This window comes from Caballeronia choica, assembly GCF_001544535.1.
Classification (GTDB): Bacteria; Pseudomonadota; Gammaproteobacteria; order Burkholderiales; family Burkholderiaceae; genus Caballeronia; species Caballeronia choica.
In genome coordinates this window covers 57439-104378 of record NZ_FCON02000016.1, presented here as the reverse complement: position 1 = coordinate 104378, position 46940 = coordinate 57439, and the positions used below count along the sequence as shown (strand labels likewise).

Annotated in this window: 40 protein-coding genes and 5 tRNA genes (1 of these 45 running past the window's edge); 21 read left to right on the top strand and 24 right to left on the bottom strand. The window is 64.9% G+C overall.

Annotation, left to right across the window (positions count from 1 at the left end):
- Positions 1–1294, top strand: a 1294-nt coding sequence (locus AWB68_RS10295) for a pseudouridine synthase (RefSeq protein WP_143281955.1), incomplete at its 5' end; no start/stop codon positions are given.
- Between the two features lie 205 nt (positions 1295–1499).
- Positions 1500–1733 (top strand): hypothetical protein, encoded by a 234-nt coding sequence (locus AWB68_RS10290; protein WP_087644229.1) that lies wholly within the window; start codon positions 1500–1502, stop codon positions 1731–1733.
- Between the two features lie 61 nt (positions 1734–1794).
- On the opposite strand, the gene def is transcribed toward AWB68_RS10290, so the two are convergent.
- The 5 genes from def to AWB68_RS10265 all read right to left on the bottom strand — a co-directional run bounded on the left by def (position 1795) and on the right by AWB68_RS10265 (position 10709).
- On the bottom strand, positions 1795–2328 hold the full coding sequence (gene def, locus AWB68_RS10285; protein WP_087644228.1) for a peptide deformylase: 534 nt from the start codon (positions 2326–2328) through the stop codon (positions 1795–1797).
- The gene (gene ligA, locus AWB68_RS10280) at positions 2325–4403 is read right to left on the bottom strand and encodes an NAD-dependent DNA ligase LigA (protein ID WP_087644227.1); all 2079 of its coding nucleotides are present in this window, start codon (positions 4401–4403) and stop codon (positions 2325–2327) included. The genes def and ligA overlap by 4 nt, the downstream gene beginning before the upstream one ends.
- Before the next feature lie 177 nt (positions 4404–4580).
- Positions 4581–5834 (bottom strand): cell division protein ZipA C-terminal FtsZ-binding domain-containing protein, encoded by a 1254-nt coding sequence (locus AWB68_RS10275; RefSeq protein ID WP_087644226.1) that lies wholly within the window; start codon positions 5832–5834, stop codon positions 4581–4583.
- Between the two features lie 155 nt (positions 5835–5989).
- Entirely contained in the window at positions 5990–9508 is a 3519-nt protein-coding gene (smc, locus tag AWB68_RS10270) for a chromosome segregation protein SMC (protein ID WP_087644225.1), read from the bottom strand.
- 226 nt (positions 9509–9734) lie between these two features.
- The gene (locus tag AWB68_RS10265) at positions 9735–10709 is read right to left on the bottom strand and encodes a DMT family transporter (protein WP_087644224.1); all 975 of its coding nucleotides are present in this window, start codon (positions 10707–10709) and stop codon (positions 9735–9737) included.
- Positions 10710–11107: 398 nt separating this feature from the next.
- On the opposite strand from AWB68_RS10265, the gene dapC reads away from it, so the two are divergent.
- The 6 genes from dapC (at position 11108) to cls (ending at position 17345) form a co-directional block, all read left to right on the top strand.
- On the top strand, positions 11108–12340 hold the full coding sequence (gene dapC / locus AWB68_RS10260) for a succinyldiaminopimelate transaminase (RefSeq protein WP_087644223.1): 1233 nt from the start codon (positions 11108–11110) through the stop codon (positions 12338–12340).
- Positions 12341–12383: 43 nt separating this feature from the next.
- Positions 12384–13211, top strand: a complete 828-nt coding sequence (gene dapD / locus AWB68_RS10255; RefSeq protein WP_087644222.1) for a 2,3,4,5-tetrahydropyridine-2,6-dicarboxylate N-succinyltransferase — start codon at positions 12384–12386, stop codon at positions 13209–13211.
- A 2-nt stretch (positions 13212–13213) separates the two neighbouring features.
- Positions 13214–13573 carry an ArsC family reductase gene (locus AWB68_RS10250; protein WP_200828667.1) on the top strand — a complete coding sequence of 120 codons (360 nt, stop codon included), beginning with the start codon at positions 13214–13216 and terminating at the stop codon, positions 13571–13573.
- Between the two features lie 89 nt (positions 13574–13662).
- Positions 13663–14802 carry a succinyl-diaminopimelate desuccinylase gene (gene dapE, locus AWB68_RS10245; protein ID WP_087644221.1) on the top strand — a complete coding sequence of 380 codons (1140 nt, stop codon included), beginning with the start codon at positions 13663–13665 and terminating at the stop codon, positions 14800–14802.
- 18 nt (positions 14803–14820) lie between these two features.
- Positions 14821–15705, top strand: a complete 885-nt coding sequence (prmB, locus tag AWB68_RS10240) for a 50S ribosomal protein L3 N(5)-glutamine methyltransferase (RefSeq protein WP_087644220.1) — start codon at positions 14821–14823, stop codon at positions 15703–15705.
- Between the two features lie 161 nt (positions 15706–15866).
- The gene (cls, locus tag AWB68_RS10235) at positions 15867–17345 is read left to right on the top strand and encodes a cardiolipin synthase (RefSeq protein WP_087644241.1); all 1479 of its coding nucleotides are present in this window, start codon (positions 15867–15869) and stop codon (positions 17343–17345) included.
- Positions 17346–17366: 21 nt separating this feature from the next.
- Here cls and AWB68_RS10230 read toward each other — a convergent pair whose 3' ends face one another.
- Positions 17367–17846 (bottom strand): glutathione peroxidase, encoded by a 480-nt coding sequence (locus AWB68_RS10230; RefSeq protein WP_087644219.1) that lies wholly within the window; start codon positions 17844–17846, stop codon positions 17367–17369.
- Positions 17847–18278: 432 nt separating this feature from the next.
- On the opposite strand from AWB68_RS10230, the gene AWB68_RS10225 reads away from it, so the two are divergent.
- Together AWB68_RS10225 and abc-f are read left to right on the top strand one after the other, a co-directional pair.
- The gene (locus tag AWB68_RS10225) at positions 18279–19502 is read left to right on the top strand and encodes an MFS transporter (RefSeq protein ID WP_087644218.1); all 1224 of its coding nucleotides are present in this window, start codon (positions 18279–18281) and stop codon (positions 19500–19502) included.
- Positions 19503–19592: 90 nt separating this feature from the next.
- Positions 19593–21524, top strand: coding sequence for a ribosomal protection-like ABC-F family protein (gene abc-f, locus AWB68_RS10220; RefSeq protein ID WP_087644217.1), 1932 nt, complete (start codon positions 19593–19595; stop codon positions 21522–21524).
- Positions 21525–22307: 783 nt separating this feature from the next.
- On the opposite strand, the gene AWB68_RS10215 is transcribed toward abc-f, so the two are convergent.
- The 3 genes from AWB68_RS10215 to alr form a co-directional block, all read right to left on the bottom strand.
- Entirely contained in the window at positions 22308–22571 is a 264-nt protein-coding gene (locus tag AWB68_RS10215; protein WP_087644216.1) for a DUF2866 domain-containing protein, read from the bottom strand.
- A gap of 149 nt (positions 22572–22720) precedes the next feature.
- The gene (gene radA / locus AWB68_RS10210) at positions 22721–24109 is read right to left on the bottom strand and encodes a DNA repair protein RadA (protein ID WP_087644215.1); all 1389 of its coding nucleotides are present in this window, start codon (positions 24107–24109) and stop codon (positions 22721–22723) included.
- A gap of 105 nt (positions 24110–24214) precedes the next feature.
- A complete protein-coding gene (gene alr / locus AWB68_RS10205) occupies positions 24215–25285 on the bottom strand; it encodes an alanine racemase (protein WP_087644214.1) in 1071 nt (356 codons plus the stop codon).
- 254 nt (positions 25286–25539) lie between these two features.
- Here alr and lplT point away from each other — a divergent pair, with 254 nt between their 5' ends.
- Genes lplT through thiD form a run of 4 tightly spaced genes read left to right on the top strand, consistent with a single transcriptional unit; the run spans position 25540 to position 29198 of the window.
- A complete protein-coding gene (gene lplT, locus AWB68_RS10200) occupies positions 25540–26847 on the top strand; it encodes a lysophospholipid transporter LplT (protein ID WP_087644213.1) in 1308 nt (435 codons plus the stop codon).
- Between the two features lie 59 nt (positions 26848–26906).
- Complete coding sequence (gene thiM, locus AWB68_RS10195) at positions 26907–27722, top strand: hydroxyethylthiazole kinase (protein ID WP_087644212.1); 816 nt, start codon at positions 26907–26909, stop codon at positions 27720–27722.
- 5 nt (positions 27723–27727) lie between these two features.
- The gene (thiE, locus tag AWB68_RS10190; RefSeq protein WP_087644211.1) at positions 27728–28381 is read left to right on the top strand and encodes a thiamine phosphate synthase; all 654 of its coding nucleotides are present in this window, start codon (positions 27728–27730) and stop codon (positions 28379–28381) included.
- Between the two features lie 4 nt (positions 28382–28385).
- Entirely contained in the window at positions 28386–29198 is an 813-nt protein-coding gene (gene thiD / locus AWB68_RS10185; RefSeq protein WP_087644210.1) for a bifunctional hydroxymethylpyrimidine kinase/phosphomethylpyrimidine kinase, read from the top strand.
- Here thiD and AWB68_RS10180 read toward each other — a convergent pair.
- The 4 genes from AWB68_RS10180 to tsaB are packed head-to-tail and all read right to left on the bottom strand — an operon-like array spanning position 29185 to position 32465.
- Positions 29185–30174 (bottom strand): DUF1853 family protein, encoded by a 990-nt coding sequence (locus AWB68_RS10180; RefSeq protein WP_087644209.1) that lies wholly within the window; start codon positions 30172–30174, stop codon positions 29185–29187. The genes thiD and AWB68_RS10180 overlap by 14 nt on opposite strands.
- Positions 30174–31181 (bottom strand): uracil-DNA glycosylase, encoded by a 1008-nt coding sequence (locus tag AWB68_RS10175; protein WP_087644208.1) that lies wholly within the window; start codon positions 31179–31181, stop codon positions 30174–30176. Before AWB68_RS10175 ends, AWB68_RS10180 begins: the two co-directional genes overlap by 1 nt.
- On the bottom strand, positions 31168–31662 hold the full coding sequence (rimI, locus tag AWB68_RS10170; protein WP_087644207.1) for a ribosomal protein S18-alanine N-acetyltransferase: 495 nt from the start codon (positions 31660–31662) through the stop codon (positions 31168–31170). Before rimI ends, AWB68_RS10175 begins: the two co-directional genes overlap by 14 nt.
- A complete protein-coding gene (tsaB, locus tag AWB68_RS10165) occupies positions 31659–32465 on the bottom strand; it encodes a tRNA (adenosine(37)-N6)-threonylcarbamoyltransferase complex dimerization subunit type 1 TsaB (protein ID WP_087644206.1) in 807 nt (268 codons plus the stop codon). Before tsaB ends, rimI begins: the two co-directional genes overlap by 4 nt.
- A 155-nt stretch (positions 32466–32620) precedes the next feature.
- On the opposite strand from tsaB, the gene AWB68_RS10160 reads away from it, so the two are divergent.
- The 3 genes from AWB68_RS10160 to aceA all read left to right on the top strand — a co-directional run bounded on the left by AWB68_RS10160 (position 32621) and on the right by aceA (position 36652).
- Positions 32621–32890: an acyl-CoA-binding protein gene (locus AWB68_RS10160; RefSeq protein WP_087644205.1), complete on the top strand. Its 270-nt coding sequence runs from the start codon at positions 32621–32623 to the stop codon at positions 32888–32890.
- 407 nt (positions 32891–33297) lie between these two features.
- Entirely contained in the window at positions 33298–34926 is a 1629-nt protein-coding gene (locus AWB68_RS10155) for a DEAD/DEAH box helicase (protein WP_087644204.1), read from the top strand.
- Between the two features lie 421 nt (positions 34927–35347).
- Positions 35348–36652, top strand: coding sequence for an isocitrate lyase (aceA, locus tag AWB68_RS10150; RefSeq protein ID WP_087644203.1), 1305 nt, complete (start codon positions 35348–35350; stop codon positions 36650–36652).
- A gap of 117 nt (positions 36653–36769) precedes the next feature.
- On the opposite strand, the gene AWB68_RS10145 is transcribed toward aceA, so the two are convergent.
- The gene (locus AWB68_RS10145) at positions 36770–37204 is read right to left on the bottom strand and encodes a universal stress protein (RefSeq protein ID WP_087644202.1); all 435 of its coding nucleotides are present in this window, start codon (positions 37202–37204) and stop codon (positions 36770–36772) included.
- 68 nt (positions 37205–37272) lie between these two features.
- Positions 37273–38175 (bottom strand): LysR family transcriptional regulator, encoded by a 903-nt coding sequence (locus AWB68_RS10140; protein WP_087644201.1) that lies wholly within the window; start codon positions 38173–38175, stop codon positions 37273–37275.
- Between the two features lie 137 nt (positions 38176–38312).
- Here AWB68_RS10140 and AWB68_RS10135 point away from each other — a divergent pair, with 137 nt between their 5' ends.
- The gene (locus AWB68_RS10135) at positions 38313–39104 is read left to right on the top strand and encodes a haloacid dehalogenase type II (RefSeq protein WP_087644200.1); all 792 of its coding nucleotides are present in this window, start codon (positions 38313–38315) and stop codon (positions 39102–39104) included.
- Between the two features lie 57 nt (positions 39105–39161).
- Positions 39162–40763: a malate synthase A gene (aceB, locus tag AWB68_RS10130; RefSeq protein ID WP_087644199.1), complete on the top strand. Its 1602-nt coding sequence runs from the start codon at positions 39162–39164 to the stop codon at positions 40761–40763.
- A gap of 66 nt (positions 40764–40829) precedes the next feature.
- Here the strand turns inward: aceB and AWB68_RS10125 are convergent, their stop codons facing one another.
- On the bottom strand, positions 40830–41249 hold the full coding sequence (locus AWB68_RS10125; protein ID WP_087644198.1) for a gamma-glutamylcyclotransferase family protein: 420 nt from the start codon (positions 41247–41249) through the stop codon (positions 40830–40832).
- A gap of 98 nt (positions 41250–41347) precedes the next feature.
- Between AWB68_RS10125 and AWB68_RS10120 the strand changes: the two genes are divergently transcribed.
- Positions 41348–42196: an AraC family transcriptional regulator gene (locus tag AWB68_RS10120; RefSeq protein ID WP_087644197.1), complete on the top strand. Its 849-nt coding sequence runs from the start codon at positions 41348–41350 to the stop codon at positions 42194–42196.
- A 7-nt stretch (positions 42197–42203) separates the two neighbouring features.
- On the opposite strand, the gene AWB68_RS10115 is transcribed toward AWB68_RS10120, so the two are convergent.
- The 7 genes from AWB68_RS10115 to gltX all read right to left on the bottom strand — a co-directional run bounded on the left by AWB68_RS10115 (position 42204) and on the right by gltX (position 45105).
- Positions 42204–42668, bottom strand: coding sequence for a GNAT family N-acetyltransferase (locus AWB68_RS10115; RefSeq protein ID WP_087644196.1), 465 nt, complete (start codon positions 42666–42668; stop codon positions 42204–42206).
- A gap of 180 nt (positions 42669–42848) precedes the next feature.
- Positions 42849–42925, bottom strand: a tRNA-Asp gene (locus AWB68_RS10110).
- 45 nt (positions 42926–42970) lie between these two features.
- Positions 42971–43046, bottom strand: a tRNA-Glu gene (locus AWB68_RS10105).
- 74 nt (positions 43047–43120) lie between these two features.
- A tRNA-Asp gene (locus AWB68_RS10100) sits at positions 43121–43197 on the bottom strand.
- A 45-nt stretch (positions 43198–43242) separates the two neighbouring features.
- Positions 43243–43318, bottom strand: a tRNA-Glu gene (locus AWB68_RS10095).
- 162 nt (positions 43319–43480) lie between these two features.
- A tRNA-Ala gene (locus AWB68_RS10090) sits at positions 43481–43556 on the bottom strand.
- A gap of 139 nt (positions 43557–43695) precedes the next feature.
- Complete coding sequence (gene gltX / locus AWB68_RS10085) at positions 43696–45105, bottom strand: glutamate--tRNA ligase (RefSeq protein WP_087644195.1); 1410 nt, start codon at positions 45103–45105, stop codon at positions 43696–43698.
- Positions 45106–45431: 326 nt separating this feature from the next.
- On the opposite strand from gltX, the gene AWB68_RS10080 reads away from it, so the two are divergent.
- Positions 45432–46421 carry a patatin-like phospholipase family protein gene (locus AWB68_RS10080; RefSeq protein WP_200828666.1) on the top strand — a complete coding sequence of 330 codons (990 nt, stop codon included), beginning with the start codon at positions 45432–45434 and terminating at the stop codon, positions 46419–46421.
- Between the two features lie 312 nt (positions 46422–46733).
- On the opposite strand, the gene AWB68_RS10075 is transcribed toward AWB68_RS10080, so the two are convergent.
- Positions 46734–46940, bottom strand: the 3' portion of a protein-coding gene (locus AWB68_RS10075; protein ID WP_087644194.1) for a C40 family peptidase. It continues 462 nt past the right edge of the window; 207 of the gene's 669 nt are visible here — the last part of the coding sequence; its start codon lies beyond the right edge, outside the window — the gene reads right to left on this strand; it ends in the stop codon at positions 46734–46736.

Genomic DNA, 46940 nt, shown 5'->3' with positions numbered 1-46940 from the left:
TTCTTCCGCTGGCGACCGTGGTCCGCGTCCGTCGTTCGGTGATCGTGGCGCGCCGCGTGGCGACCGGCCGCGTGGCGACAACGAGCGTCGGCCGTTCAAACCGCGTGGCGACGATTCGCGTTCTTCCGCTGGCGACCGTGGTCCGCGTCCGTCGTTTGGAGATCGCGCAGCGCCGCGCGACGACCGCCCCAGTGGCGACAACGAGCGCCGTCCGTTCAAAGCGCGTGGCGACGATTCGCGTTCTTCCGCAGGCGACCGTGGCCCGCGCCCGTCGTTTGGCGACCGCGGCGCCCCACGCGGCGACCGCCCGAGCGGCGACAACGAACGCCGTCCGTTCAAGCCGCGTGGCGACGATCCCCGTTCTTCCGCAAACGACCGAGGCCCGCGTCCATCGTTCGGCGACCGCCCGACCCACGACGCCACGCGTCGACCGTTCAAGGATCGCCCGGCAAAACCCGCCCCCAAAGCGCCCCGCCCCGAAAAGCGCGGCGACGAACCCGCCATCTCGCCCGCCCGCATGGCGCGCGCCGGCGAAGAAGGCTTGGTGCGCCTGTCTAAAGTGATGTCCGAACTCGGCCTGTGTTCGCGCCGCGAAGCCGACGAATGGATCGAAAAGGGCTGGGTGCTCGTCGACGGCCAGGTGATCGACACACTCGGCACGCGAATCCGCCCCGACCAGAACGTCGAAGTCCTGCCCGCCGCCCACGCCGCCCAGTTGCAACAGGTGACGATCCTGCTGCACAAGCCGATCGGCTACGTTTCGGGGCAGGCCGAGGACGGGTACCAGCCGGCGGTCACGCTGGTCAACCCGTCGAACCACTGGGCCGACGACCAGTCCGGCATCCGCTTCACGCCGAACCATCTGCGCACCCTCGCGCCGGCCGGGCGTCTCGACATCGATTCGACCGGCCTTCTCGTCCTGACCCAGGACGGCCGCATTGCGAAGCAACTGATTGGCGGTCACTCGGAAGTCGACAAGGAATATCTCGTCCGGGTGAAATTCGGCGAGCACACGGTGGATGTCGACCAGCACCTGCCGGAAGAAAGCCTCGCGCTGCTGCGCCACGGCCTCGCGCTCGACGACGTCCCGCTCAAAACCGCCCAGGTGAGCTGGCAGAACGGCGAGCAATTGCGCTTCGTGCTGCGCGAAGGCAAGAAGCGGCAGATCCGCCGCATGTGCGAGTTGGTCGGGCTCGAAGTCGTCGGACTGAAGCGCATCCGCATGGGGCGCGTGACGCTCGGCGCCTTGCCGCCCGGTCAATGGCGCTATCTGGGGCCGGACGAAGCGTTCTAACCTGCCTCACCGGTCATCAAGGCGTCGCAAAAAAACGACGCAAATACTGAAATCGACGCGCACACACCCCAATCGTGCGCGTCGATTTTTTTTGTCGATTTTTGGCTAAAGAAAATAGTTCATCCATCCGATAGGCAGGTAACGCCCTTTTTACCGCCTGGAGGGCGCCGCTTCCATGCTTCAGACGTCATTGGGGAGAACCGCCATGTCAGTTGAAATCATTGTTCGCGAAACGAAAACCGGGCTGGAAATCATCAGCGGCCGACGACGGCTCGACGCGCTGCTCGCCCTGCGCGACGAAGTCGTCGTGATGAGTCCGGGCATCGGCGAAGTGGTCATCGCGCGATTGCCGGACGGGCGGCTCCAGGCGTCGGCGAATCCCGAACATGTCGCGCTCTTCCGTCAGCCGGAGCTGGGCACGAAGAAAACATTCGCCTGAAAAAAGGGCCGCTCCCTGGAGCGGCCCTCGCGTTTTCATTCCCGGCGATCGATCGCGTCAGTCAATCGTCGTGCGGCGCGTCGAGCCCCGGAAACAGGATCTCGGTGAAGCCGAACTTCGAAAAATCGGTGATGCGCATCGGATAAAGCTTGCCGATCAAGTGATCGCACTCGTGCTGCACGACGCGTGCGTGAAACCCTTCGGCGAGCCGCTCGATCGCGCCGCCGAACTGGTCGAAACCCTGGTAGCGGATCATCGAGTAGCGCTGCACCGCGCCGCGCAGACCGGGCAGGGACAGGCATCCTTCCCAGCCTTCCTCCATGTCGTGCGAATTCGGCGTGATGATCGGATTGATCAGCACGGTTTCTGGCACTGACGGCGCGTCCGGATAGCGCTCGTTGTAGCCGAACCCGAAGATCACCACCTGCAAGTCGACGCCGATCTGCGGTGCCGCGAGCCCGGCGCCGTTCGCGTCGCGCATCGTGTCGAACATGTCCCGGATCAGCTCGTGCAGTTCCGCCGTGTCGAAGTGCTCGACCGGTTCCGCGATGCGCAAGAGCCGCGGATCGCCCATCTTCAGTATTTCGCGAATCATGGAGTCACTCCTTCCAAAAGCTTGCGCATACCGTCTTCGTCGAGCACGGGAATCCCGAGTTCCTCGGCTTTCGCGAGCTTGCTGCCCGCTTCGGCCCCCGCGACCACGTAATCGGTCTTCTTCGACACCGAACCGGCCACTTTCGCTCCGGCCGTTTCCAACATTTCCTTTGCCTCTTCCCGCGACAAGGCCGGCAGCGTGCCCGTGAGCACGACCGTCTTGCCCGCCAGCACGCCCTGCGGCGCTTTCGGCGCGGGCGGCCCCTCGGGCCACTCCACGCTGCGGCGCAATTGCTCGATCACATGCTGGTTGTGCTCTTCGCTGAAAAAATTGTGGATCGATTCGGCGACGACCGGCCCGACGTCGTTCACTTCCAGCAATTCCTCGACCGACGCCGCGATGATCGGTGCGAGCGAGCCGAAATGCTTCGCCAGATCCTTCGCCGTCGATTCGCCGACGTGCCGGATGCCGAGCGCGTAGATGAAACGCGCGAGCGTCGTGTGGCGGGCCTTTTCGAGCGAATCGAGCAGGTTTTGCGCGGATTTGTCGGCGAAACGGTCGAGCGCCGCGAGCGTCGAAAAGCCGAGGCTGAAGAGATCGGCGGGCGTGCGCACGAGATTCTGCTCGACCAGCTGGTCGATGATCTTCTCGCCGAGACCGTCGATGTCGAGCGCGCGGCGCTGCGCGAAATGCCACAGCGCCTGCTTGCGCTGCGCGGGACAGAAAAGCCCGCCCGTGCAGCGCGCGATCGCCTCATCCGGGAGCCGTTCGATCTTCGAACCACACACCGGGCACTCGGTGGGCATGACGAACTCGCGGGCGTCGTCGGGACGGCGATCCAGGATCGCGCCGACCACTTCCGGAATCACGTCGCCGGCACGCCGCACGATCACCGTATCGCCGATGCGGATGTCCTTGCGGCGCACTTCGTCTTCGTTATGCAGCGTCGCGTTCGTCACGGTCGCGCCGCCGACGAACACCGGCGCGAGCCGCGCAACCGGCGTGATCGCGCCCGTGCGGCCGACCTGCACGTCGATCGCGAGCAACTGCGTAAGCGCTTCCTGGGCCGGGAACTTGTGCGCGAGCGCAAAGCGCGGCGCGCGCGACACGAAGCCGAGCTTGTCCTGCTCGTCGCGCTGGTTGACCTTGTAGACGACGCCGTCGATGTCGTAAGGCAGGCCGTCGCGTTTCTCGCCGGTTTTCGCGAAGAAATCGAGCAGGCCTTGCGCGCCTTCGACCACGCCGCGTTCCGAATTCACCGGCAAGCCCAATTCGCCGTACCAGTCGAGCAAGGCCGCGTGCGTCGGCGGCATCTCGGCGCCTTCCAGCACGCCGATGCCATACGCAAAAAACGACAAGGGCCGCTGCGCCGTCATCTTCGGATCGAGTTGCCGGAGACTCCCCGCCGCCGCGTTACGCGGATTCGCAAACTCGCGATGCTCGGCCTCGCGCTGGCGCGCGTTCAGCCGCTCGAAATCGCGCTTGAACATCAGCGCTTCGCCGCGCACGTCGAGCCGTTTCGGCACGTTCTTGCCCTTCAGTTTCAGCGGAATCGAGCGGATCGTGCGGACGTTGGCGGTCACGTCCTCGCCGGTCGCACCGTCGCCGCGCGTGGCGGCCTGCACGAGGCGGCCATCGTCGTAGCGCAGGGAAATCGCGAGGCCGTCGAATTTCAGTTCGCATGCGTACTGCACCGGCGCGTGGCCGAGCGCGTCCGACACGCGCTTGTCGAACGCGACGATGTCTTCCTCGGCGAAACCGTTGTTGAGCGACAGCATCGGCACGTCATGGACGACCGGCTCGAAACCCGCCGCCACCTCGCCGCCGACGCGCTGCGTCGGCGAATCGGGCGTGATCAGTTCGGGCTGGTCGGCCTCGATCTGCTGGAGCTCCTTGAAGAGCGTGTCGTAGGCGGCGTCGGGCAAATCCGGCTGGTCGAGCACGTAGTACGCGTAGTTCGCGCGTTCCAGTTCCGAGCGCAGCCATGCGGCGCGCTCCGCCGGGCGCTCGGCGCTCGGCACCGGGGCGGCGGATTTCGACGTGGCGGCGGATTCGGCTTTCGTTTTTGCGGACATGCGAGCAAGACGGAGTAAGTGACGATTAAGAGCAATCCGATCGTTCGATTGTCTCAGAAGATCGGTAAATCGTGGCATCGGCTGGATGGCCAACCCGGCGCCGGCGGTGCGGGCGCACACAAAAAATCGCGCTCCGGCGGGAGCGCGATTGGTGTCGTCCGGAAAAGCGCGGTGCGCTTACTGGCTGAAAAGACGCCGTGTCGCGGGCGAACCCGCCGGGATGCCCGCCTGTTCCAGCTTCGCATACAGCGTCATCAACTGCTTTTCGATCGCGAGCAGCGACGATTCCGGCAGCGGCCGGCGCTGATCGTCGACGACCCGCGCGCCGATCCGTTCGGACAGCGACTTCGCGTAATCGCACATCAGGCGGAACGGCAGGATGTCTTCGTCGGCGACGGGCACGTCGAGCACCAGCGTGATCATCTGGCCGCCCTTGTACGTGAGGTCGTCGCGCAGGAAGTTGGTGTCGCCGAACTGCAGCATGAAGACGGGGTTCTGCTTGGCGTCGAGTTTCACGAAGCGGGTGCCGTCGCGCGAGAGCAAGAGGCCGTCCTGCGAGGCCACCGCCTGCACATAGTTCGCCGACCACGGCGCGCCGTCGGAGAGGATGTTGATCGACAGTTGCGCGTCGCACTGCGCGGCGAACGTGTCGAGTTCGCGCGCCATGCCGACCGTTTCCAGCATGTCGGGGAATTCCGGCGCGCCGTCGATTGCGTCGGCGAAACGCTGCACGCCGGTGACGAACTCGGAGAACTCCAGTTCGTTGAGCGGGCCGCCGCGATTCGCGAGTTGCACCGCTGCGCGCAGTTCCTCGTAGCGCACGCCGTTCTTGAGCAACTCCCAGGCGTTCTCGCCTTCCGGCTTGCCTTCGATGTTCACCGGCTTGGTCCCCGCGCGCCGCAGACGCTGCGCGAGCGGCACGACCTTGTCGCCCGGGATCGGCGCGCTCAGGCGAATCGGCACGACGCAGTCGATACGCCGGTCGACGAGCGCGGGCGGCGCCGACGAAATCGTCGTCGCGGCGGGCAGGATCGGCTCGGATTCGTCGTCCTCGATTTGCGGCTCGCCGTTGGTCGAGGTCGCCTCGGCCTGGAGATCGACCGCGGTATCGGCCGGCGGCATGTTCAAGGACACGCCGGGCGTCGGCGCGCCGCCGAAGCTCGGCTCGACGCGCGCTTCGCTCTTTTCGCTCTTTTCGCTGTTTTCGCCCGCTTCGGCTTCGCCCATCGCGGGTTCGCGGCGGGGCCGCACCGGCTCGATGAACGGATGTTCCTCATCCGTCTCCTGGCGCGCGAGCGAATCCGCCGCCTCGTCGGGCATCGGGCGCGGCATCCTGCGGCGCACCTTCGCGCTCTGCCACGCGTTGTAGACCACGACGCCGCCCACCACCACGGCGCCCGCGCCGATCAAACCGAGTGTCAACTCGTCCATGCACGCTCCATCATTCTTTTGTTTGCGATGCGCCGCGCGATCTGTCGCGCACGCTGACCTTCAGCGTGCGCAGGACTCCGCGCCTGCGACCGGGGCCGGACCATCGATCCCGCCCCGCACTTGTGTTCAAAATTCAAAGCCCATGCCATTCACGCTCAGCCAGCATTCTGAGCGAATCCGGCGGCCGATTCCATGTCCACGGCAACGATCCGCGACACTCCCTGCTCCTGCATCGTCACGCCGATCAATTGCTGCGCCATTTCCATCGCGATCTTGTTATGCGAGATGAACAGGAACTGCGTCTTGACTGACATGGCGCGCACGAGACTCGCGAAACGCTCGGTGTTGGCGTCGTCGAGCGGCGCGTCCACCTCGTCCAGCAGACAGAACGGCGCCGGATTCAACTGGAACATCGCGAACACGAGCGCGGTGGCCGTCAGCGCCTTCTCGCCGCCCGACAGCAGGTGAATCGTCGAATTCTTCTTGCCCGGCGGCTGCGCCATCACCTGCACGCCGGCGTCGAGGATTTCGTCGCCGGTCATGATGAGCTTCGCCTGGCCGCCGCCGAACAGACGCGGGAACAGTTCGCCGAAGTGGCGATTCACTTCGTCGAAGGTGCCTTGCAAGAGCGCGCGGGTTTCCTGGTCGATCTTGTGGATCGCATCTTCCAGGGTGCCGATTGCGTTGTGCAGATCCGCCGATTGCGCGTCGAGGAACTGCTTGCGCTCGCTCGCCGCCGCGAGTTCGTCGAGCGCGGCCATGTTGACGGGGCCGAGCGCGGCGATCGCGTTGTTCAGGCGCGTGACTTCGCCCTGCAGATACGACGGCTTCATGTCCGGTGTGAGCTTCGCCTGCAGTTCGGCTTCATCGACGCCCGCCGCCTGCAACTGCTCGACGAACTGCTCGCCGCTGATGCGCGCCGCCTGTTCCTTCAACTGCAATTCGTTGATGCGCTCGCGCAAGGGCTGCAGCGAACGCTCGGCGGAAAGGCGCGCTTCGTCGGTGTGACGCAGGCGCGCGGTCAGGTCGTCGAGTTCGACGCGCGCCGCGTGCAGCAACGCTTCCTTCGCCGCGCGGATTTCGAGCGCGTCCTGCAGGCCAGTGTGCGCCGTCTGCTCGTTGATCGTTTCGAGTTCGGCGCGCGCGTCTTCCAGCGCGCCCGCGATGCGTTCGCTCTGGTCGTGCGCCGTATCGATGTTGCGCCTGTATTCCTCGATCTTCGCCGCGAGCCCGCGCACCGCGAAGCTCGCGTCGGTGGCCGCGCGTTCGAGGTCGCGCGCTTCCTGGCGTGCGTTGGTGAGCGTTTCGTCGAGGGCTTCGAAGGCGAGCTGGTTGTCTTCGAAACGCGCCTGCAATTCGGCGAGTTCGGCGTCGTGACGCTCGAAATTCGCCTCCGATTCCGCCCGCAGCGCGCGCTGTTCCTCGATCTGCGCGGTGATCTCTTGCAGTTCCTCGCGGATCTGCGTGCTGCGCTGCGTGTAGCGCTCGTGCGCCTGCGCGAGCTTCAGCACGTCCATTTGCAATGCGTGCACGCGCTGGGTCGCGCGTTCGGCGGCGGAGCGCGCCTCCGACAGCGCGTGCGAGCCCTGCGTATGCGCCGCCTCGGCGCGCACGGCGGCCGCCTTGGCCTCGTCGGCGAGCAGCGCCTGTGCACGCACCTGACGCGTCAGGTCCTCGATTTCCTGCTGGCGTGCGAGCAGTCCGGCCTGCTCGGAATCGGCGGCGTACAAGGCTACGCCGACGCGCGTCACGATATGCCCCGCCTTCACGACGAACGCGCCGCCCTCCGGCAGTTGCGCGCGCGACGCAAGGGCCTCGCCGAGATCGTCGACGACCCAGGTCGTGCCGAGCCAGTCGTTCAGCACGGCGCGAATGCCCGGATCGTCGATGCGGACCAGCGACAGCAACGGCCGCAATCCCGGCGGCGTTTCCAGCGGCCGGCCGGCGGGCGGCGGCGCATAGAACGCGAGCTTGGCGGGCGGCGCGTCGGTGGCGAACGCCTTGACCCAATCGAGGTTCGACACTTCCAGCGCCGCGATCCGTTCGCGCAGCACGGCTTCCAGCGCCGTTTCCCAGCCCGCTTCGATGTGCAGCTTCTTCCACAGCCGCGGCAGCCCGCCGAGTTCGTGCTTGTCGAGCCACGGCTGGATCTTGTCGTGAGTCTGGACGTTTTCCTGAAGCTGCTTCAGCGCGGCGAGACGCGCTTCCAGTTGATGGTTCCGCGCGCTTTCCGACTGCACGCGTTCCTGCGCGCTGCGACGCTCGGCATCGAGACGCGGCACGGTCGATTGCGCATCGGAAAGACGCGCCTGGGCGTCCGCGAGAATCTCTTCATGCTCGGCAAGCTGCATGCGCAGTTCTTCGAGCTGAGCTTCGTCGGGCGCGTCGAGCCCGCCCGCTTCGCTCTTCAAACGCTCGTGACGCTGCTGCAACTGCTGAAGCTGCTGGTCGGCGTTACGCTGATGTGCGGCTTCGAGCTTCAACGCCTGTTCGGTCTGCGCGATACCGCCGCGTTCCTCGTTCAGTTGCGCTTGCGCATCGCGAAAACGCGCTTCGAGCGCCGGCAGTTCGTCGTGCTTCGCCGCCGCCGTTTCCTGTGCGACGGCCGCTTTCTCTTCGCCGATCGCAAGCGCTTCCTGTGCATCGTCGATTTCGCCGCGCGCGCGTTCGGCCTGCATCTGCCATTGCTCGCGCTGCGCGGTCAACGCGGCGATCTGCGTCTGCACGCGATTGCGCGACTCGACGATGAAACGGATCTCCGCCTCGAGCCGGCTCACTTCGGAATTCGCTTCATAGAGCGCGCCCTGCGCGCCCTGCATCGCGTCGCTCGCGCTGTAGTGCGCGACGCGCAGCGTCTCCAGTTGCGCTTCCACTTCGCGCAGGCGCGCGGTCTGCGCTTCGAGTTCGATCTGCGCCTCGCGGATCGCGCGTTGCTGACGCTCCGACTCGTTGCCCGCTTCGTTCTTGCGCAACAGCCACAACAGGCGCTGCTTTTCCTCGCCTTCGGCCTGCAACTGCTTGTACCGGGTCGCGACGACCGCCTGTGCTTCGAGCTTTTCGAGATTCGAAGTCAACTCGCGGACGATATCCTCGACGCGCGTGAGATTTTCCCGCGTGTCATGCAGACGATTCTCAGTCTCGCGACGCCGCTCCTTGTACTTCGACACCCCGGCCGCTTCTTCGAGGAACACGCGCAGTTCTTCCGGCTTCGCCTCGATGATCCGCGCGATCATGCCTTGTCCGATGATCGCGTAGGCGCGCGGGCCGAGACCCGTGCCGAGGAAGATGTCCTGGATGTCGCGGCGGCGCGCCGGCAGGTTGTTGATGTAGTAGCTGGAAGTGCCGTCGCGCGTGAGCACGCGCTTCACGGCGATTTCGCCGTAGGTGCTCCACTGGCCGGCGGCGCGGCCGTCGGCGTTATCGAAGATCAGTTCGACGCTGGCCCGGCTGCCGGGCTTGCGCGCCGTCGAGCCATTGAAGATCACGTCCTGCATCGATTCGCCGCGCAATTCGGAGGCGCGCGATTCGCCGAGCACCCAGCGCACGGCATCGATGATGTTGGACTTGCCACAGCCATTGGGGCCGACCACGCCAACCAGTTGGCCCGGGACCTGGAAATGCGTGGGATCGACGAATGACTTGAAGCCAGCGAGTTTTATCGAGGTCAGACGCACGGCGATATCGCTGTTGAAAAGAATGCTTGGCGTATCTCTGATACGGGGCCGGCGGGACTTGCGCGCTTTTCATGTCATGCGCGGGTGCCGGTCGCCGGTCGAATCGCTCGGGCCAGCCTGCGGTCAAGAAGCAATCGCTGAGCAAAATGAGAGCAATCAACAACTTGCGACCGCTTTGCAGAATCGTCCGATTGACTGATCGGCACGGCCCGGCGAGCGGTCACAATCATACCATCGCGCGTGTCGATTTCTTTTTGCCAGCGGGCGCTTTCAACGGTTCCGCGGGTTCGTCGCGTGGCTCCTCGCGTGGTTCCTTCAAGCGGTGCACCCAGCTCGACAACACGCACGCGACGACGATGCACGCGCCGCCCGCCCACTCGCGCGGACCCGGCACTTCGCCCGCGAAAAGCCACGCCGAGAGGGCCGTCACGACGAGCTCGAACAGCATGATGATCGACGCCCGGTTGGCCGGCACCTTCGCCAGGCCGACCTGCACCAGGATGTTGTTCGACGCGAGCACGACGCCCAGCCCGATCACGATGAACACGACCATGCCCATCTGCGAGGCAGCGGGCGGCGTGGGCATCGATTCGAACAACGTCGCGAAGGTGGCGACGAGCGCCGCGCCGCCGAAGATCGTCGCCGTGCGCATTTCGGCCTTCATGCCGGGCAGCACGCGGCTGATCTTGACGATCAGCACGTTGCTCATCGCGAAACCCATGCCGCCCATCAGGCCCGCCCATTCGGCGAGGTTCGCCGGCAGCGGAACGCCAAGTTCGGGCGACCAGAGCATCGTCATCGCGCCGGCGAGCGACAGCGCCGCGAGCGCGACGCCCGGCTTCGTGAGCCGCTCGTGCAGGATGAAATGCGCGAAGAGCGCGGTCCACGCGGGGGTCAGGTAGAACAGCAGCAGGACGCGCATCACCTGCCCGTGAATCGCGCCCCAGACAAAGCCGATGTTGGTCACGCCCGCCGCGAGCGCGAGCGCGACGAGCAGCCAGTGCCACGAGATCGAACGGATCGCGTGGCGTCGCAACACGAGAACGAAGAGGCACGCGGCGGCGCTCGTCGTCGCGCTGGCCGCCGTGCCGGAAAGGCCGAGCGCGGCGAGCATGCGCATCGGGTACCAGACGAGGCCCCAGACCGATGCGCCAAGCATGATCGCGAGTGTGGGCAATGTATTTTGCAGGCGCGGGTTCATTGCGATGCGCCCTCGCCCGAAGGGCTCGCGCCCAGGACCCACAATGTCTCCGACACTTCGAGCCTCTGCGCCGCCCACGGCGCGATGCCTCTTTCCTTACATGACCGCATTCACTGCTCCGTCTTTCATGCAACGCACTTTTTGCGCGCCTTGTTTGTCTCTCGCACCTGGCCGCCAAGCCAGGCCCGCGCGGCCCGGTATCCCAGGTCCACGGCTGTATAATCGATCGCTTTCCCGCGCCCCAGGCGCGTGAGCGCTTTTCCGCTATTCCCGAGCCGCGGCCCGCTGCCGCCGATAGCCGGTCCCGGTCCAGAACGCCCGAGGCGTCCACCGGTTTCAGGCATTCGCCACGCGAGCCGTGCCAAGTCCTCATTTGCCGCCGTCCCGACGACCTCGCCGTGAATCCACTTCTGCAAAAACTCCAGCCGTATCCGTTCGAAAAGCTGCGCGCGCTCTTCAAGGACATCGAGCCGCGCGCCGGTTTCAAGCCGATCAGCTTCGGCATCGGCGAACCGAAACATCCGACGCCGCCGCTCGTGCGCGATGCCGTCGTGAACGCGCTGGGCGGTTTGTCGTCGTATCCGGCGACGCTGGGAAGCGAGCCGCTGCGGCAAGCCATCGCGACGTGGATCAAGGCACGCTATCACCTGCCCGCCGTCGATGCCGCCACCGAAGTGCTGCCTGTCTCCGGCTCCCGCGAGGCGCTTTTCGCGCTTGCGCAGACCGTGATCGACAGCAGGACGGGCGATTCAACCGAAAAGCCGGCCGAACCGCCGATCGTACTCTGTCCGAACCCGTTCTACCAAATCTACGAAGGCGCGGCGCTGCTTGCGGGCGCCGAACCGTACTTCGTGAACAGCGATCCGGCGCGCAATTTCGCCTGCGATTACTCGGCCGTTCCCGACGACATCTGGGCGCGCACGCAACTGCTCTACGTCTGCTCGCCGGGCAACCCGACGGGCGCCGTGCTGACGCTCGACGACTGGCGCGAGCTTTTCGCGCTGTCGGACCGCCACGGCTTCGTGATCGCCTCCGACGAATGCTATTCCGAGATCTATTTCGACGAAGCCAACCCGCCGCTCGGCGGACTGGAAGCCGCGCACAAGCTCGGACGCGGCTTCGAGCGGCTCGTGATGCTCTCCAGCCTCTCGAAGCGCTCGAACGTGCCGGGCATGCGCTCGGGATTCGTCGCGGGCGACGCAGCGATTCTCAAAAGCTTCCTGCTGTACCGCACGTATCACGGCGCGGCGCTTTCCACCGTGTTCCAGACGGCAAGCATCGCCGCGTGGCAGGATGAAATGCACGTGCGCGACAACCGCGCCAGGTATCTGCAAAAATTCACGACCGTCACGCCGATGCTCGCCGAAGTGCTCGACGTCCGCCTGCCCGACGCCGCGTTCTATCTGTGGACGAACGTCGCGCGCACCGGCCTCACGGACACCGAGTTCGCGGCGCGTCTCTACGCCGACTATAATGTGACGGTCCTGCCGGGCTCCTTTCTCGCGCGCACCGCGCACGGCACGAATCCCGGCGAGGGGTTCGTGCGCATCGCGCTCGTCGCCGATGTCGACGAGTGCGTCGAGGGAGCCCGCCGCATCGTCGAGTTCTGCCGCACGCTCAATGCGCAATAAAGCAGCCGCAGTGAATCCATCCTCCATCACCGATACCACCGACATGTCGCAACAACTTCAGCAGATCATCGATACCGCCTGGGAAAACCGCGCCGAGCTGTCGCCGAAAGCCGCGCCCGCCGAAGTGCGCGACGCCGTTGCGCACGCCATCGAGCAGTTGGACAAGGGCCGGTTGCGCGTGGCCGAGAAAAAGGACGGCGACTGGGTCGTCAACCAGTGGCTGAAGAAGGCCGTGCTGCTGTCGTTCCGCCTCGAAGACAACGCCCCGATGCCGGCCGGCGGCTATTCGCAGTTCTTTGACAAGGTGCCGTCGAAGTTCGCGAACTACACGGCCGAAGACTTCGCCGCGGGCGGCTTTCGCGTGGTGCCGCCGGCCATCGCGCGCCGCGGCTCGTTCATCGCCAAGAACGTCGTGTTGATGCCGTCCTACACCAACATCGGCGCCTATGTCGACGAAGGCACGATGGTCGATACGTGGGCCACCGTCGGCTCGTGCGCGCAGATCGGCAAGAACGTGCACCTGTCGGGTGGCGTGGGCATCGGCGGCGTGCTGGAGCCGCTGCAGGCGAACCCCGTCATCATCGAGGACAACTGCTTCATCGGCGCGCGCTCGGAAGTGGTGGAAGGCGTGATCGTCGAGGAGAACTCGGTCATTTCGATGGGCGTCTACCTCGGCCAGAGCACCAAGATCTATGACCGCGAAACGGGTTCGGTCACCTATGGCCGCATCCCGGCGGGCTCGGTCGTGGTCGCGGGCAACCTGCCTTCGAAGGACGGCTCGCACAGCCTCTATTGCGCCGTGATCGTGAAGAAGGTCGACGCCAAGACGCGCGCCAAGGTCGGCCTGAACGAGCTGCTGCGAGGCGACTGATCGTGGCGAAGAAAACCGTCGTCTACGGCATTCCGAACTGCGACACCGTGAAGAAAGCGCGCGTGTGGCTGGAAGAGCACGGCGTGCCGTTCGAATTCCACGACTTCAAGAAGGCCGGAGTTTCGACGGCGCTGTTGCAGGACTGGCTGAAGGACGTATCGCTCGACGATTTGATCAACCGGCGCGGCACGACCTGGCGCGGCTTGTCGGATACGTACAAGGCCGAAGCCAACACCACGCCGGGCGCGATCGCGCTGATGATCCACAAGCCGTCGATCATCAAGCGGCCTGTCGTCGTCGTGAACGGCCGAGTGAAGACGCTCGGCTTTTCGGCCGAGCAGTACGAAACGCTGTTTGCCTGACGCGTCATGACGCGCGATGGACGCGCAAGCGCCAACCAACGCAACTGCCGGCCGCCGCGCCGGCATTTTTCATTCGAAAGTGGCTCACTATGTCCGGCACCCTCCTCCTCACCGAAGACCTGATCGCGCGCGCGTCCGTCACGCCCGATGACCAGAACTGTCAGGCGCTGCTGATCGAACGCCTGTCCGCGATTGGCTTCGATTGCGAAACGATTCGCTCGGGCGGCGTCACGAACCTGTGGGCGGTGAAACGCGGCTCACTCGGCGCCGACGGCAAGCTGCTCGCGTTCGCGGGCCACACCGACGTCGTGCCGACCGGCCCGCGCGAACAATGGACCTCGCCGCCGTTCACGCCGACCCATCGCGACGGCAAGCTGTTCGGGCGCGGCGCGGCGGACATGAAGGCATCGATCGCGGCGTTCGTCGTATCGAGCGAGGAGTTCGTCGCGGCGCACCCCGAGCATCGCGGCTCGTTCGCGTTCCTGATCACGAGCGACGAGGAAGGCCCCGCGACCGATGGCACAGTCAAGGTGGTCGAAGCGCTGAAGGCGCGCGGCGAGCGGATGGACTACTGCATCGTCGGCGAACCGACTTCGTCGGCCACGCTCGGCGACATGGTCAAGAACGGCCGGCGCGGGTCGATGTCGGGCAAGCTGGTCATCAACGGCGTGCAGGGGCACATCGCGTATCCGCATCTCGCGAAGAACCCGATCCACCTGCTTGCGCCCGCGCTCGCCGAACTCGTCGCCGAGCACTGGGACGAAGGCAACGAATACTTCCCGCCGACCACCTGGCAAGTGTCGAACCTGCATGGCGGGACCGGCGCGACCAACGTGATCCCCGGCCAGACCGAACTGCTCTTCAACTTCCGCTTCTCGACGGCGAGCACGGTGGAAGGCCTGCAAAGCCGCGTCCACGCGATTCTCGACAAGCACCAGCTCGACTACGACCTGACCTGGACCGTGAGCGGCCTGCCGTTCCTCACGCCGCGTGGCTCGCTGTCGAGCGCGCTCGAAAAAGCGATCCACGATGAAACCGGCGTGCGCACGGAACTGTCTACGACGGGTGGGACGTCGGATGGCCGCTTTATCGCGCGCATCTGCGAGCAGGTGGTCGAGTTCGGGCCGCCGAACGGCAGCATCCACAAGATCGACGAACACATCGAAGTGAAATTCATCGAGCCGCTTAAGAACGTCTATCGCCGCGTGCTCGAACAACTGATCGCCTGAAAACCAAGGAGCCTAGCGATGGCGCTGCCCTTCACCACCCTGCGTGACCTGCTGCGCTTCGGCGTGTCCCGGTTCACCGAAGCCGGATTGTCGTTCGGCCACGGCTCGTCGAATGCTTACGACGAAGCCGCTTACCTGATTCTTCACACGCTGCATCTGCCGCTCGACACGCTCGATCCGTTCCTCGACGCGCGCCTGCTCGACACCGAAATCGATGCCGTCATGAAAGTGATCGAGCGCCGCGCGAAGGACCGCGTGCCGGCCGCGTACATCACGCACGAGGCGTGGATGCACGGCCACCGCTTCTACGTGGACGAGCGCGTGATCGTGCCGCGTTCGTTCATCGGCGAGTTGTTGCAGGACGGCTTGCAGCCTTATGTCGCCGATCCGGACCAGGTGTCGCGCGTGCTTGAGTTGTGCACCGGTTCCGGCTGTCTCGCGATACTCGCCGCACAGGCGTTCCAGAACGCGGATATCGACGCGGTCGACATTTCCGCCGCCGCGCTGGAAGTCGCGCACCGCAACGTCGACGACTATCGCCTCGACGATCGCATCGCGCTCTACGAGGGCGATCTCTTCGCGCCGCTGCCGGGCGGGCGCTACGAGGTCATCATCACGAACCCGCCGTACGTGAACGCCACCGCGATGAAGAACCTGCCCGACGAGTATCGCCACGAGCCGGAACTCGCGCTCGCGGGCGGCGCGGACGGCATGGATATCGTGCGACGGATCATCGGCGAGGCGCGCAAGTGGCTGACCGAGGACGGCGTGCTGGTCGTCGAGATCGGCAACGAGCGGCAGAACGTCGAGGCGTCGCTGGGCGGGCTCGATCTCGTGTGGCTCTCGACCAGCGCCGGCGACGACAACGTCTTCCTGCTCCAGGCGGCCGACCTGCCGGACTGACCGGCCTTGTGCACGCGCCAGGACCGGGAGCGCGCAAGGCAGACCGTGAGCGCCGAGCCTTCGGTAAGATGATGCATCGTCGGCTGGCGGATGGACTGCGCCGGCCGGTCCTCCGGCTCATCGGCTCATCCGCACCTCGCCACGCCCGGTCGCGCGCATTCATGCAATTAGACTGGCTTCACCTCGGCACTTTCGTGATGGCGGCACACGTGCTCGGCGCAATCGCCGCGTGCCACGCCGTGCTCAACACGCGCACGTCGCAGGGCGCGGTCGCGTGGGCGGTGTCGCTCGTCGCGATGCCTTATCTGACGCTGATCCCGTACCTGTTCCTCGGCCGCAGCAAGTTCGCCGGCTATATCGACGAGCGGCGCCTCGAGAACGAAATCCTGCGCAACCGCTCCCACCCGGCCGAGTGGGTATCCGGCCATGCAAGCGGAACGGCCGTGCTCGCGGATGCCTCCAGCGTGCGCGGCGTGGCCGCTCCCGGCCCCGCCGACTATCTCGGCCATCCCGCCATTCGAACGCTGACGCGCCTCTCCGGCATGCCGTTTTTGCGCGGCAATTCTGTGCGCGTGCTGATCAACGGCGACGCGACGTTCTCCGCGATCCTCGCCGCCATCGAAGCCGCCGAGCACTATGTGATCGTGCAGTTCTTCATCGTGCGCGCGGACGCGCTCGGCGAACTGCTGAAGGACACGCTGATCGCCAAGGCCCAGACCGGCGTACGCGTGTACTTTCTCTACGACAGCATCGGCAGCTTCGACCTGCCGCATCGCTATGTGAACGCCCTGCAAGTTGCGGGCGTCGAGATTCACCCGTTCGCGACCAAGCGCGTGTTCGTCAATCGCTTCCAGATCAACTTCCGCAATCATCGAAAGATCGTCGTGGTGGACGGCGAGCGCGCGTTTGTCGGCGGGCATAACGTCGGCGTCGAGTATCTCGGTGGCAATGCGCGGCTCTCGCCGTGGCGCGACACGCATATCGAAGTGCGCGGCCCGGCGGTCGCGAGCATCCAGTTCGTGTTCATCGAAGACTGGTACTGGGCGACCCAGCGCCTGCCGGAAGTCAGCCCGGCCACGCGCTGCCCCGACGACATGCATTGCATGGTGCTGTCGAGCGGCCCCGCTGACAAGCAGGAAACCTGCTCGCTCTTTTTCGTCGAGGCGATCAACGCGGCGCGCGAGCGCATCTGGATCACCACGCCCTATCTGATCCCCGACGAAGCCGTGTTCTCGGCGCTGCGGCTCGCGGTGCTGCGCGGCGTGGACGTGCGCATCCTGATTCCGAGCCGGCGCGATCATCATGTGGTGTTCGCCGCGTCGAAGCTGTATGCCTACGACGCGCTCGCCGCCGGCGTGCGCATTTTCCGCTACCGGCCAGGGTTTTTGCATCAGAAGGTGGTGCTGGTCGACCATATCGCCGCCGCGATCGGCAGCGCGAATCTCGACAACCGCTCATTCCGCCTGAACTTCGAGATCATGGTGCTGACGGTCGACCGGCGGTTTGCGGGCGAAGTCGAAGCGATGCTCCTCGACGACTTCGCGCAGTCGTACGAGATCGACCAGGACGACTATCGCCTCGCGCCCGCGTGGCGGCGCATCGCGATGCACGTGGCGCGGCTCTTTTCGCCGATTCTGTGAGCGGCGGGTTGTTTCGTTCGTCTATAGCAGCTTCTCGACGTCGTCCGTGATCGACTCCGGCTTCGTGATCGGCGCGAAACGCTTGACGATGTTGCCCTCCCGGTCGACGAGAAACTTCGTGAAGTTCCACTTGATCGCCTCGATGCCGAGCACACCCGGCTCCTTCTCCGTCAGATACTTGTAGAGCGGATGCGCGTGCGCGCCATTCACGTCGATTTTCGCGAACATCGGGAAGGTCACGCCGTAGTTCTTTTCGCAGAAGCTGCCGATTTGCGCGGCGTCGCCGGGTTCCTGCTTGCCGAACTGGTTGCACGGAAAACCGAGCACTTCGAGGCCGCGTGAGGCGTAGCGCGTGTACAGGTCCTGCAGGCCCTTGTATTGCGGCGTGAATCCGCACTCGCTCGCGGTGTTGACGATCAGCAGCACCTTGCCGCGATATTTGTCGAGGCTGACGGCTTCGCCGTCGAGCGTCTCGGCTGAGAATGCGTAGAGGTTGTCCATTCGATGCTCCGGGGGAAAAGTTCAGTCTAGCAGGCTGTCCTGTCTGAAGCAGCAGGGCCATCCGGCATCTTCTTCAGCAACCGACGAATTGAGTTCAGCGTTTCATTTACAGCGGTCGTGGCTAAAGCCTCCGGTCGCCCGCGAATACGCGCCCGCTTATTTTCTGCCGCACCACCAGAACAGTCCGAGATTTTCCCTGTCGCTTCTCCTGATACACGTGCAGATGAATTCGTCGAAGAATTAATCCATCGAAATTTATATAGCGTTCCTAACGGGACTTGACCGGTCGGCGGCAACCCCGTCACCGGCATACAGAATGCTGAAACTGATAAATGGCATGGTGGTGGACAAACTGAAAGACCCGGGCCGCCATTTTTCCAGGCGCGAATTGCTTTATCCGATCGTCCCCGTCGCGACCGTGTAGGAAACGCCATGATCAGCATGCTGCGTCGGGAGCGACGTTTTTCCATTCTGCTCACCGGCAATCTGCTTTCGCAGGTCGGTGATGGGGTGCACGAGTTCATTTTCATTGTCACCGTCCTGAACATCACGCATAACAACGTCGCGTTAGCCGGCGTCGTTTACTTCTTTCGCTTCATCCCCTACCTAGTCCTTGGCCCCCTCGGCGGTGCGCTATCTGACCGCTTGCCCCGTCGAACCCTCATGGCACTCGCAGATCTGGCCCGGATGGCGATCACATGCGCATTCTGCGTGCTGCTCATCGAAAATCGGGTGGGATTGGCGGCGCTTGCGCTAATCGGCATGTCGATGACGTCGTTCCGAACGCTCTTTCAACCCGCGTTCCAGGGAACGATTCCGTCGCTGGTCCGCGACGAGCATCTGCCCGCCGCGAACGGCGCGACGCAGATGGCCGCGGAAATCGGCGGTCTGGCTGGTCCCGCGCTTGGGGGAGTGATCTTGACCGCGGTCGGCGATCCTGGCTACCTTCTGCTCCTCGACGCGGCAACCTACCTGCTCTCGACGCTATGCATCTGGAGAGCGATTCCCGCCGCTAACCCGCGCGATTCCGACAAAGCAGCCGACGCGTTGACCATTCGCGGCCTCTGTGGCGATTTCACGTCAAACCTGAGGGAATCTCTGTCATCGCGCGAACTATTCGTCACGATCACCTTTTCCGCGTTGTGCATTCTGTTCGTCGGGGCCGCCCTTCGCATTCTGATCCCGTCGATGCTGAAGGGAGCCGGCTATGGCGACAGCGTGATCGGCTATGCGATGAGCTTCGTCGCGCTGGGTGCCATTGTTGGCGCGCTCCTGTGCGGGAAGGTGACACGCGACTTCAGCACGCGGAACCTCATGCTCTACTGGTGCTTCTATGGCATTGCGCTCGCGCTGCTGCCGACGTGCTTGTTCAGCGCGCCGGGCGTGCTGGCCGGGTGCTTCGTCATCGGCGGTTTTGGTGCCTTCGTCGATGTGATACTGCCCACCAATATCCAGAGGCTGTCGACGGATACCAATCTTGGCAAGAACTTCAGCCTGTTCTCGACCTTGGCGAATACCAGCGAAGCGCTATCGGGCGGATTTGCGGGGCTGTTGACGCTGCTTTCGTCGGTTGGCGTCAGCGTAACGATCATCGGCGTCGTGATTGCGTTGATCGCGTACGTCGGGAAAATCAAGTCGGTGTCGAAACATGTGTGAGAGCGATTACCTCGCCTATGGACGCCACGTCCTCGTCGATATTGCAACAGTCTAAAATAGCGCTTTCCCCCAAGCCCCGGTCGTCACGTCGTGATTCGCTTCAACCAATTCAGCCTTGCCCGCGGCACCAAGCCGCTCTTCGATGCCACCACGTTCGCCCTCAACCCGGGCGAGAAGGCCGGCCTCGTCGGCGCGAACGGCGCGGGCAAGTCGACGCTCTTCTCCGTCCTGCGCGGCGACCTGCACGCGGACGGCGGCGACTTCTCGATGCCGCCGTCCTGGCAGATCGCGCACGTGGCCCAGGAGACGCCGGCCGTCGAGCGCACCGCGCTCGACTACACGCTCGACGGCGACGCCCAGTTGCGCGCGATCGAAGCGCGTATCGCGGCGGCGTCCGCCGCTCACGACGGCGCCGCCGAGGCCCACGAACACGCCGCCTTCGCCGACGCCGACGGCTACACCGCGCCCGCGCGCGCCGAAACACTGCTGCTCGGCCTCGGCTTCACGCTGCAGCAGACGCGCGAGCCGGTCAGCAGTTTCTCGGGCGGCTGGCGCATGCGCCTGAACCTCGCGCAGGCGCTGATGTGCCGCTCCGACCTGCTGCTCCTCGACGAGCCGACCAACCACCTGGACCTCGACGCGATCGTCTGGCTCGAAGACTGGCTGCATCGCTATCCGGGCACGCTGATCGTGATTTCGCACGACCGCGAGTTTCTCGATTCCGTCTGCAACGTGACGCTGCATCTCGAGAACCGCCAGATCAAGCGCTACGGCGGCAATTACAGCCAGTTCGAGATCCTCCGCGCGCAGCAGCTCGCGTTGCAGCAGAGCGCGTATGAGAAGCAGCAGAAGACAGTCGAGCATCTGCAGAGCTTCATCAACCGCTTCAAGGCGAAGGCGACCAAGGCCAAGCAGGCGCAAAGCCGCGTGAAGGCGCTCGAAAAGATGGAACTGATCGCGCCGGCGCACGCTTCGTCGCCGTTCACGTTCGAATTCCGCATGCCGGACGCCGCGCCGAATCCGATGATCGTGATGGACGGCGTGCGCTGCGGCTATCACACGGAAAACGGCGAGGTGCCGATCGTCGAGGGTGTGACGCTGTCGATCCAGAACGGGCAGCGCATCGGCTTGCTCGGCGCGAACGGCCAGGGCAAGTCGACGCTCATCAAGACGCTCGCCGCCACGCTCGATGCGCTTTCCGGCACGGTGCGCCAGGGCAAGGGGCTGCGGATCGGCTATTTCGCGCAGCATCAGCTCGAAACCCTGCGCCCCGACGATTCCCCGCTCCAGCATGTCGCGCGCCTTGCGCCCGACACGCGCGAGCAGGAGTTGCGGGACTTCCTCGGCGGCTTCAATTTTTCCGGCGAGATGGCGACGGCGAAAATCGCGCCCTTCTCCGGCGGCGAGAAAGCGCGCCTCGCGCTCGCGCTGATCATCTGGCAGAAGCCGAACCTGCTGCTCCTCGACGAACCGACCAATCACCTCGACCTCGAAACCCGTCACGCGCTGACGATGGCGCTCGCGCAATTCGAAGGCACGCTGATTCTCGTGTCGCACGATCGCGCGTTGCTGCGTGCGACCACCGATAGCTTCATGCTCGTCGCGAAGCACCGGTTGCATCCGTTCGACGGCGATCTCGACGACTATCGCGACTGGCTGCTGCAACACGCCGCCGAAGCGCGCGCGGCGGCGAAGGAAGCGGGCGCATCGCCCGATGCCGCGCAGGATTCGGCGCAGAACCGCAAGGAGCAGCGCCGCCAGGAAGCGCAGGAACGCCAGAAGCTGTCGCATCTGAAGAAGCCGTTGCAGTCGCGGATCGCGAAGATCGAAAAGGAGATGGATGCGCTGCACACGGAAAAGTCGGCGCTCGATCTGTACGTCGCCGATCCGGCGAGCTACGAGCCGTCGATGAAGACGAAGCTCACCGAGTCGATCCGCCGTCAGGCCGACGTGAACGCGCGGCTCGAAGCGCTCGAACACGAATGGCTCGAAGTGCATGAAGAGCTTGAGCAAATCGGATGAGGCTTGTCGCTGGCGCTTGGGGTGGGGTGGGGTTGAGTTGTTTACACCGTTTGATGCGCTCAGGCTTCTATGGAACTTGTTTTGTTTTCGGTTTATTCGCTCTGCCCCTGTCCGGGGCGGGACTCACTTTCTTTGCTGCTGCAAAGAAAGTAAGCAAAGAAAGCAGCTTCCCAACGCCAATGCTTGCCAGTCGCCGCCAGACCGTTATGTCGGAGTGGTCCAACCGGGGGAGTGTCGTTAGCGGAGTTTCCCCGTTGTTGGCATGTAGACAAGGCGCGCGCGTCGCACCGCAATACAGAGTGGACCAGCAGTCATACATCCAGCCTCGCGCTACGCGCTCACCCGTCAGGCAAACCGAAACCCGAAGCCCATCGCTATATCACCATCCTACGTTCGTGCTGCATGCTTCAATTCATTACCGCTAGGAGACCTGTCGTCGGGCACGCAGTGCCAGGACGGATGAATGACTGCTGTTCCACTCCCTATCGCGGTGCGACGTGCGCGCCTTTTCTACATGCAAACAACGGTGAAACCCCGCTAACGACACTCCCCCGGTTGGACCACTCCGAGGGAGCGGTCTGGAGGCGCATGGCAAGCATTGGCGGTGGAAAGCTGCTTTCTTTGCTTACTTTCTTTGCAGCAGCAAAGAAAGTGAGTCCCGCCCCGGACAGGGGCAGAGCGAATAAACCGAAAACAAAACAAGTTCCATAGAAGCCTGAGCGCATCAAACGGTGTAAACAACCCAACCCAACCCCAACCCCACCCCAAGCGCCAGCGGTCAACCTACCGCCGCGGCAAGGTCTGCCGCGGAATGCGCTCGTCGTCGACGAGCATGTGCTTTCGGCCGGTCACATGATGACGAATGGTCGCGACGACTTCGTCTTCGGTCACATCCGCCGCCACCACGCGGCGCGAAATCTGCCCTTCCGCGTCGATCCATTCGACGATCCTGCATCCGCCGCCCCAGGGTTGCTCGATCGGCGCGGAGACGCGGCAGCCGCGCAAATGAAACGATGGGTTCGGCCGGGATTGATCTGAGTGTTTCAAGGCGTGGTCCTTTCCGCTCGTTGTTGGCCCTGTTTCGGCTCTGTTTCGGCTTCGTTTGTAGCCGAACAAGCATATGAAAACCACGCAACGATTGGGTTACACGCGCCATCAACTCTTTTACGCGACATTACGAGGGCCGGAACGCCCCGTCACTCCAGCGTGCGCACGCGATCGATCGCTTCCTCGATGCGGTCGACCGCGATCACCTCCAGGCCGTCGATCGGCTGCTTCGGCGCATTCGCCTTCGGAATCAGCGCGACCGAAAAGCCGAGTTTCGCCGCTTCCTTCAGTCGATCCTGACCGCGCGGCGACGGCCGGATCTCGCCCGCGAGCCCCACTTCGCCGAACACGATCAGGCCCTTCGGCAGCGCCTTGTTGCGCATCGACGAATGGATCGACAGCAGCACGGCGAGATCGGCGGCGGGCTCGGTGATCTTCACGCCGCCGACGGCGTTCAGGAACACGTCCTGGTCGAAGCACGCGATGCCCGCATGGCGATGCAGCACGGCCAGCAGGAGCGCGAGCCGGTTTTGTTCGAGGCCGACCGCGAGCCGCCGCGGATTGGGCACATGCGCGGTGTCGACGAGCGCCTGCACTTCGACGAGCAACGGCCGCGAGCCTTCCTGCGTGACGAGCACGCACGACCCCGGCACGCTCTGCGCATGCTGCGACAAAAACAGCGCGGACGGATTCGCCACGCCGCGCAGGCCGCGCTCGGTCATCGCGAAGACGCCGAGTTCGTTCACTGCGCCGAAGCGGTTCTTGAACGCGCGCACGAGGCGAAACGACGAATGCGTGTCGCCTTCGAAATACAGCACCGTGTCGACGATGTGTTCCAGCACGCGCGGCCCCGCGAGGTTGCCCTCCTTCGTCACGTGGCCGACCATGATGATCGCGGTGCCCGTCTGCTTGGCGATGCGCGTGAGTTGCGCCGCGCACTCGCGCACCTGCGCGACCGAGCCGGGCGCCGAGGTCAGCGCTTCGGAATACACCGTCTGGATCGAGTCGATGACCGCGACTTCGGGCCGTTCCGCGTCGATCGTCGCCTGGATTTTTTCGAGCTGGATTTCGGCGAGCAGTTGCAGGTCGGGCGCGGCCGATTCCGCGCCGTTGAGCAGCCCGAGCCGCTGCGCGCGCAACGCGATCTGCGCGCCGGATTCCTCGCCGCTGATATAAAGCGCGCGCCGTTCACGCGCAATTTCGGCAAGCGACTGGAGCAACAGCGTCGATTTGCCGATGCCCGGATCGCCGCCGATCAGCACCACGCCGCCCGCGACCAGTCCGCCGCCCAGCACGCGGTCGAATTCGCCGATGCCGGTGGTGAAGCGCGGCACGTCGGACGCTTCGATGTCGGCGAGACGCACGACGGGCGAACTTTTCGCGAGCGCCTGAAAGCGGTGCGCCGACGGCGTCTCCGCCACCGATTCCACCAGCGTGTTCCACGCGCCGCATGCGGGACACTGGCCCTGCCACTTCGGCGCCTGACCGCCGCATTCACTACAGATGTACAGCGTCTTCGCCTTCGCTACTTTTGCCACGCGTGATCCTGAAATCGACTGCTGGTTGAAACGGGTATTTTGTCAGACCTGACGCGTGCGCAGGTTCAGCATGGTTTCAGCGCGGTTTCGACGCGGGTGCAACGCTCACTCGGCGCGCACCGGCACGCGCTGCGCGATCGCGCACATCAGCTCGTAGCCGATCGTGCCGCAGGCCTGCGCCACGTCGTCGATCGGCAAGTGCTGCCCCCACAATTCCACGCGCGAACCGACGCCCGCCGTCGGGCACGGCGTCAGGTCGACGGTCAGCATGTCCATCGACACGCGCCCGACGAGCTTCGTGCGGATGCCATCCACGATCACCGGCGTGCCTTCCGGCGCGATCCGCGGGAAGCCGTCCGCGTAGCCGCAGGCGACCACGCCGATCTTCATTTGCTTGCCGGCCGTGTAGGTCGAGCCGTAGCCGACCGTGTGTCCCTTGTCCACCATCTGCACGGCGATCAGTTCGGACGAAAGCGTCATCGCGGGCCGCAACCCGACGTCGGCGACATCCGCCGTCACGCCCGACGGCGACGCGCCGTACAGGATGATGCCCGGCCGCACCCAGTCGAAGTGCGCCGCGGGATGCCAGAGCGTGGCGGCGGAGTTCGCGAGGCTGCGCGCGCCGGCGATGCCCTCCGCGCCGCGCTCGAACGCTTCGAGCTGGTAGGCGACGCCGCGATCGCTGTCGGCATCCGAAAAATGGGTCATGAGCGTGATCTGCCCGACGCCCTGGCAGGCGCGCGCCCGCTCCCACGCTGCCCGATAGCGCTCCGGCGTGTAGCCGAGCCGGTTCATGCCGCTGTTCATCTTCAACTGGATGTTGACGGGCTTCGAGAGCCGCGCCATTTCCAGCATGCGCAACTGCTCGTCGCAATGGACCGCGGTGGTCAGGCTGTAGCGGTCGATCACGTCGATGTCGGTCGGCCGGAAGAAGCCTTCGAGCAGGAGAATCGGCCCGGCCCAGCCGAGTTCACGCAACTTCGCGGCTTCTTCGAGGTCCAGAAGTCCAAACCCGTCGGTGGCGCGCAGGCCCGGGAACACGCGCGTCAGTCCATGGCCATACGCATTGGCCTTGACGACGGCCCAGATCTTGGATTTCGGGGCGTGCTTGCGCGCGACGGCAAGGTTGTTGGCGAGTGCGGCGGTGTGGATCGTGGCAGAGAGGGGGCGAGGCATGAGAGTTCGGGTTAAAACGCAGTTGGAGCGCGAAACGCGAAGGCAGTTCAAGACGCCTTGCGAATCAGTATGTTATGAAGAACAAGCAGCACGGTCGTGTGATTTGCAACACGGGATCGAGATTACTGCTAGTCAGAATCCGCCTATTTTCGTGTTATAAAGCCGTGCACACAACCCATTTCGAACGGAATAAGCCCGAACGTACCCCCGACGAACGGGGCGGATCACCCGCAGTGAGGAAAGCTTCGGATCAGATGAAAAAAGGTTTTTACACCATCATGGCCGCGCAGTTTTTCTCTTCGCTGGCCGACAATGCACTTCTGATCGCTGCTATTGCACTGCTGAAAGACCTTCACGCCCCGAACTGGATGACGCCGCTGCTCAAACTGTTCTTTGTGCTGTCGTATGTCGTCCTGGCCGCGTTCGTCGGCGCCTTCGCGGATTCCCGCCCGAAGGGCCACGTGATGTTCGTGACCAACAGCATCAAGGTGGTCGGCTGCCTCACGATGCTGGTCGGCGCGCATCCGCTGCTTGCGTACGGCATCGTCGGCTTCGGCGCCGCCGCGTATTCCCCGGCGAAGTACGGCATTCTCACCGAACTGCTGCCGCCCGACCGGCTGGTGGCGGCGAACGGCTGGATCGAAGGCACGACGGTCGGCTCGATCATCCTCGGCACCGTGATGGGCGGCGCGCTCATCAGCCCGCACATCGCCGGGCATATTCTCAGTCTCCACATCCCGAAAATCCACACGCCCGCCGAGGCCGCGATGCTCGTCATCGTGGTGATGTACATCGTCGCCGCGATGTTCAACCTGCGCATCCCCGATACCGGCGCGCGCTATCCGAAGCAGGAGACGCGGCCCGTCAAGCTCATCACCGATTTCGCCGACTGCTTCGTCACGCTCTGGCGCGACAAGCTCGGCCAGATTTCGCTCGCGGTCACGACGCTCTTCTGGGGCGCCGGCGCGACGCTGCAATTCATCGTGCTGAAATGGGCCGAAGTGTCGCTTGGCATGTCGCTTTCGCAGGCGGCGATCCTGCAGGCGGTGATCGCGGTCGGCGTCGCGGTCGGCGCGATTCTCGCGGCGGCGCGCGTGCCGCTCAAGCGCTCGCTCTCCGTGCTGCCGGTCGGCATCATCATGGGCATCGCCGTGATGCTGATGGCGTTCTACACCCGCGACCTGTTTCCCGCGCAATGGGGCCTCTACATGGGCAACATGCACGTTCCCGGCTACCTGCTCGTCGCGTATTTGTTCCTGATGATCGTTGGCGGATTGTCGGGCTTCTTCGTCGTGCCGATGAACGCGCTCCTGCAGCATCGCGGACACGTGCTGCTCTCGGCCGGCCACTCGATCGCCGTGCAGAATTTCAACGAAAACCTCTCCGTGCTCGTGATGCTCTGCCTCTACGCCGTGCTCGTCTGGCTCGACGTGCCGATCCAGTTCGTCATCGTGCTGTTCGGCTCGTTCGTCTGCCTGATGATGTACTTCGTGATGCGCCGCCATCAGGCGAACCAGCGCGCGTTCGATTCGGTCGCGCTGATCGGCGAGGCGCGGCACTGAGCGGCGTCGCGCGCTCGCGCGCGACGCCGCGTCAACCTTCTTCTTCTCCGTCCCCGACCATGCTCGCCGCCGATCTCCATTCGTTTGCGACGCGCGTGCGTGAGAACGCACCGCTCGTCCACTGCCTGACGAATCTCGTCGTCACCAACTTCACGGCGAACGTGCTGCTCGCGATCGGCGCCGCGCCCGCGATGGTCGTCGCGCGCGAGGAAGCCGGCGAGTTCGCGCGCATCGCGAATGCGCTGTCGGTGAACCTCGGCACGCTCGACGTACCGCAATCGAAGGCGATCCGCATCGCCGTCGATGCCGCCAACGACGCCGGCAAACCGTGGGTGCTCGATCCGGTCGCGGTCGGCCCGCTCGCGTTTCGCACGGAGTTCGCGCTCGACCTGCTCGATGCCAAGCCCGCCGTGATTCGCGGCAACGCGTCGGAGATCATCAGCCTGTCGGGCGGCACGGCGAGCGGGCGCGGCGTGGACAGCACCGCCGCCACCGACGCCGCGCTCGACGCCGCGCAAATCCTCGCGCTGAAAACGCGGGCGACGGTCGCCGTGACGGGCGCGACCGACTACATCACCGATGGCCGGCGCACCGTCGCGCTGTCGAACGGCTCGCCGCTGATGACGCGCGTGACGGGCGTCGGCTGCGCGCTGTCGGCCACTGTCGCGGCGTTCGTCGGCGCGGCGAGCGGTCCGGACGACCACTGGATCGCGACCGTCGCGGCCGTCGCGTATTCGACGATCGCGGGCGAACTCGCCGCCCGCGATGCCGCGCTGCCCGGCAGTTTCGCCGTCGCGTACCTGGATCGGCTGGCCTCGCTCGATGCCGGCGCGTTCGCCGCGACGCTCGTCGCACGCGACCTCGCCGCGGGTTGACCGACATGCGTCCTGCTTTCGATCTCTCTCTCTACCTCGTGCTCGACCCGGTTCAGTGTGGCGGCCATCAAGCCTCGCTCGACGTCGCGCGCGCGGCGCTCGAAGGCGGCGCGACCGTCGTGCAATTGCGCGCGCCCGAGTGGCACAAGCGCGCATGGCTCGCCCTCGCGCTCGACCTGCTGCCGTTGACGCGCGCGGCCCGCGTGCCGCTCATCATCGACGATCACCTGGACATCGCGCTCGCCGCCGGAGCCGACGGCGTGCATGTCGGCCAGCGCGACCTGCCGGCCGATGTCGCACGCAGGCTGCTCGGGCCGGACGCGCTGATCGGACTGTCGGTGTCGCGAATCAGCGAGGTGGACAACGCCAACCATCTCGGCGATATCGTCGATTACCTCGGCGCCGGACCCGTGTTCGCGACGCCCACCAAGACCGACGCCTCCGCGCCCTGCGGCGTCGACGGACTCGCCGCGATGTGTTCGCAATCGCGTTATCCGACCGTGGCGATCGGCGGCATCCAGTTGCCGAACGCCGCCGATGTGATGCGCGCGCGGCCCGCGGGATTGGCCGTCGTCTCGGCGATCTGCAAGGCGGCGAGTCCACGCGATGCCGCCGCCCAATTGCGCGAGACCATCGCGCGCGCCCAACTCCAGCCCTAACGCCATGTCAGAGACCAGACCGATCCCCAACGTCCTCACCATCGCCGGCTCCGATTCGGGCGGCGGCGCGGGCATCCAGGCTGACCTGAAGGCGTTCTCGGCGCTCGGCGCGTACGGCTTGAGCGTCATCACGGCGCTGACCGCGCAAAACACGCGCGGCGTCACCGCGATCCACACGCCCGAGGCGGGCTTCGTGACCGCGCAGCTCGACGCCGTCTTCGACGACATCCGCATCGACGCCGTGAAGATCGGCATGCTCGCCAACGCCGGCATCGTGCGCGCGGTCGCTGAGGCGCTCGCGCGCCATCGGCCGGAACATGTCGTGCTCGACACGGTGATGATCTCGAAGAGCCACCACGCGCTGCTCGCGCCGGAAGCCGTCGCCGCGTTGCGCGACGAACTGCTGCCGCTGGCGACGCTCGTCACGCCGAACCTGCCGGAAGCGGCGGCGCTGCTGGATACGAAAAGCGCGACCGACGAAGACGCGATGGTCCGCCAGGGCGAAGCGCTCCTTGCACTCGGCGCGCGGGCGGTGCTGATGAAAGGCGGCCATCTGGATTCCGCCGACAGCCCCGACTGGCTCATCGAAAAAGGCGGGGCGCTGAGACTCGGCGGCGCGCGCGTGCCGCTGAAGAACACCCATGGCACCGGCTGCACGCTGTCATCGGCGATCGCGGCGCTGATTCCGCAAAGCGACAGCCTCGCGAGCGCCACGACTGAAGCCAAACGCTACCTGACGGGCGCAATCGAAAATAGCGCGCGGCTCGATGTCGGCCACGGCGTCGGGCCGGTGCATCACTTCTTCAGATGGTGGTGAGCGCGAACTCGCGCGCGCGATCGGGCCAGTCGTCGGGAACGATGAAGCCGCGCGACTGCTCGATCCACGTGCCGTTTTCGCCGCGCGCGTAGGCGGCGACCATCGTCGGCGAGGCCGCGTCTTGCAGGCGTTCGTGAATTGCCGCCGAGTGGGCGAGCAACGCGTCGGCATCGGCGACGGCCAGGCGTCGCGATGCCAGCCAGGCGAGGCGCGGCTGCACGACCCAGGCCCGGGCGGCAGCGGACGTGCCAGTCTCGCCCTGCGACGCCTGCGCACTCCACTCCGACGCCGTCAGCCACCATCCGCGCAAATGCGCGTCGCCGAGTTCGGGCGCGGGCCGCACGCATGCGTCGTGATCGTCGTGATAGAAGAGCCGCCCCTTGATGTATAACTGCGCCTCCCACGGCCCCTCGAACCCGAGCGACGCGAACTCCGCGCGCGAACTCAGCGCGAGCTGATGCGTGAGAAGTCGCATGTGCTTCAGGTCGAAGCGGTCCTGCAGGTTGGGGCCAACGTAGTCGGAAAGACGCGCCTGAGCACAGGAACCGTCGCCGATGTGCAGATAGAACTTCACGGCCAGTTCCCAATGCAGACGCGCGCCGCGCGCCGTGTGCAGCAGGAAGTCGCATTCGCCGATGGTCCGGCGCTGGTGGCGCAACGGCACGTTCGCCGCGACGAGTCCGGCGGCCGGTCCATGCGTCAGGAAGTATTCGAGCAGGCTTTCGGCGTAGAAGCCGAGCCGCGTCAGTTTCGGATTGCGCGCGCGTCCGTGCAGCGGGGCGGGATCGCGGTCGAGCGCGGCGAGCCAGGCGAGCGTGGCGGCGCGTTCCGGCTCCGACTCGAACGGAGTGGCGAGCGGTGCGCCCGCGTGGCTCGCGCGCAGCAGATCGGGCGAGAACAGCAGCCACGCGAGGTCGCGGACCGTGACGTCGTCGTAGGCGTCGACGAGACGGTCCACCTCGCGCGCCGGCCCCATCAGATGCCGCCCTGCGCGTCTCCCAGCGCCGCGAGCGACTCGCGATACGTCTTTTGCGCGAGACACAGGTCGGCCCACGCCTTCGCCTTGTCGGGCAGGCTGCGCAGCAGGTACGCGGGGTGATACGTGACGATCACCGGCACGCCCTCGTACCGATGCACGCGCCCGCGCAGCGACGCGATGCTCGCGTCGGTCTTCAGCAGGCTCTGCGCGGCGAAGCGGCCGAGCGCGACGATCACCTTCGGCTTGACGAGCGCCACCTGCCGCTGCAAATACGGCTCGCAACGCGCGACTTCATCGGGCTCCGGATTGCGGTTGCCGGGCGGGCGGCACTTGATCACATTCGCGATATAAACGTTCGAATCGCGCGCGAGCGTGACGGCGCGCAGCATGCTGTCGAGCAGCTTGCCCGCCTGCCCGACGAACGGCTCGCCCTGCTTGTCTTCGTTTTCTCCGGGCGCCTCGCCGATCAGCATCCAGTCGGCTTCGCGGTCGCCGACGCCGAACACGGTGTTCGTGCGGCGCTCGCACAGGCGACAGCGTTCGCAGGACGCGACGCGCGCGGCGAGCGTGTCCCAGTCGAGCGTGTGGATGTCGCCGGGGGCGTCGAGATCGGTGCGTGCCGTGGTCGGCGCGGGTTCGTCGTCGAGCCAGGGGAGTTCGTCGAAGGCGGGCTCCGCGATTGGGAGCGGTGGTTCGGGTTGTTGCGCGGACGGGTCGAGCGCTTGTGGGGGCTGGATCGGAGGCTCGGACGGGGGCGCGGATTTCGCGAGCGGCACCGCAGCGCGGCGTTCGGGCAACCTCGGGGCGTTCGGCGAAGAGGCGAAAGACTCCGGCTTCGCCGAGCCCGCTGCGGCGCCGGACGCGGCCGAATTCCCCGCGCGCTCCACGACCGGTACGGCTTGTTCCGCAGCAACCGCGTCGGCACCGACCGCTCCACTCGCCCGCCGCCGCACCCACACCGGCCCGAGCCCGAATTCTTCCAGCATCGATTCACGCAGCGCCATGCGCGCCCTCCTTCGAAAACGACAGACGCATGACGATTGCGTCCTCGCGCGACCGATGCCGCGCGGGGTAATAATTCTTGCGGCGTCCGATCGCGGAAAAGCCGAAGCGCTCGTAAAGCTGGATCGCGCGCGGATTCGACGGCCGCACCTCCAGCAAGACGCCGTCGAGCCTTTCGGCGCGCGCGATGCGCACGGCTTCGCGCAAGAGCGCGAGCCCGGCGCCGGCGTGCTGGGCTTGCGGCGCGACGCACAGATTGAGCAGATGCATTTCGTCGACGACCGGCATCAGCACGCAATAGCCGACCAGCGTCCCGGTCACATGGCGCATGCACACGCCGAAATAACCGTTTCTGAGCGAATCCTGGAAATTGCCGCGGCTCCACGGAAACTCGTAAGCGAGCTTCTCGATGGCGGCGACTTCATCGAGATCCGCCTCCGTCATCGAGGACAGATAGCGATCCGCCAACAGCACCCCGCTCACCGCACCGGCTCCTCGTGCTTGTCCTGCCTGCCTTGCGCGTCTTTCGCCGCGCGCGCTTCGAGGCGCTCGACGGTGGTCTGCGCGACCTTGTCGCGGATATATTCCGGCGCGGCCAGTTCGGGCGGCACGGTGCGACCGGCGCGCAGTCCGCGCAAACCGGCGAGCGCGACCGGCAACGCGTGCGGCAGCGCTTCGTAATCGACGCGAAAAGCCGCCGAAACCGCCGGCAGCCGTTCGCCGAAAGCCGCCGCGGCATTGCCCGCGAGCGTGAACGGCGCGTCCGGCAACACGAGCGCACCCGGCGCATCGAGCGACGCGGACCGGATCGTGCGCCAGTCGCCGGCGGCGGTGTCGAATTCGAAGTCGGCCCAGTAGACCTCGTCCATGCGGGCATCGAGCGCCGCAAGCACCCGCGACACCGACGGCTCGCGCAAACGCGCTAACTCCGCGCACGCGAGCAGGGTTCCGACCGGCACGACCGGCACGCCGAGCCCGAACGCAAGCCCTTGCGCCACACCCGTCGCGGTTCGCAGACCGGTGAACGAACCGGGGCCTGAGCCAAATGCGATTGCGGTGCAGTCGGAAAGCGCGAGACGCGCGTCATCGAAGAGTTCGCGGATGGCGGGCAACAGCCGCGTGCTCGACACCGCACCGGTCGCTTCGTGGCGCAGCCAGGTGTGGGTCGAAGCGGTGACGTGGTGCGCTGCGACGGCGTCCGTAGCAGGCGGTGCTTCGGCGAGCAGCAGCGCGACCGAACAGAATTCGGTCGAGGTATCGAGGGCTAACAGAACGGTGCGTGTCATAGGCGTCATTGTAATGCGGGACTTGCGCGTGTTCGGAGCATCCGACGCATTCGGCGAAGCTTCCCGCGAGCCGCCCGTCTGGAAGAAACCCTCGACAGCCGCGCCGGACCGGCTTGCTATGATCGTCGGCCTCAAAAATAGCAAAGAGATACAGGATGAGCGACATCGACGCACGATTCACCCAAGCCCAGACCGACGTCAAGAAGCTGGCCGAGCGCCCCGGCAACCTAACGCTGCTGCGCCTCTACGCGCTCTACAAGCAGGCCAGCACCGGCGACGCCCACGGCGACAAACCCGGTTTCGCCGATCTCGCCGGCAAATACAAGTACGAAGCGTGGGCGGCGCTGCAAGGCACGTCGCAAGACGACGCCAGGCGGCTTTACATCGAACTCGTCGAATCGCTGAAAAGCGGCGCTTCGGCCTGACCTTCGGGCCGGTGCGGACCCTCGCCGCACCGGCATTCGTCTTAATGTCTGGCGCAGTGCAACAAATTTCGATATACTGCCGTCTGCGCTTCACTGTGAACCGTGTGGTTCGGATCTCTCCGGAACCTTCCATGCACGCAGCGCAGCGTCTCGTAGCGTTTTGCTCCAATCCAGTTTAGAAACTGTCCCCTCCTTGCTAGGCCACTTCCGGCCTGTCATGCACCAGGCTGACGACAGCGCCCTCCCGGCCTGCCGTATCCGATACAGCTTCTAACAACAAAGCTCGCCTTCACTGTCGCGAGTTGCCCCCGTTTTTCGATTTGCTCGCTGCTTCTTCGCTCGCTGAATCCGACGACTTGGGTATGCCGATTGGCGCCAACGCCTCATTTCCCGTTTCAAGGATCGACATGACTTCGAGCAATACCCAAAGCCCGTTGGACACCATCGCAGCACAAGCACTCGGCACCGATACCCCCGCAGCACCGGCCGCGCCCGCAGTTCAGGCAGCGCCAGCAGTTCCCGAAGGCCCGAGCTTCGAATCGCTCGGCCTGTCCGCCGACATCGTTTCCGCCCTGACGGCCGCCGGCTATCAGGTCCCGACGCCCGTGCAGCAGCGCGCGATTCCCGCAGCGCTCGCCGGACGCGACCTCCTCGTTTCCAGCCCGACCGGTTCGGGCAAGACCGCCGCATTCATGCTGCCCGCCATCGAGCGCTTCTCGCAACTCGAAAAGCTGCAGGCATCGCAGCCGCGCGAACCGCGTGACCCGAACGGCCGCCCGGCGCGCCGCCAGCAGCCCGTCGCGCGCCCGAGCCTGCTCGTGCTCACGCCGACGCGCGAACTCGCGATGCAGGTCACGGCCGCCTCGACCACGTACGGCAAGCACTTGCGCCGTCTGCGCACCGTCAGCATTCTTGGCGGCGTCGCGTACGGCCAGCAATTGATGCTGCTCGCGAAGAACCCCGAAATCCTCGTCGCGACGCCGGGCCGTTTGCTCGACCACCTGGAGCGCGGCCGCATCGACCTGTCGAACCTGACGATGCTCGTGCTCGACGAAGCCGACCGCATGCTCGACATGGGCTTCATCGACGACATCGAGACGATCGTTGCCGCGACGCCGGCTTCGCGCCAGACGCTGCTGTTCTCGGCCACCATCGACGGCAAGATCAGCTCGCTGACCGGGCGTCTCCTGAAGGACCCGGAACGCATCGAGATCGTCCAGAAGCTCGAAGCGCGCAACAACATCGCGCAAACGGTGCATTACGTCGACGACCGCGATCACAAGGATCGCCTGCTCGACCACCTCTTGCGCGACGCCGAACTCGATCAGGCGATCGTGTTCACCGCGACCAAGAACGACGCCGACCAACTGGCGATTCGCCTTGCCGACGCCGGTTTCGAATCGGCCGCGCTGCACGGCGACCTGCCGCAAGGCGCGCGCAATCGCACGATCCGCGCACTGCGCGAGCGCCGTGTGCGCGTGCTGGTGGCGACCGACGTCGCGGCTCGCGGCATCGATATCCCTGGCGTCACGCACGTATTCAACTACGACCTGCCGAAGTTCGCCGAAGACTACGTGCACCGCATCGGCCGTACCGGCCGCGCGGGCCGCACGGGCACGGCGGTGAGCCTCGTGCATCACGCCGAGCAAGGCGCGCTGAAGCGCATCGAACGCTTCGTGCGCGCGCCGCTGGCGGTGAACGTCATCGCTGGCTTCGAGCCGCGCAAGTCGGCACCGGCCGGCGGCCGTGGCGGTTTCGCCGGTGGCCGTGGCCGTCCGGGCGGCGGTTCGACGGGTGGCCGCCGCTTTGGCAGCGGTAACGGCGGTGGCAATGGCGGCGGTGCCGGCAAGCCGGGCGGCTGGGGCAACAAGCCGGCGTCGGCTGGCGCGCGTGAAGGCGGCTACCGTGGCGGCAACAGCGACGGCGGCTATCGCGGCGGTTCGCGCGACGGCGGCAGCGGCTTCGGCGGCGGTTCGCGCGACGGCTACAGCACGCGTCGCAACGACGGCCCGCGTGCCCCGCGCCGCGGCAGCTAAGCCGTTCGCGTCATGCACCAGGGCGATGCGTCGCCCTCCGGTCGCAGTGTTTAAAAAAACCGATGCCTCGCGCATCGGTTTTTTTTCGCCCATCCCTATATTTCACGATGTGGAAGGAAGTTTTGCGTCGCAAAAGAATCTGCTGCGCGGCACAACGCCGCAATTGCGACATAGAAAACGTCGTTTCTCATTACGAAATTTTATTTTCAAGTCGTTGAATATATTAATAAAAATATATCGACAAAAGCGTGAGACGGGACTACTTACGAAGGACGACTTTGCCTAGACTCTTATATAAGAGTTGAGCAAACGAAACGCCGCCATGCACCCGCATCGCACCACTATGCGGCGTCGCGCTCAAGTCATTCGGGACAGTTTCACCATCATTCGCCGGACCGCACAGTACTCAAGGAGAAACGCAATGTCACGTCAAGAACAAGCACAGCAACTCCAACTGCAATGGGACACCGATCCGCGCTGGAAAGGCATCAAGCGCACCTACACCGCCGAGGACGTCGTGCGTCTGCGCGGCTCGCTGCAGGTCGAGCACACGCTTGCCAAGCGCGGCGCCGAGAAACTGTGGGAAAGCGTCAATAACGAGCCGTTCGTCAACTCGCTCGGCGCGCTGACCGGCAACCAGGCGATGCAGCAGGTGAAGGCGGGTCTGAAGGCGATCTATCTGTCGGGCTGGCAGGTTGCGGGCGATGCCAACGTGGCAGGCGAAATGTATCCTGACCAGTCGCTGTATCCGGCGAACTCGGTGCCACTCGTCGTGAAGCGCATCAACAACACGCTCACGCGCGCCGACCAGATCCAGTGGTCCGAAGGCAAGAATCCGGGCGACGAAGGCTATATCGACTACTTCGCGCCGATCGTCGCCGACGCGGAAGCCGGCTTCGGCGGCGTCCTGAACGCGTTCGAACTGATGAAGGCGATGATCGAAGCCGGCGCCTCGGGCGTGCACTTCGAAGACCAACTGGCGTCGGTAAAGAAGTGCGGCCACATGGGCGGCAAGGTGCTCGTGCCGACCCGCGAGAACATCGCGAAGCTGACCGCCGCGCGCCTCGCCGCCGACGTCTGCGGCACGCCGACGGTCCTGCTCGCCCGCACGGACGCGGAAGCCGCCGACCTCGTGACCTCCGACATCGACGACAACGACAAGCCGTTCCTCACCGGCGAGCGCACGGTCGAGGGCTTCTATCGCACGCGTCCGGGCCTCGAGCAGGCGATCTCGCGCGGTCTCGCGTATTCGCCGTACGCCGACATGATCTGGTGCGAAACCGGCAAGCCAGACCTCGAGTTCGCGAAGCAATTCGCGGACGCGATCCACAAGGAATTCCCGGACCAACTGCTGTCGTACAACTGCTCGCCGTCGTTCAACTGGAAGAAGAACCTCGACGACGCGACGATCGCCAAGTTCCAGCGCGAACTCGGCGCGATGGGCTATAAGTTCCAGTTCATCACGCTCGCGGGCTTCCACGCGCTGAACTACTCGATGTTCAACCTCGCGCACGGCTATGCACGCAACCAGATGACCGCGTTCGTCGAAATGCAGCAGGCCGAGTTCGCGGCCGCCGAAAAGGGCTTCACCGCCGTCAAGCATCAGCGCGAAGTGGGCACGGGTTACTTCGACGCCGTCACGCAGACGGTGGAACGCGACGCATCGACGACCGCCCTGCACGGCTCGACCGAGGACGAGCAGTTCTTCGACAAGAAAGTCGCTTGATTCAGAAGGCGTAATCAGGGAGCGTAGTCAAGAAGGCGGCGGGCACGACCCGCCGCCAAAAAGAAAGCGCGCGGCCTGGATCCAGGCCGCGCGCTTTCTTTTGATACTGCGTTGACGCTATCGATAAACGATCACCGGAATCTTCGTGTGCGTGAGCACGCGCTGCGTTTCGCTGCCGATCAGGAGACTGCCGAGCCCGCGCCGTCCATGCGATGCCATCAGGATCACATCGCAACCGCCCGTCTCCGCCGCCTCGATGATGCCGATATACGGCGCGGAGTCGATGCTCGTCACGCTGTCGCAGGTGACGCCCGCCTGCTGCGCAGCCAGTTCGACCGCACGCAGGTGCTCGCGCGCCTCGGCTTCGGCGCGCGCGTGGAAGTCGTCGGGCGGCTCGACGGCGACATCCGCGAACGGCGAGTACGGATACTGCGGCAGGCACGCATACGCGGTGATGCGCGCGCCGACGGATTGCGCCAGGTCGATCGCGCCATCGATTGCTTTTTGCGACAGCTCCGAGCCATCGGTCGGAACCAGGATGTGCTTGAACATGGCGTCCTCCTACGAACGTCGTTTGCGCTATTTCATTGTAGTAACGCGATGGCTCATCCAGTGACCGATCAGCCCCAATATCCAGGAGCGCTGTACGTATGCTTGAGCAAGTCGAGGAAAAGCCTCACGCGCAACGGCAAATGGCGGCGTTGCGGAAACACTGCGTGAATGCCGATCGGCGGCGCGGCGAAATCGTCGAGCACGCTCGTGAGGCGGCCCGCCGCGATATCGTCGCCGACTTCCCACCACGAGCGCCACGCCAGGCCGTATCCCGCGAGGCACCATTCGTGCAGCACGGCGCCGTCGGAGCACTCCATCGTCCCGGAGACCTTGATCGTCACGACCCGTCCGTCCTGCTGGAACATCCAGCCGCGCTGCTGATTCGCCGATGCGCCGAGCGCGAGGCAGTTGTGGCCGCCCAGCGCGGCGAGGTTGGCGGGCTTGCCGCGCTTCGCCAGATAGGCGGGCGAACCGACGCACACGCGCCGGTTTTCGCCGAGCTTGAGCGACACCAGCGACGAATCCGGCAACTCGCCGAGCCGCACCGCGCAATCGAAACCTTCGTTGACGAGATCGACCATGCGGTCGGTCAGGTCGAGCGAAATCGAGACGTCGGGATGCTGCTTCGTGAATTCCGGAACGAGCGCGGCGACATGGCGCCGCCCGAAGCCCGCCGGCGCCGACACCCGCAGGTGGCCGCTCGCCTTCACGCCGCCCGCCGAGACGCTCGCCTCGGCGTTCTGCATGTCGTTGATGACACGCAGGCAGTCTTCGAGGAACGCCGAGCCTTCGAAGGTCAGCGTGATCCGGCGCGTCGTGCGCACGAGGAGCTTCACGCCGAGCCGTTCCTCGAGCGCATCGAGCCGGCGGCCGATCACGGCCGGCGCGACGCCCTCGGCCTGCGCCGCCGCCGACAGGCTTCCCTTCGCCGCGACGGCGGCGAAAGTCTCGATTTGCTTGAAGCGATCCATGCGCGATGGTCCTTTTTCCAAGGTCGACGCGCACAGATTAGGTGTGAAAAAGTAAAAGATCAAGTGATGTTCCCAATCTTTGCACTCACACAGATCACGAATACAATCGATCCGACCTCTGAATGGAGCGCACGGCTATGTCGGCCATAACGACACACCCGACAACTTCCCCTCCTCGCGCGGTGATCTTCGACGCCTACGGCACGCTGTTCGACGTGCATTCGGTCGTCGCTGCCGCCGAGCAATTGTTTCCCGGTCACGGCGATGCGCTCTCGCAGTTGTGGCGCCAGAAGCAGATCGAGTACACGCAGTTGCGCACGCTCGCCGATCCGTCCGGCGGTCTTTACGAGCCGTTCTGGGCGATCACGCTCGACGCGCTGCGCTTCGCGGCAACCCGACTCAATCTCGCCGACGCACTCTCGCCCGCCGCCGAAAAGCGCCTGATGGACGAATACGCGTGTCTGTCCGCGTTCCCCGATACCGTCGCCGCGCTGAAGGCCCTGCGCGAGCGCACGCAGTGCCGGCTCGCGATCCTGTCGAACGGCAATCCGCAAATGCTCGACATCGCCGTGAAAAGCGCCGGCATGACAGGGCTCTTCGATCACGTACTGTCCGTCGACTCCGTGCGCGTCTACAAGCCGGCGCCCGCTGCGTATGCACTCGGCACGCAGGCGTTCGGCGCGGCGGCGCCCGAGCTGGTGTTCGTTTCGTCGAATGGCTGGGATGTCGCCGGCGCGACATGGTTCGGCTACACGACGTTCTGGATCAATCGCGCCGCCCTCCCCGCCGAGGAACTCGGCATCGCACCGCGCGGCGCCGGCCGCGGCATGGCCGATTTGCTGGCCTTTATCGCCGGCGGCTGCCGGCAACAGGAATTCCCCGCCCCGTTAAAACGCCCGAACCGCATGCGCCACAGCCCTGGCGTCTGACCTTCCTCAACCCTTTGCGCCACAAGCAAACCGTCTGACCGACCAAGGAGAAAATCAATGGCCAACACGCTCAACTCGCTGGATCTTCCGAAAGGCATGGCCATCACGGCCGGCATCAAGCCCGGCTACGAGACCATCCTGACCCGCGAGGCGCTCGACCTCGTCGCGACGCTGCACCGGCAGTTCGAGCCGCGCCGCCAGCAACTGCTCGCGGCACGCGTCGAGCGCACGAAGCGGCTCGATGCCGGCGAGCGTCCCGATTTCCTGCCGGAAACGAAGTCGATCCGCGAAGGCGACTGGAAGATCGCGCCCTTGCCGCGCTCGCTGGAACGACGTCGCGTGGAAATCACCGGCCCGGTCGAGCGCAAGATGATCATCAACGCGCTGAATTCCGGCGCCGACGCCTACATGAGCGACTTCGAGGATTCGAACACGCCGAACTGGGACAACCAGTTGACCGGCCATCTGAACCTCAAGGAAGCCGTGCGCGGCACGATCTCGCTGGAACAGAACGGCAAGTCGTACAAGCTCAACGACACGATCGCGACGCTGATCATGCGCCCGCGCGGCTGGCATCTCGACGAGAAGCACGTGACGGTCGACGGCCAGCGCGTCTCCGGCGGCATCTTCGATTTCGCGCTGTTCCTGTTTCACAACGCGAAGGAACAGCTTGCGCGCGGCGCCGGCCCGTTCTTCTATCTGCCGAAGCTGGAAAGCCATCTGGAAGCGCGCCTGTGGAACGAGATCTTCGTCGCGGCGCAGGAGCGGGTTGGCGTGCCGCGCGGCTCGATTCGCGCGACCGTGCTCGTCGAAACGATTCTCGCCGCCTTCGAAATGGACGAGATCCTGTATGAATTGCGCGAACACAGCTCGGGGCTGAATGCCGGCCGCTGGGATTACATCTTCTCGGCGATCAAGAAGTTCAAGAGCGATCCGGACTTCTGTCTCGCCGACCGCGCGAAGATCACGATGACCGTGCCTTTCATGCGCGCCTACGCGCTGAAACTGCTGAAGACGTGCCACAAGCGCCAGGCGCCGGCGATCGGCGGCATGAGCGCGCTGATTCCGATCAAGAACGATCCGGCGGCAAACGACCGCGCGATGGGCGGCGTGCGCTCCGACAAGGCGCGCGATGCCGCCGACGGCTACGACGGCGGCTGGGTCGCGCATCCCGGGCTCGTGCCGATCGCGATGGAAGAGTTCGTGAAGGTGCTCGGCGACAAGCCGAACCAGATCGCGAAGCAGCGCCCCGACGTGCAGGTGACGGCAAAGGACCTGCTCGACTTCCGCCCTGAAGAGCCGATCACCGAAGCGGGCGTGCGCAACAACATCAACGTCGGCGTTCACTATCTCGGTTCGTGGCTGACGGGCAATGGCTGCGTGCCGATCCACAACCTGATGGAAGACGCGGCGACCGCGGAAATCTCGCGCTCGCAGGTGTGGCAGTGGATTCGCTCGCCGAAGGGCAAGCTCGACGACGGCCGCAAGGTTACCGCCGAGATGGTGCGGGGCTTCACCATCGACGAGTTGGAGAAGGTCAAGCTCGCCGTCGGCGGCGATACGAAGCCTTATGAACGTGCAGCGAAGATCTTCGAAGCGATGTCGACGTCGGAGAATTTCACCGAGTTCCTGACGCTGCCGCTTTACGAAGAGATTTGAGCGCCGTCTACCGGCTCAGGTGAACACAGGCCGCTCCGCTGTAGGGAGCGGACTTTTGATTTTGCTTTACTTTGCAAGACCCACGCGATGCTCGACCCAGTCGCCGCCCTTGATGCGCGGCAGGCCGTCGACCGAATGCGCGGCCACCGGGTACATCAGGCAGTCGACGCCATGCTCGGCGCCTTGCACATCCAACGTCACGTGCAGACGATGCGGCCGGAACAGCCCTTCCACGCCCGGATAAACCTCTTCGATCTCATCGAGCACGGGCACGAGCGAATCGTCGATCCGATAGACGTCGCCGCGGATCGGCTCGCCCTCGGGATCGATCACGAGTCCCGGATAGCGGCCGAAGTCGAACAGCCGTCCGGTCACATACGCCACGCCGAGCCGCTGCGGCAGCGGGATGCCGTGCCGTTCGGCCGCGCGATTGATGTCGTTGATCTCGCCGGCCCGCAGCGTGCCGTAGATGAATACATGTTGCATCGATGAATACTCCGTCTCAATGATCCCCAGCGGCGCATTATGCCGATTCAAATTACCATCGGGCTTTAGGGCGCCCGAACTTCTTCTCTTCTTCTCGAATGAGACCTTCCGCTGAACCGCGCGTGCCGGATGAAACCGTCGAGGATCTCGACATCCCCGTCGAGCACTCGCCGACGCACGCGCATCCGATCCGCGTGCGCGCCCGCCCGGTGCCCGCCGGCGTGCGGATCGCGCTGCACGTGCATCCGTGGGCGCAGCTCGCGTACACGACGCGCGGCGTGCTGCGCGTCGCCACCGCCGACTCGACGTGGATGGTGCCGCCGTCGCGCGCGATCTGGGTGCCGCCGAACGTGACGCACGAGGTGGTGATCGTCGAGGACGCTTACTTGCGCACGCTCTATCTCGACGCAAGCGTCGTGCCGCCGGGCCTCGATGCGTGTCGCGTGGTGGAGGTGTCGCCGCTCTTGCGGGAAGTGATCGCCGCCCTCGACGACAATACCGTCCCGCGTCCTCGCGAACGGCTGCTCGGCACGCTCGCGCTCGATGAAATCACGCGCTCGCAGCCGCTGCCGCTTTCGGTGCCGATGCCCGAGGAGAAGCGCCTGCGCGCGCTCTGCGAAGCCGTGCTCGCCGACCCGGCGCACGCCGACTCGCTCGAACGCTGGGCGGCCGAAGCGGGTGCCAGCACGCGCACCATCGCGCGGCTCTTTCGGCGCGAACTGGGCGTGAGCTTTTCGCAGTGGCGCCAGCAGGCGGTCCTCGCGCGCGCCATCCCGCTGCTGAGCGCCGGGCGGCCGCTCGCGCAGGTCGCACGCGAACTCGGCTATCAGAGCCAGAGTGCATTCTCCGCGATGTTCCGGCGCGCGTTCGGCGAGAGCCCGCGGGCGTTTTTCGTGCGCGACGGCCGTTACGGGACAGACGAAATCCAACCGGAAGACGCCGTGTGACGCGGCATCAGACGCGCCGCGCCATATGGCGGATGGCGCCCAGCTGCGCGAGCCGCGAACCCGCCGGCCGATAACCCATGCGGATATAGAGCCGCGCCGCCGGATTGTCGACGAATACGCGCAACTGGCACTCCGCAAGCCCGCGGGCGCGCGCCCATCGATGCGCGGTGTTCAGCAGGAAGGTGCCGGCGCCGTGCCCGCGCCATCCTTCGGCGATTTGCACGTCGCGGATATGCAGCGAATCGTTTTCCTCGGTCACGCGCATCACACCGATCGGCACGCCGTCGGCTTCGAGGACGAAATTCTCGGATTCGCGCCAGCTGCACAGGAACAAATCGCCACGCCAGACGAGATTATGTCGACGGTAATAGCCGTCCATGTTCCGGTGCGTGAGCGTTTCGGCGAAGGGAAAATCGTCCATCGTCGCCTGGCGCAATTGATACAGCGAGAGATCTTCTGTGGGATCGAGCATTGCGCAGGTCGAGGGCACGGAATCAAGTGCCTTAACACTAAGTCAGAGCGGAGAGGCTGGCAATGGAGAGTTTTACGAAAAGCGCTTTTCGTAAAATCCGGTATGACGCGGGAGGAAACGCGATTGAAACAGCGGGCGAAAAAAAATCCAGCGCGTGGCTGGATTCTTGATACTTTGTGCTGGCGGAGCGGACGGGACTCGAACCCGCGACCCCCGGCGTGACAGGCCGGTATTCTAACCAACTGAACTACCGCTCCAGCGCTTTGCATCGACATGCGGCGCTGATGGCAACCGCGATGTTCTGGCGTCCCCTAGGGGATTCGAACCCCTGTACTCACCGTGAAAGGGTGATGTCCTAGGCCTCTAGACGAAGGGGACAGGAAAACTTTCGTGGCCCTGCGGCGAAAAAAAACCGGCTCATCAGCCGGATTCTTTGCACTTGCGAGGCTTGTTGGCGGAGCGGACGGGACTCGAACCCGCGACCCCCGGCGTGACAGGCCGGTATTCTAACCAACTGAACTACCGCTCCAGCGCTTTGCATCGACATGCGGCGCTGATGGCAACCGCGATGTTTTGGCGTCCCCTAGGGGATTCGAACCCCTGTACTCACCGTGAAAGGGTGATGTCCTAGGCCTCTAGACGAAGGGGACAGAAACTTGGGTAAATCTCTGTCTTGCTACTTTCTTCGCTTAACTCTTCTACTGCCGCAGCGAAGACCGAAATTCTATACAGCTTTTTGATGCTTGTGAAGTCTTTTTTGCGATGCCAGAAACTCGTCGAGGCGTTGCGGAAAGACTCTCCAAACCGTTCTGTGGTGGAGGTAAGCGGGATCGAACCGCTGACCTCTTGCATGCCATGCAAGCGCTCTCCCAGCTGAGCTATACCCCCTTGCAGAACAGAAACGAGATTCTAAAGGGCGCTTTAGAAGTTGTAAATACCTTTGGACGCCCAGTCTGAAAATTTTTTGTTCTCGTGGCCGGTTCTCACGCAATCGCTGCGAACTCGCATCCGCAACGACGCGATTGCGTTACCCCGAGGCTTTTTCGAGGCGAGCCAGCACGGTCTCACGGCCGAACAACATGAGCACCGCATCGATCGACGGCGTGTGAGTCGTGCCCGCGACAAGCAGGCGCACCGGCATCGCGAGTTGCGGCATCTTGAACTTGTGCGCCGCCAGCGTCGATTTGAACGCGGCAGAGATCGCTTCCTTGCTCCATTCGACTTCCGCGAGCGCCGCACGCAAATCGGCCAGCGCCGGGCGCACCGCGTCGGTGACATGCTGCGCGAAAGCGTCCGGCTCGATGACCGGCTCCTGGTAGAACATCGCGGCGTTCCCGGCGATTTCCTTTACGGTCGAGGCACGGTCCTTCAGCAACGCGATCACCAGTTCGAGCGGCGCGCCCTGCTCGGTCGCGGCTGCATCGATGCCGAGTTCCGTCAGAAACGGCTTGGCGAGCGTCGCGAGGCGCGCGTTATCGGCTTCCTTGATGTAGTGCGCGTTCAGCCAGTTGAGCTTGTCGTGGTCGTATTGCGCCGGCGACTTGCCGAGATGGTCGAGATCGAACCATTCGACGAACTGCTCGCGCGAGAAAATCTCGGCGTCGCCATGCGACCAGCCGAGGCGCGCAAGGTAGTTCAACACCGCTTCCGGCAGATAACCGGCATCGCGATAACCCGTCACGCTCATCGCGCCGTGGCGCTTGCTCATCTTCTCGCCCTGCTCGTTCAGCACGGTCGGCAGGTGCGCATAGACCGGCACCTCGCCGCCGAGCGCGCGCAGGATGTTGATCTGGCGCGGCGTGTTGTTCACGTGATCGTCGCCGCGAATGACGTGGGTGATCTGCATGTCCAGATCATCGACGACCACGCAGAAGTTGTAGGTCGGCGTGCCGTCAGGACGCGCGATCACGAGGTCGTCGAGTTCCTCGTTCGAGATCTCGACCGTGCCCTTCACGGCGTCGTCCCAGCTCACCACGCCGCCCAGCGGATTGCGAAAGCGCACGACGGGCTTGACGCCCTCGGGCACCGCCGGCAGCGTCTTGCCCGGCTCGGGGCGCCACGTGCCGTCGTAGCGCGGCTTCTCGCCGGCCGCGCGCTGGCGTTCGCGCAACGCGTCGAGTTCTTCCGTCGACATGTAGCAGTGATACGCCAGGCCCTTTTCGAGCATTTGCGCCACGACTTCGCGATAGCGGTCCATCCGCTGCATCTGGTAGAACGGGCCTTCGTCGAAATCGAGGCTGAGCCATTCCATGCCTTCGAGGATCGCGTCGACGGAGGCGTCGGTGGAACGCTCGACATCGGTGTCTTCGATGCGCAGTACGAAAGTGCCCTTCATCTTGCGCGCGAACGCCCACGGGTAGAGCGCGGAGCGGATGTTGCCGAGATGGATGAAACCGGTCGGGCTCGGGGCGAAGCGGGTGCGGACTTGCGTGGTCATTGGCGTTTTTACTCGATGGCGGAATGCGCTCGCGGTTCAGGGCCGCCGGCAGCCGGTTCGCGGCGACCGGGTTTAAGGCCACCTTAAGCGGAGCAGGTCAGACTGCGCAGCCGGTGCGCGGCGTGCGAACGATGCGTCGGCGTTTCGGCGTTGCGCGCGGTTTCGATGAGTCCGGATTCGCGCGCCGCACGGCCGAACAAAATGAGACGGAATTATACTCGCCGCCCGGTTTCAACCGGCGCGGGCGCTGCGAGTTGCTTTATGATATGCGCGCCATTTTCAGGATGAACACGCGACGAACGGCCGAGAGCGGATGTGTCGCGCCCATGAGCCGGATCGCTCGATCAGCAGCGCCGCTGGAGAATTTATTGAAATCATCGCCCCCTCGCCTTTCACGCCGTGCGTTTTCGGTCGCGGCCGCATCGGCTGCGCTCGCTGCCTGCACCACGACCGGCAGTAGCGTCGTCAACAACAGCACGCCAACCGCCGCCGCAAGCCCGCCGCCGCTTAAAACCGAGCCGCCGCGCCAGCTTCGCGTGGGACTCGCGCTCGGCGGCGGCGCCGCGCGCGGCTTCGCGCATATCGGCGTGATCAAGGCGCTCGAGGCGCGTAATGTCCGCGTCGACTTGCTCGCCGGCACGAGCGCGGGATCGGTAATCGCAGCGCTTTCGGCGTCGGGCATGAACGGGATCGCGATCAACAAGCTCGCGCTGACGATGGACGAAGCGTCGATCAGCGACTGGGCGATGCCATTTCGCGCGCGCGGCATCCTGCAGGGCCTCGCGCTGCAGAACTATCTGAACAAGACGCTCGACAATCGTCCGATCGAAAAGATGGCGAAGCCGCTCGGCGTCGTCGCGACCGATCTCAGAAGCGGCCAGCCGATTCTCTTCCAGCGCGGCAATACCGGCATCGCCGTGCGGGCGTCGTGCAGCGTGCCGTCGATTTTCGAGCCGGTGAAGATCGGCGCGCACGAATACGTCGACGGCGGACTCGTGAGTCCGGTGCCCGCGGCATTCGCCCGCAAGATGGGCGCGGATTTCGTGATTGCCGTCGATATCTCCGCGCGGCCGGAGACGGCGCTCACGCAAAGCTCGTTCGACGTGCTGATGCAGACCTTCACGATCATGGGCCAGACGATCAAGGCCTACGAACTCGACAAATACGCCGACGTCGTGATCCGTCCGAACCTGGCCGCGATGAGCGGCAGCGATTTCGGGCAGCGAAACGCCGCGATTCTGGCCGGCGAAGAGGCCGTCGCGAAGATCTGGCCAGAGCTGCAGCGCCAGATGGCGGCGAAGGGCGCTGCCGTCTGAGTGGCAGCGCGTTGGCTTTTATCGAAACGATCCGACGTCGGCGGCTGACACGTTCGCTGCCTGACCGCCCCGCGTCGCGCGCAGGTAGTTCGCGAGTTAGGTGATTTCGGCGTCATCGAGACGGGTGGCGAACGCGGGCGTCGGCTGCTTGGTTTCGTGGCCGGTGAAGCGCTGCTCTTCGACGCCGCCGAGCATCGCCACAGGAGGCGCGCGAGCGGATCACAGGAGCACAAAAAGCCCGCCTTCTCGCGAAGGCGGGCTTTTTGCATTCTCACGCCGCTAGACGCGGCGGCGACGTGGCGGAAATCCCGCTTACTGATCGCCGCCGATGGTCGCGCTCACGCGCTGACGCAGGTCGTTTCCGTCCATCGGGAATGCTGCGTCGACGCGGCGGGCGCCGGTGTAGCGCTTTTCCCAATAACTGTTTTCCATGTCGTCGACCCGTATCGTGCTGCCGGTCGACGGCGAATGCACGAACTTGTTGTCGCCGATATAGATGCCGACGTGCGAGAACGAGCG

Excerpts from the sequence above, each read along its gene's own strand:
- AWB68_RS10125 (WP_087644198.1), bottom strand. The coding sequence starts at position 41,249 with ATGCAACATGTATTCATCTACGGCACGCTGCGGGCCGGCGAGATCAAC.
- AWB68_RS10145 (WP_087644202.1), bottom strand. The coding sequence starts at position 37,204 with ATGTTCAAGCACATCCTGGTTCCGACCGATGGCTCGGAGCTGTCGCAA.
- thiM (WP_087644212.1), top strand. The coding sequence starts at position 26,907 with ATGCTCGCCGCCGATCTCCATTCGTTTGCGACGCGCGTGCGTGAGAAC.
- AWB68_RS10180 (WP_087644209.1), bottom strand. The coding sequence starts at position 30,174 with ATGGGGCCGGCGCGCGAGGTGGACCGTCTCGTCGACGCCTACGACGAC.
- dapE (WP_087644221.1), top strand. The coding sequence starts at position 13,663 with ATGTCCGGCACCCTCCTCCTCACCGAAGACCTGATCGCGCGCGCGTCC.
- dapD (WP_087644222.1), top strand. The coding sequence starts at position 12,384 with ATGTCGCAACAACTTCAGCAGATCATCGATACCGCCTGGGAAAACCGC.
- AWB68_RS10140 (WP_087644201.1), bottom strand. The coding sequence starts at position 38,175 with ATGGATCGCTTCAAGCAAATCGAGACTTTCGCCGCCGTCGCGGCGAAG.
- thiE (WP_087644211.1), top strand. The coding sequence starts at position 27,728 with ATGCGTCCTGCTTTCGATCTCTCTCTCTACCTCGTGCTCGACCCGGTT.
- AWB68_RS10115 (WP_087644196.1), bottom strand. The coding sequence starts at position 42,668 with ATGCTCGATCCCACAGAAGATCTCTCGCTGTATCAATTGCGCCAGGCG.
- AWB68_RS10135 (WP_087644200.1), top strand. The coding sequence starts at position 38,313 with ATGTCGGCCATAACGACACACCCGACAACTTCCCCTCCTCGCGCGGTG.
- AWB68_RS10175 (WP_087644208.1), bottom strand. The coding sequence starts at position 31,181 with ATGGCGCTGCGTGAATCGATGCTGGAAGAATTCGGGCTCGGGCCGGTG.
- prmB (WP_087644220.1), top strand. The coding sequence starts at position 14,821 with ATGGCGCTGCCCTTCACCACCCTGCGTGACCTGCTGCGCTTCGGCGTG.
- AWB68_RS10275 (WP_087644226.1), bottom strand. The coding sequence starts at position 5,834 with ATGGACGAGTTGACACTCGGTTTGATCGGCGCGGGCGCCGTGGTGGTG.
- AWB68_RS10225 (WP_087644218.1), top strand. The coding sequence starts at position 18,279 with ATGATCAGCATGCTGCGTCGGGAGCGACGTTTTTCCATTCTGCTCACC.
- aceA (WP_087644203.1), top strand. The coding sequence starts at position 35,348 with ATGTCACGTCAAGAACAAGCACAGCAACTCCAACTGCAATGGGACACC.
- cls (WP_087644241.1), top strand. The coding sequence starts at position 15,867 with ATGCAATTAGACTGGCTTCACCTCGGCACTTTCGTGATGGCGGCACAC.
- aceB (WP_087644199.1), top strand. The coding sequence starts at position 39,162 with ATGGCCAACACGCTCAACTCGCTGGATCTTCCGAAAGGCATGGCCATC.
- alr (WP_087644214.1), bottom strand. The coding sequence starts at position 25,285 with ATGCCTCGCCCCCTCTCTGCCACGATCCACACCGCCGCACTCGCCAAC.
- tsaB (WP_087644206.1), bottom strand. The coding sequence starts at position 32,465 with ATGACACGCACCGTTCTGTTAGCCCTCGATACCTCGACCGAATTCTGT.
- AWB68_RS10265 (WP_087644224.1), bottom strand. The coding sequence starts at position 10,709 with ATGAACCCGCGCCTGCAAAATACATTGCCCACACTCGCGATCATGCTT.
- def (WP_087644228.1), bottom strand. The coding sequence starts at position 2,328 with ATGATTCGCGAAATACTGAAGATGGGCGATCCGCGGCTCTTGCGCATC.
- lplT (WP_087644213.1), top strand. The coding sequence starts at position 25,540 with ATGAAAAAAGGTTTTTACACCATCATGGCCGCGCAGTTTTTCTCTTCG.
- thiD (WP_087644210.1), top strand. The coding sequence starts at position 28,386 with ATGTCAGAGACCAGACCGATCCCCAACGTCCTCACCATCGCCGGCTCC.
- AWB68_RS10290 (WP_087644229.1), top strand. The coding sequence starts at position 1,500 with ATGTCAGTTGAAATCATTGTTCGCGAAACGAAAACCGGGCTGGAAATC.
- AWB68_RS10160 (WP_087644205.1), top strand. The coding sequence starts at position 32,621 with ATGAGCGACATCGACGCACGATTCACCCAAGCCCAGACCGACGTCAAG.
- AWB68_RS10080 (WP_200828666.1), top strand. The coding sequence starts at position 45,432 with ATGAGCCGGATCGCTCGATCAGCAGCGCCGCTGGAGAATTTATTGAAA.
- gltX (WP_087644195.1), bottom strand. The coding sequence starts at position 45,105 with ATGACCACGCAAGTCCGCACCCGCTTCGCCCCGAGCCCGACCGGTTTC.
- AWB68_RS10230 (WP_087644219.1), bottom strand. The coding sequence starts at position 17,846 with ATGGACAACCTCTACGCATTCTCAGCCGAGACGCTCGACGGCGAAGCC.
- AWB68_RS10155 (WP_087644204.1), top strand. The coding sequence starts at position 33,298 with ATGACTTCGAGCAATACCCAAAGCCCGTTGGACACCATCGCAGCACAA.
- AWB68_RS10120 (WP_087644197.1), top strand. The coding sequence starts at position 41,348 with ATGAGACCTTCCGCTGAACCGCGCGTGCCGGATGAAACCGTCGAGGAT.
- ligA (WP_087644227.1), bottom strand. The coding sequence starts at position 4,403 with ATGTCCGCAAAAACGAAAGCCGAATCCGCCGCCACGTCGAAATCCGCC.